The 57,671-nt window shown below is 40.7% G+C and carries 51 protein-coding genes and 1 tRNA gene (2 of these 52 only partly in view); 37 read left to right on the forward strand and 15 right to left on the reverse strand.

Going from position 1 to position 57,671, the window contains the following annotated elements; genetic code table 11:
- Window positions 1–936, forward strand: partial view of a gliding motility lipoprotein GldB gene (gene gldB / locus IE056_RS02770; protein WP_189603088.1) — the 3' portion only. The gene continues 24 nt to the left of window position 1, outside the view; the window shows 936 of its 960 coding nt (coding positions 25–960); its start codon lies off the left edge, out of view; its stop codon occupies window positions 934–936.
- The gene (gene gldC, locus IE056_RS02775) at window positions 936–1,274 is read left to right on the forward strand and encodes a gliding motility protein GldC (protein ID WP_189603089.1); all 339 of its coding nucleotides are present in this window, start codon (window positions 936–938) and stop codon (window positions 1,272–1,274) included. Before gldB ends, gldC begins: the two co-directional genes overlap by 1 nt.
- Before the next feature lie 3 nt (window positions 1,275–1,277).
- On the opposite strand, the gene IE056_RS02780 is transcribed toward gldC, so the two are convergent.
- The 3 genes from IE056_RS02780 to IE056_RS02790 all read right to left on the reverse strand — a co-directional run bounded on the left by IE056_RS02780 (window position 1,278) and on the right by IE056_RS02790 (window position 3,461).
- A complete protein-coding gene (locus IE056_RS02780; protein WP_189603090.1) occupies window positions 1,278–1,967 on the reverse strand; it encodes a hypothetical protein in 690 nt (229 codons plus the stop codon).
- A 113-nt stretch (window positions 1,968–2,080) separates the two neighbouring features.
- A complete protein-coding gene (gene yihA, locus IE056_RS02785; RefSeq protein WP_189603091.1) occupies window positions 2,081–2,686 on the reverse strand; it encodes a ribosome biogenesis GTP-binding protein YihA/YsxC in 606 nt (201 codons plus the stop codon).
- A gap of 10 nt (window positions 2,687–2,696) precedes the next feature.
- Window positions 2,697–3,461 (reverse strand): alpha/beta fold hydrolase, encoded by a 765-nt coding sequence (locus IE056_RS02790; RefSeq protein ID WP_189603092.1) that lies wholly within the window; start codon window positions 3,459–3,461, stop codon window positions 2,697–2,699.
- A 289-nt stretch (window positions 3,462–3,750) separates the two neighbouring features.
- On the opposite strand from IE056_RS02790, the gene mraZ reads away from it, so the two are divergent.
- From mraZ to IE056_RS02900, 22 genes are all read left to right on the forward strand, one after another.
- Window positions 3,751–4,221 carry a division/cell wall cluster transcriptional repressor MraZ gene (gene mraZ / locus IE056_RS02795; RefSeq protein ID WP_189603408.1) on the forward strand — a complete coding sequence of 157 codons (471 nt, stop codon included), beginning with the start codon at window positions 3,751–3,753 and terminating at the stop codon, window positions 4,219–4,221.
- The gene (gene rsmH, locus IE056_RS02800; protein ID WP_189603093.1) at window positions 4,208–5,104 is read left to right on the forward strand and encodes a 16S rRNA (cytosine(1402)-N(4))-methyltransferase RsmH; all 897 of its coding nucleotides are present in this window, start codon (window positions 4,208–4,210) and stop codon (window positions 5,102–5,104) included. Before mraZ ends, rsmH begins: the two co-directional genes overlap by 14 nt.
- A gap of 24 nt (window positions 5,105–5,128) precedes the next feature.
- A complete protein-coding gene (locus IE056_RS02805) occupies window positions 5,129–5,446 on the forward strand; it encodes an FtsL-like putative cell division protein (protein ID WP_189603094.1) in 318 nt (105 codons plus the stop codon).
- Window positions 5,447–5,453: 7 nt separating this feature from the next.
- Window positions 5,454–7,460: a PASTA domain-containing penicillin-binding protein gene (locus IE056_RS02810; RefSeq protein WP_189603095.1), complete on the forward strand. Its 2,007-nt coding sequence runs from the start codon at window positions 5,454–5,456 to the stop codon at window positions 7,458–7,460.
- A complete protein-coding gene (locus IE056_RS02815; protein WP_189603096.1) occupies window positions 7,457–8,920 on the forward strand; it encodes a UDP-N-acetylmuramoyl-L-alanyl-D-glutamate--2,6-diaminopimelate ligase in 1,464 nt (487 codons plus the stop codon). The genes IE056_RS02810 and IE056_RS02815 overlap by 4 nt, the downstream gene beginning before the upstream one ends.
- A gap of 31 nt (window positions 8,921–8,951) precedes the next feature.
- Complete coding sequence (gene mraY / locus IE056_RS02820; protein WP_189603098.1) at window positions 8,952–10,190, forward strand: phospho-N-acetylmuramoyl-pentapeptide-transferase; 1,239 nt, start codon at window positions 8,952–8,954, stop codon at window positions 10,188–10,190.
- A 43-nt stretch (window positions 10,191–10,233) separates the two neighbouring features.
- A complete protein-coding gene (gene murD, locus IE056_RS02825; RefSeq protein WP_189603100.1) occupies window positions 10,234–11,604 on the forward strand; it encodes a UDP-N-acetylmuramoyl-L-alanine--D-glutamate ligase in 1,371 nt (456 codons plus the stop codon).
- A 113-nt stretch (window positions 11,605–11,717) separates the two neighbouring features.
- Entirely contained in the window at window positions 11,718–12,920 is a 1,203-nt protein-coding gene (locus IE056_RS02830; RefSeq protein ID WP_189603102.1) for an FtsW/RodA/SpoVE family cell cycle protein, read from the forward strand.
- Complete coding sequence (gene murG, locus IE056_RS02835; RefSeq protein ID WP_189603104.1) at window positions 12,917–14,020, forward strand: undecaprenyldiphospho-muramoylpentapeptide beta-N-acetylglucosaminyltransferase; 1,104 nt, start codon at window positions 12,917–12,919, stop codon at window positions 14,018–14,020. The genes IE056_RS02830 and murG overlap by 4 nt, the downstream gene beginning before the upstream one ends.
- The gene (gene murC, locus IE056_RS02840) at window positions 14,020–15,369 is read left to right on the forward strand and encodes a UDP-N-acetylmuramate--L-alanine ligase (protein ID WP_189603106.1); all 1,350 of its coding nucleotides are present in this window, start codon (window positions 14,020–14,022) and stop codon (window positions 15,367–15,369) included. Before murG ends, murC begins: the two co-directional genes overlap by 1 nt.
- Window positions 15,366–16,082, forward strand: coding sequence for a cell division protein FtsQ/DivIB (locus IE056_RS02845; RefSeq protein WP_189603107.1), 717 nt, complete (start codon window positions 15,366–15,368; stop codon window positions 16,080–16,082). The genes murC and IE056_RS02845 overlap by 4 nt, the downstream gene beginning before the upstream one ends.
- Window positions 16,083–16,085: 3 nt before the next feature.
- Complete coding sequence (gene ftsA, locus IE056_RS02850) at window positions 16,086–17,429, forward strand: cell division protein FtsA (protein WP_189603109.1); 1,344 nt, start codon at window positions 16,086–16,088, stop codon at window positions 17,427–17,429.
- A 75-nt stretch (window positions 17,430–17,504) separates the two neighbouring features.
- Entirely contained in the window at window positions 17,505–19,514 is a 2,010-nt protein-coding gene (gene ftsZ, locus IE056_RS02855) for a cell division protein FtsZ (RefSeq protein ID WP_189603111.1), read from the forward strand.
- Between the two features lie 491 nt (window positions 19,515–20,005).
- The gene (locus IE056_RS02860) at window positions 20,006–21,337 is read left to right on the forward strand and encodes a glucuronyl esterase domain-containing protein (RefSeq protein ID WP_189603113.1); all 1,332 of its coding nucleotides are present in this window, start codon (window positions 20,006–20,008) and stop codon (window positions 21,335–21,337) included.
- Window positions 21,338–21,685: 348 nt separating this feature from the next.
- A complete protein-coding gene (locus IE056_RS02865; RefSeq protein ID WP_189603115.1) occupies window positions 21,686–22,138 on the forward strand; it encodes a GatB/YqeY domain-containing protein in 453 nt (150 codons plus the stop codon).
- 254 nt (window positions 22,139–22,392) lie between these two features.
- The gene (locus tag IE056_RS02870; RefSeq protein WP_229793631.1) at window positions 22,393–22,812 is read left to right on the forward strand and encodes a hypothetical protein; all 420 of its coding nucleotides are present in this window, start codon (window positions 22,393–22,395) and stop codon (window positions 22,810–22,812) included.
- A gap of 162 nt (window positions 22,813–22,974) precedes the next feature.
- Window positions 22,975–23,048 (forward strand) — tRNA-Arg (locus IE056_RS02875).
- 286 nt (window positions 23,049–23,334) lie between these two features.
- Window positions 23,335–24,360 carry a cytochrome-c peroxidase gene (locus tag IE056_RS02880; RefSeq protein WP_229793648.1) on the forward strand — a complete coding sequence of 342 codons (1,026 nt, stop codon included), beginning with the start codon at window positions 23,335–23,337 and terminating at the stop codon, window positions 24,358–24,360.
- A gap of 763 nt (window positions 24,361–25,123) precedes the next feature.
- Window positions 25,124–26,293 carry a helix-turn-helix domain-containing protein gene (locus tag IE056_RS02885; RefSeq protein ID WP_189603119.1) on the forward strand — a complete coding sequence of 390 codons (1,170 nt, stop codon included), beginning with the start codon at window positions 25,124–25,126 and terminating at the stop codon, window positions 26,291–26,293.
- Window positions 26,294–26,555: 262 nt separating this feature from the next.
- Window positions 26,556–27,635: an efflux RND transporter periplasmic adaptor subunit gene (locus IE056_RS02890; RefSeq protein WP_189603121.1), complete on the forward strand. Its 1,080-nt coding sequence runs from the start codon at window positions 26,556–26,558 to the stop codon at window positions 27,633–27,635.
- Window positions 27,635–30,757, forward strand: coding sequence for an efflux RND transporter permease subunit (locus IE056_RS02895; RefSeq protein ID WP_189603123.1), 3,123 nt, complete (start codon window positions 27,635–27,637; stop codon window positions 30,755–30,757). Before IE056_RS02890 ends, IE056_RS02895 begins: the two co-directional genes overlap by 1 nt.
- Window positions 30,750–32,051, forward strand: a complete 1,302-nt coding sequence (locus tag IE056_RS02900; RefSeq protein ID WP_189603125.1) for a TolC family protein — start codon at window positions 30,750–30,752, stop codon at window positions 32,049–32,051. The genes IE056_RS02895 and IE056_RS02900 overlap by 8 nt, the downstream gene beginning before the upstream one ends.
- A 142-nt stretch (window positions 32,052–32,193) precedes the next feature.
- Here IE056_RS02900 and IE056_RS02905 read toward each other — a convergent pair whose 3' ends face one another.
- The 3 genes from IE056_RS02905 to IE056_RS02915 form a co-directional block, all read right to left on the reverse strand.
- Entirely contained in the window at window positions 32,194–33,885 is a 1,692-nt protein-coding gene (locus IE056_RS02905) for a ribonucleoside-diphosphate reductase subunit alpha (RefSeq protein WP_189603128.1), read from the reverse strand.
- A 52-nt stretch (window positions 33,886–33,937) separates the two neighbouring features.
- Complete coding sequence (locus IE056_RS02910) at window positions 33,938–34,912, reverse strand: ribonucleotide-diphosphate reductase subunit beta (protein WP_189603129.1); 975 nt, start codon at window positions 34,910–34,912, stop codon at window positions 33,938–33,940.
- 437 nt (window positions 34,913–35,349) lie between these two features.
- The gene (locus IE056_RS02915; protein ID WP_189603138.1) at window positions 35,350–36,684 is read right to left on the reverse strand and encodes a ferredoxin reductase family protein; all 1,335 of its coding nucleotides are present in this window, start codon (window positions 36,682–36,684) and stop codon (window positions 35,350–35,352) included.
- A gap of 440 nt (window positions 36,685–37,124) precedes the next feature.
- On the opposite strand from IE056_RS02915, the gene IE056_RS02920 reads away from it, so the two are divergent.
- The 3 genes from IE056_RS02920 (at window position 37,125) to IE056_RS02930 (ending at window position 39,614) form a co-directional block, all read left to right on the forward strand.
- Complete coding sequence (locus IE056_RS02920; protein ID WP_189603140.1) at window positions 37,125–37,679, forward strand: hypothetical protein; 555 nt, start codon at window positions 37,125–37,127, stop codon at window positions 37,677–37,679.
- A gap of 289 nt (window positions 37,680–37,968) precedes the next feature.
- Entirely contained in the window at window positions 37,969–38,733 is a 765-nt protein-coding gene (locus tag IE056_RS02925) for a LytR/AlgR family response regulator transcription factor (protein ID WP_189603142.1), read from the forward strand.
- A 386-nt stretch (window positions 38,734–39,119) separates the two neighbouring features.
- Window positions 39,120–39,614, forward strand: coding sequence for a YqiA/YcfP family alpha/beta fold hydrolase (locus tag IE056_RS02930; protein ID WP_189603143.1), 495 nt, complete (start codon window positions 39,120–39,122; stop codon window positions 39,612–39,614).
- Between the two features lie 59 nt (window positions 39,615–39,673).
- On the opposite strand, the gene IE056_RS02935 is transcribed toward IE056_RS02930, so the two are convergent.
- Window positions 39,674–40,660 carry a GlxA family transcriptional regulator gene (locus IE056_RS02935; protein ID WP_189603145.1) on the reverse strand — a complete coding sequence of 329 codons (987 nt, stop codon included), beginning with the start codon at window positions 40,658–40,660 and terminating at the stop codon, window positions 39,674–39,676.
- A 156-nt stretch (window positions 40,661–40,816) separates the two neighbouring features.
- Here IE056_RS02935 and IE056_RS02940 point away from each other — a divergent pair, with 156 nt between their 5' ends.
- From IE056_RS02940 to IE056_RS02970, 7 genes are all read left to right on the forward strand, one after another.
- Window positions 40,817–41,191: a nuclear transport factor 2 family protein gene (locus IE056_RS02940; protein WP_189603147.1), complete on the forward strand. Its 375-nt coding sequence runs from the start codon at window positions 40,817–40,819 to the stop codon at window positions 41,189–41,191.
- A 3-nt stretch (window positions 41,192–41,194) separates the two neighbouring features.
- Window positions 41,195–42,118 carry a VOC family protein gene (locus tag IE056_RS02945; RefSeq protein WP_189603149.1) on the forward strand — a complete coding sequence of 308 codons (924 nt, stop codon included), beginning with the start codon at window positions 41,195–41,197 and terminating at the stop codon, window positions 42,116–42,118.
- Between the two features lie 25 nt (window positions 42,119–42,143).
- A complete protein-coding gene (locus IE056_RS02950) occupies window positions 42,144–42,542 on the forward strand; it encodes a DoxX family protein (protein ID WP_189603151.1) in 399 nt (132 codons plus the stop codon).
- Entirely contained in the window at window positions 42,523–43,272 is a 750-nt protein-coding gene (locus IE056_RS18390; RefSeq protein WP_229793632.1) for an SRPBCC domain-containing protein, read from the forward strand. The genes IE056_RS02950 and IE056_RS18390 overlap by 20 nt, the downstream gene beginning before the upstream one ends.
- Window positions 43,273–43,444: 172 nt before the next feature.
- Window positions 43,445–44,047, forward strand: coding sequence for a DinB family protein (locus tag IE056_RS02960; RefSeq protein ID WP_189603153.1), 603 nt, complete (start codon window positions 43,445–43,447; stop codon window positions 44,045–44,047).
- A gap of 134 nt (window positions 44,048–44,181) precedes the next feature.
- Entirely contained in the window at window positions 44,182–44,697 is a 516-nt protein-coding gene (locus tag IE056_RS02965; protein WP_189603155.1) for a gamma carbonic anhydrase family protein, read from the forward strand.
- Window positions 44,698–44,749: 52 nt separating this feature from the next.
- Window positions 44,750–45,586, forward strand: coding sequence for an endonuclease/exonuclease/phosphatase family protein (locus IE056_RS02970; RefSeq protein ID WP_189603157.1), 837 nt, complete (start codon window positions 44,750–44,752; stop codon window positions 45,584–45,586).
- 153 nt (window positions 45,587–45,739) lie between these two features.
- Here IE056_RS02970 and IE056_RS02975 read toward each other — a convergent pair whose 3' ends face one another.
- The 4 genes from IE056_RS02975 to IE056_RS02990 form a co-directional block, all read right to left on the reverse strand.
- Window positions 45,740–46,198: a hypothetical protein gene (locus IE056_RS02975; RefSeq protein WP_189603159.1), complete on the reverse strand. Its 459-nt coding sequence runs from the start codon at window positions 46,196–46,198 to the stop codon at window positions 45,740–45,742.
- Window positions 46,199–46,461: 263 nt separating this feature from the next.
- Window positions 46,462–46,602, reverse strand: a complete 141-nt coding sequence (locus IE056_RS02980; RefSeq protein WP_189603161.1) for a hypothetical protein — start codon at window positions 46,600–46,602, stop codon at window positions 46,462–46,464.
- Between the two features lie 6 nt (window positions 46,603–46,608).
- Window positions 46,609–49,875: a S41 family peptidase gene (locus tag IE056_RS02985; RefSeq protein WP_189603163.1), complete on the reverse strand. Its 3,267-nt coding sequence runs from the start codon at window positions 49,873–49,875 to the stop codon at window positions 46,609–46,611.
- Window positions 49,876–50,291: 416 nt separating this feature from the next.
- Window positions 50,292–51,848, reverse strand: a complete 1,557-nt coding sequence (locus IE056_RS02990) for a protein adenylyltransferase SelO (protein WP_189603165.1) — start codon at window positions 51,846–51,848, stop codon at window positions 50,292–50,294.
- A gap of 337 nt (window positions 51,849–52,185) precedes the next feature.
- On the opposite strand from IE056_RS02990, the gene IE056_RS02995 reads away from it, so the two are divergent.
- Complete coding sequence (locus IE056_RS02995) at window positions 52,186–52,548, forward strand: hypothetical protein (protein ID WP_189603167.1); 363 nt, start codon at window positions 52,186–52,188, stop codon at window positions 52,546–52,548.
- 145 nt (window positions 52,549–52,693) lie between these two features.
- Window positions 52,694–54,820 carry a Tex family protein gene (locus IE056_RS03000; protein WP_189603169.1) on the forward strand — a complete coding sequence of 709 codons (2,127 nt, stop codon included), beginning with the start codon at window positions 52,694–52,696 and terminating at the stop codon, window positions 54,818–54,820.
- A gap of 32 nt (window positions 54,821–54,852) precedes the next feature.
- On the opposite strand, the gene IE056_RS03005 is transcribed toward IE056_RS03000, so the two are convergent.
- Window positions 54,853–55,836 carry a YpdA family putative bacillithiol disulfide reductase gene (locus IE056_RS03005; RefSeq protein ID WP_189603171.1) on the reverse strand — a complete coding sequence of 328 codons (984 nt, stop codon included), beginning with the start codon at window positions 55,834–55,836 and terminating at the stop codon, window positions 54,853–54,855.
- The gene (rpe, locus tag IE056_RS03010) at window positions 55,823–56,485 is read right to left on the reverse strand and encodes a ribulose-phosphate 3-epimerase (protein WP_189603173.1); all 663 of its coding nucleotides are present in this window, start codon (window positions 56,483–56,485) and stop codon (window positions 55,823–55,825) included. Before rpe ends, IE056_RS03005 begins: the two co-directional genes overlap by 14 nt.
- Window positions 56,486–56,673: 188 nt before the next feature.
- Here rpe and IE056_RS18575 point away from each other — a divergent pair, with 188 nt between their 5' ends.
- Window positions 56,674–56,805, forward strand: coding sequence for a hypothetical protein (locus IE056_RS18575; protein ID WP_262891435.1), 132 nt, complete (start codon window positions 56,674–56,676; stop codon window positions 56,803–56,805).
- Between the two features lie 21 nt (window positions 56,806–56,826).
- Here IE056_RS18575 and IE056_RS03015 read toward each other — a convergent pair whose 3' ends face one another.
- Both IE056_RS03015 and IE056_RS03020 read right to left on the reverse strand, forming a co-directional pair.
- On the reverse strand, window positions 56,827–57,237 hold the full coding sequence (locus tag IE056_RS03015) for a BLUF domain-containing protein (protein ID WP_189603174.1): 411 nt from the start codon (window positions 57,235–57,237) through the stop codon (window positions 56,827–56,829).
- 192 nt (window positions 57,238–57,429) lie between these two features.
- A protein-coding gene (locus IE056_RS03020; protein ID WP_029035204.1) for a sigma-70 family RNA polymerase sigma factor crosses the window boundary here: on the reverse strand, window positions 57,430–57,671 show its end. The gene runs 622 nt beyond the window's last position; 242 of the gene's 864 nt are visible here — the last part of the coding sequence; its start codon lies beyond the right edge, outside the window; it ends in the stop codon at window positions 57,430–57,432.

Consider the following 57,671-nt stretch of genomic DNA (forward strand, 5'->3'; position numbering starts at 1 on the left):
TTATTATTGTTTCTTACACTTTCATGTGCCGAAGAAGATCAACGGGAGCAGGAAATTGCCGGGATTCCTGTGGAGGTAGAAATCACCAGGTTTGACCGTGAATTTGCAGAAGCTTCGGCTTCAGATCTTCCGGAGTTAAAGGAGGAGTATCCCTATTTATTTCCGGCGCAGTTTCCAGATGAAGTGTGGATAGATAAGATGAATGATACCATCCAGTTGGAGATCAACCGTGAAGTGGCAAAAGCATATCCCAATTTTTCTGAAACAAAGGATGATCTGCATTCCTTTTTTCAGCATGTGAAATATTATTTTCCCGATACCAAGGTTCCTGAGGTCATTACGCTTACTTCAGATGTAGATTATCGCAACAAAGTTATTTGGGAGCAAGACCTATTACTAATTTCCCTTGATACGTATCTTGGGCAGGATCACCATTTTTACAATGGAATTCAGGAGTACATAAAAAAGAATTTTAAGCAGGAACAAATAGTTTCTGATGTAGCAGATGTTTTCGCTGAAAATGTGGTAGAGCGTCCCTCTTCAAGAACTTTTCTGGCGCATATGATCTACTACGGAAAGATCCTTTACCTCAATGACCTTTTGATCCCTTTTAAAACTGATGCTCAAAAAATAGGATACTCTCCGGAAGAGCTGGAATGGGCTGGAGCCAACGAGGAACAAATGTGGAGGTATTTTGTTGATAAGGAATTACTCTATAACACCAGTTCAGATTTGCAGAGCAGGTTTTTATTTCCGGCGCCGTTTTCCAAGTTTTATCTGGAACTGGATGCCGAATCACCTGCGAAAGTAGGGCAATTTATAGGTTGGCAGATTGTGAGACAGTATATGGACAGAAATGAGGTTTCTGTGCAGGAATTTCTGGGAAAAGATGCAGAAACAATTTTTAATAAATCGAATTATAAACCAAATAAATAATGGCTGAATTTAGAAAATCAAATATCAATATTAACGTAACTCTTGATGAAAACCGTGTGCCGGAAGAACTTCACTGGAGTGCAGAAGATGGAGGGGTGGAAAATGAAGAGGCGAAAGCCATGTTGTTGTCCATGTGGGATCCAAAACAAAAGGAAACTCTGCGAATAGATCTTTGGACAAAAGATATGCCCCTGGACGACATGAAAGTCTTCTTTCATCAAACTCTTGTGGCTATGAGTGATACTTTTTACCGTGCTACCCAGGATGATAAAATGCGGGATACCATGAAAGATTTCACCGATTATTTTGCAGACAAACTAGATTTAAAGAAGAAATAGTGATCAAGGGGCTTCTTCGGAAAAGAAGAGGCTCCAGTTTTCGCTGCTTAGAAGTTGCGTCATCATTTCAGGGCTATGCTCTCCATTTCTGATAAGAGCCTGTCCGTTTGGTTTAACAAGAGCATAAGATCCACACATTGCCGGATTTCTAAAAAGGTTTTTCCTTAAAAACTGGTCGGAATCTGAATAAAAATATTCTTTTTGAGATTCAGGATTATTGGCAAGACTAATTCCCTCTTCATAGAAACTAAGGACCACCACATTATCAAAGTTTGCTTCAATTGACTTTTTTTGAAGATTTAAAAATCTTTTACGTTGTTTGATGGTGTATTTATTCCAGATGTTAGGAGTTAGGGAAGAGCAAAGATCATCTAGGTAATTGTATTCTATTAGAAATATCGTGTTCTTATTGAAATGATTTCCAGTAATATTCTCTAGTTTTCTTAGAATCGAATCATGAGGTAATACATAGCGCTCATACAATGGAGCCGATAACCGGGAATATCTTATTTTATTTTCAATATAATCCCAGCGTGCTAATCCATCATCTTCGTTGATCCATTTGTGATCAAATTCTTTTCCTGTAACTACTGTTCCTTTTTCATCTAAAAAGATTCTTTCGTGGGAAACATTCTTACTTGTAGAGCAGGAAACTATTAAAAAGAAGATCAATAAGGTTCGAAAAACTTTCATGATGATTTGGTAAAGATAGAATAAATGATTTTCAGGGGGTTATGAAATTTATCGGGGCGATTACTCCGGAGCTTCAGTAATGAAAAAATCAATAAAATATCAATCGACAGTTCCTACTGCGGCAAAAACTGTTCGTTGAGGCTGTCAATGTAATCCAGCACGCTTTCACGACCCATACCGGTAGTGGAGCTGGTCACAAAATACGGGGGCATTTCTGTCCATGTCTGCAGCATTTCGGCTTTGTAGGATTCAATGTTTCTTTCAAGAGCCTTTGGCTTCAGCTTATCGGTTTTTGTAAAGATGATACAAAAAGGTACTCCGTGTTCTCCCAGCCATTGCATGAATTCCATATCGATGGTTTGAGGTTTATGCCGGCTGTCAATAAGTACAAACGCGCACAGCATTTGTTCCCTTTTTTCAAAATAAGCGGTAATGAATCTCTGAAAAGTCTTTTTAGCCGATTTGGATACTTTTGCATAGCCGTAACCCGGAAGATCTACCAGGTGCCAGCTTTCGTTGATGAGAAAGTGATTGATCAACTGCGTTTTTCCAGGTCTTCCCGAAGTTTTTGCCAGGCTCTTTCGCTCGGTAAGCATATTGATAAGAGAAGATTTACCAACATTACTTCGGCCAATAAAAGCGTATTCCGGCAGTTTGCTGTCAGGACATTTTGAAACTTCACTGTTACTGATAACAAATTCAGCCGATTTGATCTTCATGATCTAGGAATTAAAATTTGCGGTCTGTGAACCACTTGTAAAGGATCTTGTTGAAAGATTCCGGGTGTTCCATCATGGCAGCATGTCCACATTTTTCGATCCAGAAAAGATCTGAATCTGGTAAGAGGCGGTAAAAATCTTCAGCAACTTCAGGTGGGGTGACGTTATCATTGCGGCCCCAGATAATGCAGGTAGGCGTATGCATTTTTGGAAGATCCTTGGACATGTTGTGCCTTATGGCACTTTTTGCGATTGCAAGGGTTTTGATAAGTTTGTTCCTGTCATTCACGGTAGCAAAAACATCATCTACAATTTCATCTGTAGCCACTGCAGGATCGTAAAACACGTTTTGTGCTTTCTTTTTTATGTATTCGTAATCACCTCGCTTGGGATAACTTTCACCCATGGCGCTTTCGTATAATCCACTACTTCCTGTGATCACTAAAGCTTTAACTATCTCGGGGTATAATTTTGTGCAGAGCAAAGCGATGTGTCCGCCTAATGAGTTACCAAGTAATATGACTTCTTTGTAGCCTTTCATGTCCACAAATTCCTTTAGGAATTTGGCGAAATTTGCGACACTTGTTTTGATGAGTGAGAGATCGTATAACGGGAGGTCAAGAATGACCACTTTATATCCGTTTTTAGGAAAAAAATCCATTACGCCCTCAAAGTTACTTAATCCCCCCATTAATCCATGCAGGATAATGATTGGAGTTCCTTCTCCTTCCTCTACAAAACTAAATTTTCCTTCTTCCCTTAAATTATTTTTCATTGACTGCCTTTGCTGTTAGCAATCGCAAATATAGCGATTTCATTACAAGTATAAGGATTTTAGCACAAATCCTCATGATATGATTCGAGTTTTGCTGCAATTCTTTTGAACAAATTCCTCTCCCGCCAATTCTTATTTTTTAACAATCTGCAATACAACTGAAACTCTGTCAGATAGTTGATTTCTTCTAAGAGGATTGATTTCTATGGGTAGAATTTATCAACAATGTGGTAAAAAGTGGTAAAATGTGGTAATTTTTTCAATATATTTGAACTGTAAACTATTTGGTGTGGTAAATCTCGTTGGAACATATGAATGCAAGGTAGATGCGAAGGGACGGTTAATGGTCCCGGCGCCTCTTAAGAAGCAGCTTGTGCCTATGTTGCAGGATGGTTTTGTTCTCAAAAGATCGGTGTATGAACCCTGTCTTGAGCTTTATCCTTTGAAAGAATGGGATGCTGTAATGAGGGACATGGATAGCAGACTTAACACTTTTTTGAAAAGTCACAGGGCTCTGTTGAGAAAGTTTACGGCAGGTGCAAAGACTATTGAGGTAGATACGAACGGAAGGTTGTTAATTCCAAAAGATTTGGTGGAGTTTGCGGGTATAGACAAAGAAATAGTGCTTGCATCTTCAATGAATTTCATTGAGATATGGGATAAGGATAAGTATGAAACTACCCTAGAAGATTCAGTAGACGATTTTGCGGCACTGGCTGAAGAGATCATGGGAAATAAAAAGGAGAATGGATTATCATAACCCGGTCTTATTAAAAGAAACAGTAGATGGTCTTAACATAAAGGAAGACGGTGTTTACGTGGATGTGACTTTTGGTGGGGGCGGACATTCCAGGGAGATCCTGGCAAGGCTGGGACCAAACGGAAAGCTGTATGCTTTTGATCAGGATCTTGATGCGCTGGAAAATAAAATTGATGATGAACGATTTACGCTTATCAATGAAAATTTCAGGTATATAAAACGTTTCCTGAGATTTTATGGGGTGCGTAAGGTGGATGGGATTCTTGGGGATTTTGGTGTTTCTTCCCATCAGTTTGATGTGGCGGAACGCGGTTTCTCTACCCGGTTTGAGTCTAAGCTTGATATGCGCATGGATCAAAAAAGTGCATTAAGTGCTTATCAGGTGGTGAATGAATATGAGGAGAAACAGCTAAGAGATGTGCTTTTCAATTATGGAGAATTGAGGAATTCACCAAAAATAGCCAGAACAATTGTTTCTGAAAGGAAAGAAGGGCCCATTGAAACCAGCGAGCATTTAAAAGAGGTGTTGAAGCCTTTTTTACCTGCTGCAAAAGAGCATAAAATTTTAGCCCAGATCTATCAGGCGATTCGTATAGAAGTGAATCAGGAGATAGAGGCTTTAAAAGAATTTTTGCTTCAGACAGAGGATTTGCTGAATGAGGAAGGAAGAATCAGTCTGATCTCTTATCATTCCCTGGAAGACCGGCTGGTGAAGCGGTTTATTAGAAGCGGGATGTTTGAAGGAGAGCCTGAAAAGGATTTCTACGGAAATATTTCTGTTCCATTTAAGAAGGTGGGGAAATTAAGAGTTCCGTCTTCAGAAGAAATTAAAAAGAACAACCGTGCCCGAAGTGCAAAACTTCGGATAGCAGAAAAATTATAGAAATGCTTTCCTGAAGCAAGATTTATGATGAATGGATTTTATGACATATTAAAAGGTAAGTTTTTAATAAGCAATGATGCTTTTAAAAACTGGCGGTTTATACTTTTTTGTACGCTGCTGGCCATTGTCATGATCGCAAGTTCGCATAGTGCAGAGCGAAAGGTGCATGAGATAGCAAAACTTAATAATGATGTGCGGGAACTTCGAAGTGAATTCGTTGACCGCCGTTCTAGCCTTATGCGCCTTAAGATGGAATCAACCATCACTACTAAAATGGCAGATAAGGGAATTAAACCTTCCGAGACGCCACCTACCAGGATCGTAATCAAACAAAACCCTTAACCCTTCAATGGCGACAACCGAGAAGAGCATATTAAACAGATTGTATATCGTTGCAGGATGTATGTTCATCTTCACCATTTTGGTGGGGTTGAAGCTGCTTGATATCCAGTTTGTGCAAGGGGAGGAATACAAAAAAATGGCAGAGGAGAGAACTTACAGGAATTTTACTATTCCGGCGAACCGGGGAAATCTCTATGATGTCAACGGAAATCTTCTGGCAACTTCTATCCCGAGGTATGATATCAGGTTTGATGCTGTAACAGTTTCAGATAAGAATTTTGAAGAAAATATTACGGCACTTTCCGAAGAGCTTTCCAGGATGTTCGGAAAATCTGCTGCACATTATTCGCAGACCCTGCGTACGGCAAGAGCTAATCAACACCGATATTTTCTTATTGCGCGCAATCTTGGATATTCAGATTATATAAAAGTAAAGAGCTTCCCAATGTTTAACCTTGGTTCCAACCGGGGAGGGATTATTGTGGAGCAGCGCACCGTAAGGGAGCACCCATTGGGGAAAATGGGAGAAAGAACCGTGGGTTATGAGCGGCAGGATGAAAACGGATATTTCACCCGTGTAGGATTGGAAGGTGCTTTTGGTCCTTATATGAGAGGAAAAGAAGGTCGGCGGTTAAAACAAAAAATAGCCAAGGGCCAGTGGAAGCCTATTAGTGATAATAATGAGCTGGAGCCAAAAGATGGATATGATCTCATTTCAACTATAGATGTTAAGATCCAGGATATTGCCCATCATGCGTTGTTAAAACAACTTGAGAAATATGAAGCCGATCACGGCTCTGTAGTAGTGATGGAAACCTCGACTGGAGAAATAAAAGCAATTTCAAATCTTGGCCGTACTTCAAAGGGGACATATTATGAGAAACTGAACTACGCCGTGGGGGAATCGCATGAGCCGGGCTCTACTTTTAAATTAATGGCCATGATCGTGGCGCTGGAGGATAAGGTGATTGACACCAGTACGGTGGTAGATACCGAAAAAGGAATCATGACCATCCATCGTCGCAAGGTGAGGGATTCAAAATATGGTGGCTACGGAAAAATTTCGGCCGCAGAAGCTTTTCAGGTGTCTTCCAATGTGGGGATCGTGAAAATGATATATGAAAATTATAAAGCGCAACCACAGAAATTTGTAGACGGATTAAAGAAAATGCACCTGGGGGAGCAGCTGGGGCTGGCCATTAAAGGGGAAGGGGAATCTTATATTCCGGAACCCGGAGACAGTAAATGGTCGGGGCTTTCATTGCCCTGGATGGCCTACGGCTACGGGAGTATTCAAATGACACCGCTGCAAACGCTTACTTTTTATAATGCTGTTGCCAATGGTGGTGAAATGGTTAAGCCCAGGTTTATTAAAGAGGTAAAAGAATGGGACAAGACCATAGAAAAATTCGAAAAAGAAGTTATTGATCCTGCTATTTGTTCTCCTGAAACCATCGCTAAAGTACAGGAAATGCTGAAGGATGTAGTAGAAAAAGGTACTGGAAAAAGCCTTTATGATCCTAATTTCTCGATGGCTGGAAAAACAGGGACTGCCCAAACAGAATACTGGATGGAAGACTGGGGTAGAAATCCAAGATACATTTCATCTTTTGCAGGATATTTTCCGGCAGAAAATCCGAAGTACTCCTGTATCGTGGTCATTCATAAACCGAATACCCGCACAGGATATTATGGTGCAGATGTAAGCGGGCCGGTGTTTAAAAGGATTGCACAAAAAATCTTTACAGATACCCCTGTGACCGATCAAATTGACAGCCTGAACATAACAGCTCCTGATATAGAAAAGGATTTCGAAAAATATTTTGCCACTTCCAGGAAAGCAAATCAGGTGATGCCCAATTTAAAGGGAATGCCCGCGATGGATGCTATTTCGATCCTGGAAAACCTTGGCCTTCAGGTTAAGATCATTGGCAATGGAAATGTTGCCGGACAATCCATTAAAGCCGGAGAAAAAATTAAACCAAACCAGACTATAAACCTCCATTTGAGTTGACAATTTTAAAAGACATATTATATAAAGTTGCTTTAGAAGCAGTTGTTGGAGATACCGGTACTGCAGTAAACGAGATTCATTTCGATTCCCGAAAAGTGGGATCGAAAGATGTATTCGTTGCTATAAAAGGCACCAAATCCAATGGGCACGATTTCATAGATAAAGCCATTGCACAGGGTGCTTTAGTGGTAGTTTGTGAAGATATGCCGGCAGAGCAGGAAAAAGGAGTGACTTATGTGCAGGTGCTCGATACGCACAAGGCTCTGGCGGTGATGGCTGCCAATTTCTACGAAAATCCTTCGGCAAATTTAAAACTGGTAGGGGTAACCGGAACCAATGGGAAAACCACCATTGCTTCCTTGTTATACCAGCTGTTTTCAAAAGCCGGATTTAAAGTCGGTTTACTTTCTACAGTTGAGATCAAGGTGGGGAATGAAACATTCGACACCACTCATACCACGCCAGATTCCCTTGTGATCAATTCTTTTTTAAGGAAGATGAATGACGCGGGAGTGGAATATTGTTTTATGGAAGTGAGTTCTCACGGAATCGCACAGGAGCGGACCACCGCACTGTATTTTACAGGCGGAATCTTTACCAATTTATCCCACGAGCACCTCGATTATCACAGCTCGTTTGCTGAATACAGAGATGTGAAAAAGCGGTTTTTTGATGAACTTCCTGCCTCGGCATTTGCATTGGTAAATATAGATGACAAGAATGGGCCGGTCATGATCCAGAATACCAAAGCAAAAAAATATACCTACGGACTAAAATCCTACGCCGATTATAAAGCGCAAATCCTGGAAAATGAATTCAGTGGATTGCTTCTGAAAATAAACGGTCAGGAGGTCTGGACAAAACTAATAGGGAATTTCAATGCCTACAACGTGCTGGCAATTTACGCAGCTTCAGAATTACTGGGTTTAACAACCATAGAAAGCCTTAAGCACATTAGTGCTTTGCAGGCGGTAAGCGGAAGGTTCCAGTACTTTATTTCCGAAGGAAAAGTTACGGCTATTGTCGATTATGCACACACGCCCGATGCTTTGCAGAATGTACTGGAAACCATTAACAGCATTCGCACCAGGAATGAAGAGCTTATTACAGTTGTTGGCTGTGGGGGCGACCGTGACAAAACCAAAAGACCGGTGATGGGGAATATTGCTTCCTCATTGAGTACAAAAGTGGTCTTTACCAGTGACAATCCACGCACGGAAGATCCCGACAAGATTGTGGAGGAAGTGGAAGCCGGGGTGGAGCCGCAAAATTTTAAAAAGGTAATGTCGGTTACCAACCGTAAGCAGGCTATCAAAACTGCTTGCCAGCTGGCGCAAAAGAATGACATCATTCTAATAGCAGGAAAAGGTCACGAAAATTATCAGGAAATAAATGGGGAGCGATTTGATTTTGATGATCTCAAGATCGTGACCGAATACCTAAAGCAATTAAAAAAATAATCTTCCGGAAAGGGAGATAGCAGAGAAGTTTATGTTATATCACTTATTTGAATATTTAGATAGCTTATACCAGTTTCCGGGGGAGAACCTTTATCAGTTCATTTCCTTCCGGTCTGCTATGGCTATTTTGCTTTCGCTGGGTATTTCAACCATTTTTGGTAAGAAGATCATCCTTTATTTGCAGTTAAAGCAGGTTGGGGAAAGTGTAAGGGATCTTGGTCTAGAAGGTCAAAGTGAAAAAGCAGGAACACCAACCATGGGAGGGATCATTATCATTCTTGCCACGTTAGTACCAGTACTGCTGCTTGCCAACCTTACCAATATTTATGTGCTCCTGCTTATTGTTACGACTATCTGGATGGGGGCAATTGGATTTATAGATGATTACATAAAAACATTTAAAAAGGACAAAGAAGGGCTAAAAGGTATTTTTAAAGTAATAGGCCAGATCGGGCTTGGGTTAATTGTAGGTGCTACCATCTATTTTCACCCCGATATTACAATCAAGGAAAATCCGGTGATCCCAAATCAAAAATCGGCGGTGGAGCTGGTTTCTTCTGCGGATAATCCAGAGATTTCTGTGGAGGAAAAATCAACCAAAACCACCATTCCTTTTGTGAAGAACAACGAGTTTAATTATGCAGATCTTATCTCATGGATCAATCCTGAATGGGCGAAATATGCGTGGTTAATCTTTATTCCCATTGTAATTTTTATAGTAACAGCAGTTTCTAACGGGGCTAATTTAACCGACGGGATCGATGGGCTAGCCGCCGGTACATCCGCCATAATTGTCCTGGCACTCGGCTTGTTTGCGTGGGTATCGGGAAATATCATTTTTTCCGATTATTTGAATGTGATGTACATCCCGCGCTCGGGCGAAATGACGATTTATATTTCAGCTTTTGTTGGAGCTTTGGTAGGATTCCTTTGGTACAACACTTTTCCGGCGCAGGTATTTATGGGCGATACTGGAAGTTTGACAATTGGCGGAATAATAGCTGTTTTGGCTTTAGCCACCAGAAAAGAATTACTCATTCCGCTGTTATGCGGCGTGTTTTTAATAGAAAACCTGTCGGTGGTAATGCAGGTGGGCTGGTTTAAGTACACCAGGAAAAAATATGGAGAAGGAAGACGGATTTTCAAAATGTCGCCGCTGCACCACCATTTTCAGAAAGCAGGCTTTCATGAAAGCAAGATCGTAGTGCGGTTCTGGATTATCGGGATTTTTCTGGCCATCCTTACTGTAGTAACATTAAAACTTAGATAAGAAAAAACTCTTCAGGAGAAGAACTGAAACAAAATAAATGACAATGTCCAGCGCAAATAAAACGTTCAAAAAAGACACCTGCACTTTCCTCGTGATCCTGGGGGGAGGCGAAAGCGGTGTGGGCACAGCCATTCTTGCAAAACAGAAAGGCTACAAAGTCTTTGTTTCAGATTTAGGGAAAATGGCTGACAAGAATAAAGAGGTTCTTGAGGAGAATAATATTGACTGGGAAGAGCAGCAACATTCTGAAGAAAAGATCTTTCAGGCAGACCTGGTAATGAAAAGCCCGGGAATTCCTGAAGATGCTCCTTTGGTGAACAAGCTTCGCGGGAAGGGTATCAAAGTAATTTCTGAGATCGAATTTGCTTCAGAATTTACCAATGCTCAAATCATCGGGATCACCGGAAGCAACGGAAAAACCACCACCACTTCCCTCACCAATTTCATCCTGAAGAACGCCGGATTGAAAGTGGGAATGGCCGGTAACATAGGCCAGAGCTTTGCAAAACAGGTAGCCGATAATGTCGCTGATACATTTGTACTGGAACTAAGCAGTTTCCAGTTAGACGGAATTGAAAATTTCCGTCCGCACATTGCTGTAATGACCAACATCACACCAGACCACCTGGACAGATACAATCACAGGCTTGAGGAATACATTGCCTCAAAATTTAGGATCACCAAAAATCAGACAGAAGAAGACTTTTTTATATACGATGCCGATAACGAAATAATTGAAAAATGGCTTAACGAATTCCCGATCAAATCAAGAAAATTGCCTTTTTCACTTCAGAAGGAAGTAGAGAACGGAGCCTGTATAAAAGACGACGAAATACAAATCACTATAGATAACAATAAATTCAACATGCCAACAAACACACTGTCCCTTGAAGGGAAACACAATGCTAAAAATGCCATGGCTGCCGCTACAGTTGCGCAGTTATTGAGAATTAGGAAAGAAACCATACGGGAAAGCCTGGAGAATTTTCAGGGGGTGGAACACCGTCTTGAAAAAGTGCTTAAGATCAATAATGTTCAGTACATCAATGATTCCAAAGCAACCAATGTGAACGCTACCTATTATGCGCTGGAAAGCATGGAAGCCGAAACCGTTTGGATCGTGGGTGGAGTGGATAAAGGCAATGAATATTCAGAATTATTGTCACTGGTCAACGAAAAAGTGAAAGCCATAGTTTGTCTTGGAATAGATAATTCCCGCATCCAGAATGCGTTTAGTAATTGTGTGGATATTATCGTGGAGACCCAAAGCATGGAGGAAGCGGTAAAAGAGGCGTATAAATTAGCGGAAAGAGGAGATGCTGTGTTGTTGTCTCCTGCTTGTGCAAGTTTTGACCTTTTTAAAAATTATGAGGACAGGGGAAGACAGTTCAAAGAAGCTGTAAGAAACCTGTAACAGAGGATGAATGAAGAGAACATCCTGAATCAACCAGAAGCATTCCTTCATTACAAGAATATAGAAGCTGACTCCGAAAGAAGGGGCAGCTTAAGGAAGATTAAAAGAATAAAATGAGTACTGTTTTTTCAAAAATAAAGGGAGATAAAGCTATCTGGGCTACCACCGGATTGTTGGCTGTGTTTTCGTTTTTACCGGTGTACAGCGCCAGTAGTAATCTCGCTTATTTATATGGTGACGGCAGTACCTTCCATTATCTGGTAAATCATTTTTTATACTTGTTCCTTGGGTTTGCGATCATGTTCTTTATACATAAGGTGCCCTATCATTATTTTAAGGGGCTTTCCATTTTGATCATGCCGGTCCTGGTGGTTTTACTTATTTATACAATTTCCCAGGGAGTGATGATTGATGGAGCAAATGCGAGCAGGTGGATCAATATTCCTTTCATTAACAAGACGTTCCAGACTTCTACGCTGGCATCGGTAGTTTTGCTTACTTATGTGGCCCGTTACATGGCGAAGCTGAAGGACAGGGAGTTTACATTTACGCAGACTATTTTACCGCTTTGGGTGCCTGTAGGAGTAATATTAATGTTAATTTTGCCGGCCAATTTTTCCACTACGGCAATCCTTTTTTCAATGGTGCTTTTGCTTGTTTTCATTGGGGGATATCCTATTAAATATTTAATGGGAATTGTGGGAGCGGGTTTGGTGGTGCTGCTAATATTCGGTTTGACGGCAAAAGCATTTCCCGGCGTCTTCCCTAACAGGGTTGATACGTGGATAAGCAGAGTAGAGAATTTTACAAACGATGAAGATACCGAAGCCGATTACCAGATTGAAAAAGCCAAAATAGCCATAGCGAGCGGCGGGGTGACAGGAAATGGAATTGGAAAAAGCGTGCAGAGAAACTTTTTGCCGCAATCATCTTCCGATTTTATTTATGCCATCATTGTGGAAGAAATGGGATTGATTGGAGGTTTGCTGGTGATGCTGGCGTATTTGATGTTATTGTTCCGCATCATTATTGTGGCTACAAAAGCACATTGTGCTTTCGGGAAGTTGCTCGTGATAGGACTGGGGCTGCCAATTATTTTTCAGGCGCTGGTAAACATGGCGGTGGCAGTGGAATTATTTCCGGTAACGGGGCAAACCTTGCCGCTAATAAGTAGTGGAGGTTCTTCCATTTGGATGACCTGCCTTGCATTGGGAATTATCCTGAGTGTAAGTGCCAAGAGAGAGGAAGAGATCAGGAAGATTGAACTGGATGAGGAAGAAGAGAATCCATTGGAAATTTTAAGTGAAGCGATATGAAAAAGGGACTACGTGTAATACTATCCGGAGGAGGAACGGGAGGACATATCTACCCGGCAATTTCTATTGCCAATGAGATAAAATTACGCCATCCCGATACTGAGATCCTTTTTGTGGGAGCCGAAGATCGTATGGAAATGCAAAAAGTTCCTGAGGCAGGCTATAAGATCGAAGGATTATGGATCAGCGGATTTCAGAGAAAGCTGAGTTTCAAAAATCTGCTTTTCCCTTTCAAGGTGATGAAGAGCATGTGGAAGTCTAAGAAAATATTGAACAGATTTAAACCTGATGTCGTGATTGGAACCGGCGGATTTGCCAGTGGACCTTTACTGCAAATGGCAAATCAGAATAATATTCCCACTCTTATCCAGGAACAGAATTCCCTGGCAGGGGTGACCAATAAAATTTTGGCAAAGAAAGCCAGTGTGATTTGTACTGCATATCCCGACATGTCGAGATTTTTTCCTTCTGAAAAAATTGTTTTAACCGGAAATCCGGTGCGACAGGATCTTTTGGATGTGAGTCAGAAAAAAGAAGAAGCATTGTCTTTTTTCAAACTGGATCCGAATAAAAAAGTGCTTTTGGTGCTCGGCGGAAGCCTTGGTGCCCGAAACATTAATCAGCTGGTAATGGAGAACCTGGTGGAATTTGAAAGACACGGCTTACAGGTGATCTGGCAAACCGGAACGCTATATTTTGATGATTACAGAAAGTACAACGAAGCCGGAAACGTTAAGACCTATGCTTTTATGAACCGGATGGATTTGGCCTATGCCGCTGCGGATATCATAATCTCCCGGGCGGGTGCAGGAACAGTTTCTGAATTGTGCATCGTAGGGAAGCCGGTGCTTTTTGTGCCGTCACCGAATGTGGCAGAAGATCACCAGACAAAAAATGCCCTGGCACTTGCACAAATGGATGCAGCTGTGGTTATCGCAGAGAAAGATCTGAAAACGAAATTTAAAAATATATTTTTCCCGCTGGTAGGTTCAAAAGAAAAAATGGAGCTCCTGGGGAAAAACATTAAAGGGATGGCGAAACCATTTGCCACTTCCAATATAGTAGATGAAGTAGAAAAAATTATATTCAAAAAGGCTTAATGAGCAACTTTGATCACATAAAAAATATGTTTTTCCTTGGGATTGGAGGCATTGGCATGAGTGCTCTTGCCCGCTATTTCAATGCACAGGGGATCAATGTTGCCGGGTACGATAAAACCAGGTCTTCGCTCACCGGGAAGCTGGAATCTGAAGGGATCAGCGTGATCTACAAAGATGATGTGGAAGATTTGCCTTTGGAATTTACAGAAGATAAAAATGCGCTGATAGTGTACACTCCGGCGATCCCGAAAAATCATCAACAATTCAACTTTTTTAAAGCTGAAGGTTTTACTCTTGAAAAAAGGGCAGTGGTTTTAGGGAAAATTACCAAAAACATTTACACTTTGGCAGTGGCTGGTACCCACGGAAAAACCACTACCACAGCAATGCTTGCGCATTTGCTGAAGGAAACAGGAGAAGAAGTAACAGCTTTCCTTGGTGGTGTGGCCGAAAATTACGGAAGCAATCTAGTGATGAGTGGTAACAAAGTGACCGTGGTGGAAGCAGATGAATTTGACCGTTCGTTCCTGCAGTTGTCACCAAACATTGCTGCGATCACTTCCATGGATGCCGATCACCTGGATATTTATGGAGCGAACGAACAGCTTCAACAGTCCTTCTTGGATTTTGTGGCGCTGGTTCCGCAGGACGGCACGCTCTTTTATAAGAAAGGATTGCCGCTTCAGGGAACCTCTGTTGGGGTGGAAGACGGTGCCGATGTAACTGCAGAAAATGTGCGGGTGGAAAATGGCAGTTACTATTTCGATTTAAATTTTAGAGGAAAAATATATAAGAATTTCAGTTTATCCTTACCGGGTAAACACAATTTGTTTAATGCAGTCACAGCTCTCGCGATGGCCATAGAATTCGGCTGCCTCCCCAGTGGCCTCGCCCGGGCTTTGACTGTCTTTAAAGGAGTTCACAGAAGGTTCTCTTACAGAATAAAGTCAGATGACCTTGTTCTCATCGATGATTATGCACATCATCCGGCCGAAATTGCCGCAGTGCACCAGGCGGTACGGGAAATGCATCCGGGGAAAGAAGTTTTAGTGGTGTTTCAGCCACACCTTTTTAGCCGGACAAGGGATTTTGCCGATGATTTCGCAGCAAGCCTGAGTCTGTTTGATCAGGTTTTACTGCTGGATATTTATCCGGCGCGGGAAGAACCTATGGAAGGGATCACTTCAGAATGGCTGCTGAATAAAATTGATAATATAAACAAGCAACTGGTTCAAAAAGAGGAGCTTTCAGAAGTAATTAAAAAATTAAATCCCGAAGTGGTGATGCTTTTGGGGGCAGGAGATATTGGAGAAGAAGTGGAAACGGTAAAAAATAATTTGCTGTCATGAAAATTAACTGGAATTACATAAAGGGATTCTTGCTGATTGGCGCAGTGTTTTTTTTATTTGCATTCGCAGAAAAACGCAGTAATTCCCGAAAAATTTCCGAAGTAAGTCTTCAGTTTACCAACAGTGAAAATCTCTATGTGACTGAGGAAGCGGTTAATAAATTGTTAATACAAAATCATGTAGAGGTTGCAACCGTAGTCAAAGATACTTTAGATTTGAATAGGGTGGAGTCCATTTTAGACGCTCACGATATGATCGAAAAGGCAGAAGTCTTTATGAGCGTTGACGGGAAAATGGGCGCGAGTATTACGCAGAGAAAACCAATAGGAAGAGTATTGGCAGCACGCCCCTATTACATTGACAGAAAGGGAGAAAAAATGCCTCTTTCCACTTTTTATTCGGCCCGGGTGCCTGTGGTTTCGGGGATAAGGGAAGAACATTTAAGCGAAGTTTTTCCGTTGCTTGATCATATAAGAAATGATCCTTTTATGGCGGTTCATGTCACCGGTATTAACCGGCTTGCGAATGGCATGTATGAGCTGGAGGTGAGAAAGCAGGATTTTGCCGTACACTTTGGGAAGATCGAAGACATTGAAAGAAAGACTACTAATTTTAAAGCCTTTTATCAAAAAGCAATGAAAGATAAAAAGCTGAATGCCTATAAAAAAGTGAATTTACAATTTAAAGATCAGGTTGTAAGCACGAAAAAGTAAGATATGGAACAAAACGACATTGCAGTAGGATTAGATATAGGTACCACTAAAATTGTTGCCATGATAGGCCGTATGAATGAATACGGAAAAATGGAAATAATTGGAATTGGAAAAGCAAAGAGCCTTGGCGTTCACCGCGGGGTGGTAAATAATATTACGCAGACCATCCAATCGATCCAGCAGGCCATCCAGGAAGCTGAATCTGATTCGGGATTGAAGATTGAAGAAGTGGTAGTGGGAATTGCCGGGCAGCATATAAGAAGTCTGCAGCACAGTGATTATATCACCAGACCAAATGCGGACGAGGTGATAGACTCTACCGATATTGATAAATTGTGCAACCAGGTACACAAGCTGGTAATGCTTCCTGGCGAAGAGATCATCCATGTTCTTCCGCAGGAATTTAAAGTGGATGGGCAGGCAGAGATCAAAGAGCCTATTGGGATGTATGGCGGCAGGCTTGAAGCAAATTTCCACGTGGTGGTAGGGCAGGTTTCCTCCATCAGGAATATTGGACGTTGTGTAAAGAGTTCAGGACTGGAGCTTTCTGCAGTAACCCTGGAGCCATTGGCATCAGCCAATGCAGTGCTGAGTCAGGAAGAGAAAGAAGCCGGAGTGGCTTTAGTGGACATCGGAGGTGGTACTACAGATCTTGCTATTTTTAAAGACGGAATTATCAGGCATACCTCTGTAATCCCATTTGGTGGCGGAGTGATCACCGAGGATATCAAAGAAGGTTGTTCGATCATTGAAAAGCAGGCAGAACTTCTGAAAATAAAATTCGGATCTGCGTGGCCGGGTGAAAATAAGGATAATGAGATCGTTTCCATTCCGGGATTACGCGGCAGGGAACCGAAGGAAATTACACTGAAGAACTTATCGAAGATCATTCACGCCAGAGTGGTAGAGATCATTGAGCAGGTGTATTTGGAGATCAAGAACTACGGGCACGAAGAGCAGAAGAAAAAGTTAATTGCAGGGATTGTGTTGACAGGCGGTGGCGCCCAGTTAAAACACATCAAGCAACTGGTGGAATATATTACCGGAATGGATACCAGGATTGGATATCCAAACGAGCACCTGGCAGGAGACAGTGATGCGGAGACCACGAGTCCGTTATATGCAACGGCCGTAGGTTTGGTGTTGAATAGCCTTGAAATAGGCAAAAGAAATCATAAGGCCGAGCAGGCAGAAGAGGAGATTGGCGAGCAGCCGGCCAATTCTGTGGAAGCAGCCCAGGAGGAATTCGAGGAAGAAGATCTTTCGGCTACCGTACGTCAGCAAAAGAGAACATTTTTTGAAAAATGGGCCGAGAAGTTCAAGGATTTTTTGGACAAGGCAGAATAAGAAAGAAAAAAATTGAAAAAAGAATTCTATGAAGAATAGAAAGAAAAGAAGTAGAAAACCAGTAAAACAGAATTTATGAGCAGCACAGAATTCGAAAACATTTCATTCGATCTACCAAAGAACCAATCGAACGTAATTAAAGTTATTGGTGTAGGTGGAGGAGGTAGCAATGCGATTAACCACATGTTCCTCCAGGGAATCAAGGGGGTTGATTTCGTTATTTGCAACACAGATGCACAAGCACTTGAAAACAGTACTGTGCCCAATAAGATCCAGTTGGGGGTAAGCCTTACAGAAGGACTGGGAGCGGGAGCAAATCCGCAGGTTGGGGAGCAGGCAGCTGTAGAGAGTTTTGATGATATAAAGGGAATGTTGGATACCAATACCAAGATGGTATTTATTACTGCCGGAATGGGTGGTGGTACAGGTACAGGAGCAGCGCCAATTATTGCCAAACAGGCTAAGGATATGGACATACTTACCGTTGGTATTGTGACCATTCCTTTTCAGTTTGAAGGTAAAATGCGTTGTGAACAGGCCCAGATTGGAGTCGAAAACCTTAGGAAACAGGTAGATTCACTTATCGTGATCAATAATAATAAACTCCGGGAAGTCTATGGGAACCTTGGATTCAAAGCAGGGTTTTCTAAAGCCGATGAGGTTTTAGCGACGGCTTCAAGAGGAATTGCAGAAGTAATTACCCATCACTACACGCAAAACATTGACTTGCGGGATGCAAAGACGGTTCTAAGCAACAGCGGGACAGCAATAATGGGATCTGCACAGGCATCTGGAGCCACTCGTGCAAATGATGCTATAGTAAAAGCCCTTGATTCCCCTCTTCTAAACGACAATAAGATTACCGGTGCCAAAAACGTGTTGCTGCTTATCGTTTCTGGTTCAGAGGAAATTACTATTGATGAGATAGGAGAGATTAACGATCATATCCAGGCAGAGGCCGGTCACAGTGCCAACATCATTATGGGTGTTGGGGAAGATGAGAGTCTTGATGAAGCAATTTCTGTTACGATCATTGCCACTGGTTTTGATGTGGAACAGCAAAATGAGATCGTTAATACTGAAACAAAAAAGATAATCCATACGCTTGAAGATGAGCAAAAGGCAGAGCATAATTTAAGTCCGAAGAAAACCGGATCTTCTTATGATGCTGCACCACCAAAGGAAGATAAAATTGTTCACACCCTTTCCCTTGAAGAGGAGGAGGTTGATGAACCCGATGATAAAAATCCTTCTGCGGAAGTGAGGAATATGAATGTTTTGTTTGAAGAAGTTAAGTCAACTCCGGCACCGGCTCCGGAACCAGCTCAAACTCCATCAAAAAATGAATTTCAAACTCCGACTCCGCCACAGAATCAATATCAGGCCCCAACTGAAGATTTTATAATCACTGATGCTGTAAGAGATATTGAGGTAAACGAACCTGAAGAGGTAAAGCAGGAATCACAGGAGCAGTTCATGTTCAGCTTTGACATGCCAAAAAGGACAGAACAACCTTCTGTTAGGGAAACTGAAGAACCACGATATGAGGCTCCTCGTGAAGAACAAAAACCTGCGGAAGAGAAGAAGATCGTTCACAGGCTTTCTGATGAAGAGAATGAACCAAGAAATCAGACAAGAGAGATAAAGCCGGAAATCAATCAGAACGGCGAAAAGAGATACAGTCTGGAAGATTATCTTGAAGTGGAGCAAATGATGAAAAACTCCAAGCCTACTTCAAAGCCAATTCAGGAAAAACAGCCTGAGATCGAGAAGAAGGTAGCGAAAGAAGAAGCTCCTGCAAAATCTTCTCCTGAAGAAGAGATTGATCCTTTCAACAATCCTATTTCTGAAGACCTTATCAAAAGGGCAGCAGAAAGAAGGGCTAAAATGAAGGATTTTAATTATAAATTCAGAAGTAAGATCGAAGACATTGAGAAGCAACCGGCTTATAAGCGTGCAGGAATAGACCTTGACAGCTCCAATCCCGGAGAAGAAAGAATTTCCCGCACTTCGATAAACTCGGGAGATGATGATGAGATCAGATTTAGAAGTAATAATTCATTTTTACATGATAATGTAGATTAAGGAAGTAAGAACTACTTGTAAAAACCCGAAGCTGAAGTCTCAGTTTCGGTTTTTTTTTTGGGTTAGCTTCAGGTTGTAAACCTAGCCCTTACTATTTCTTGATTTATATGTAGTTCTATGGCTAGCGTTCGGTTCTGCTGCTGGAATCAATGGGGGGTGAATAGATACGGCTGGATTTCTATTTCAGAAAAATTTATTCAGTTAAAACCGGTTATAATTTTAATCTTCCGGGACCAGTATCACCCTTCATGTAATCGCCTTTGCTGTAATATTTTAAAATTATTTAAATGATTTTATTTTTCTTTTAGTAAATTGATTGTCTGTTTTAAATAAACATAGAGTTCTCTCTTTTTTATCGATCGAAATTAAGCTTGAGATACATCTTATTATAAAAGTTTTCCGGCTAAAATAAGGCAGAAAGAATGCAGAAGAAACCTGGAATTCCAGGAGGTTATTCATCTTCAAAAAATGCACTAATCCATTATTCAGGAATGAGAACAATAATATTTTGCCTGCTTTTTCTTTTTATATCTACTCAATCGATTGCTCAATTCTCCCAACACAAGAGAGATAGCATTGATAAATTAAACCGGAAAGATCATGAGCTAATGATGAAAAAACTGGGGATTTCTGAACTTAGACCTGGACCCTCCGGTAATCCCGAAGCACCAAATGCGGCCAATAGTGACGAAGCTAAAGCCAAAACTTACCACAGTCTTCCCGAACTGCTGGTGTTCGACGAAGGAAGTCCCGTGAAGAATGCCGAAGAATGGCCGGAACGTCGAAAAGAGATTCAGTTGCATTTCGACTCACAAATCTATGGAAAAGTACCTGAAAATTTGCCGGATGTAACCTGGGAAATAGTTGAAGAAAAAGACACCTTAATGGGGAGGTACCCTGTAATATATACGCATCTCTTAGGTCATGTAGACAATTCCAGATTTCCGGATATTGAAGTGGGAATTGAGATGACGCTCGTAACACCTTCAAACAAAAACCAAGCAGTTCCTGTGATGCTGGAATTTGGCTGGAACTGGCCACCGGGTATGGAATTTCCCAAGTCGGAAGGCCCTGCCTGGCAGGAGCAACTTCTTGCAAAAGGATGGGGATATGCCACATTGATTCCTACAAGCTTCCAGGCAGATAACGGAGCCGGATTACGAGAGGGAATCATTGGACTGGTAAATAAGGGTGAACCCAGAGATATTGATGATTGGGGCACCTTACGCGCCTGGGCCTGGGGAGCAGGCCGTGCGATGGATTACTTCGAAGCAAACCCCAATGTGGATGAAACAAAAGTTGGAATAGAAGGTCTATCGAGATACGGAAAAGCTGCAATGGTCACTATGGCTTATGACTCACGATTTGCTATTGGGTTTATAGGCTCCTCGGGAGCGGGCGGAACAAAAATTTTGCGACGCAATTTTGGAGAGCAGGTAGAAAATCTAGTATCATCTTCTCAGTATCACTGGTTTGCGCCAAATTTCATAAAGTATGCTGGACCAATGACAGTGAATGATCTTCCCGTAGATGCGCATCATTTAGTAGCCATGGCTGCTCCCAGGCCAATTTTTATAAGTGCCGGTGCAGGAGATGTTGAAGGATCTTGGGTGGATGCCAAAGGTATGTTTTCGGGTGGTGCCTTTGCAAATCCGGTTTATGAACTTTTGGGATACAAAGGTTTACCTACACAAACTTTTCCTCCCCAGGGAACAAATCTTGCGGAAGGGGAAATTGCCTTCAGGCAACACGAAGGAGGGCATACAGTCATTCCCAATTGGCCCTATTTTATAGAATTTGCTGAAAGATATTTTTCAAATTAATTACCTCAAAGTATCAAATATTACCGTCTTAATAAGCGTTGGGTCATCTAATATTTACCTGGTAAATGCAGTTCAGGATTTATTGAAGGAGTAATGGGATTGAAAATGTGGGATACATGTTTAGAAAAGAAATGTTTTTCAGAAAAGGGGACTTCTGGAAGTGATCAGAAATAATTTATGTTGCACTTTTGTAATTTCCGTAAATGTTAAAAAATAAACTTCAGAAGGAAATTTTTTTCTACTGAAATTAGTCGCGGGGAACCAAAAGCGCTTATTAAAACCCTAAAACTGAGTTCTCAGATATCGGGTTTTATTTTTATCTTCGCAGCTCACTAAATTATACGTTTTATGAGTTTACAGGAAAAAGTAATGACCGAGATGAAAGCCGCTATGAGGGCTAAGGATTCTAACAAGTTGGAAGCTTTAAGAGCTGTAAAGAGCGCGATCCTTTTAGCGAATACAGAAACCGCCGGAAAAGAAAGCATGAGTGAGGATGAAGAAATGAAATTACTCCAGAAGCTTGTAAAACAACGTAAAGAAAGTGCTGCTATTTATAAAGAGCAGGGGAGAGAAGACCTTGCCCAGCCAGAGCTGGATCAGGCTGCTGTAATTGAGCAATTCCTTCCAGAACAAATGAGCGAAGAGGAAATAGAAGCACGTGTGGACGATATCATCCAAAGAACCGGAGCCAGCGGAATGCAGGATATGGGAAAAGTTATGGGTGCAGCTTCACAGGAGCTGGCAGGAAAGGCAGATGGAAAGACCATTTCCAGCATCGTGAAACGTAAACTGGCACAGTAGATTTAACCTCTTTAAAAGCAAGAGCATCAAAAGCCATTTGCCTTTTAATGCTTTTTCATCAGAAAAATATAATAGATAGGTGTTAGGGGATAGTTATTTAAAGAAAGCATAATATGCGATTTTTTCTTATAAACTTTGAATAAAGGATTTACTGCCTCTCTGGGTTTACTTTACTTTTGTAATTTCAGGTATTTTCCCTGAGGTTCTTAGGGGAATCTGAAGAATTAAATATGTAAAATTTAAAAAGTATGAGAATGAGAAAATCAATTCTAATATTCGCAGCTGGTTTTAGTCTTTTTAGTTTGACTATTGGCTGTAAAAATTCTGAAAAGAATAATCAGGATGCTGAAAATGTCGTGGAAAACGTGAATGAAACAGGAGCAGATGCGGTGAAAACTATAGAAAGTGACGTTAAGGAGCTGGAGGATACAGATGTAGTGGAATCTGGTACCTATACAGGTACTGCAGAGGTCGTTGACGCCGAGCAGAAAGAAATATATGTTAGGTTGGATAACAACAAGACTATAGAATTATATTTTTCAAATGATACCGAATTAATTCAAAATGGAGAGAGTGTATCTTTTGATGCGATGGAAAGGGGACAACGAGTGGAAGTTGAGGTTGAAAAGGTGAATGACCAATTAAACCCACAAAGGGTTACCATTCTGGAATAATATTTACAATTTAAAGGGATAACAGCTGATCTATTTATTAAATGGTTGGCAGTTTAAAAAGCAGGAAATTAGACGGAATAAGCTCATTTAGAATTATTAGTTTTTATTCCTGCTTTTTCTTTGGTTTAAAATAAAGTTTTTATCTAAATTTGCGGCAGATTAGGCTCCGTGGCGCAACTGAATAGCGCATCAGATTTCGGCTCTGAGGGTTGCAGGTTTGAATCCTGCCGGGGTCACTATTGAGAATCACAATTCTTATCAAAACCATGCAAATCTCAGGATTCGCATGGTTTTTTAGGTTTTGGCGAATCATTTAAAATGATTTGGTTTAAAAGGGAACTAGAAGGATGTAGTTTAAATATAATGCTGGTCTGAATTGTAAAGAATCTAATAATCAAGTTTCTCAAGGGGATGCGCACATTTTGCTTTTCAATATTCAGGATATGAAAATCTGATTTTTATCATTCTTTACTGTTTAGTATTTTATTAGTTTTAGGTATAATACAACTGCAAAACCTTTATATCATGAAACGTCTTTTAGTTCTTTGTTTTCTTGTGTCATTAATTTCATGTGTGGATAAAAATAAAACCTCCAACAATAATGTAGATGAGGAGGGGTATCAACTTTTAACTGATGCCAAAGTTTATTTTGAACCATTGTCTGCTGTGGACATAGAAGAACCTGATTCCAATGAGGTGGAATTAGGAAAGCATTTGTATTACGACAAACGTTTGTCAGGAGAGGGAAATATCAGTTGTAACTCCTGTCATAACCTTAAAACCTATGGGGTGGATAATGAACGATTTTCTCCCGGAGATGTGGAGGGAACGTTCGGTAACCGAAATTCTCCTACTGTACTCTATGCTGCTTTGCACAAAATGCAGTTTTGGGATGGTCGCGCCGAAACTGTAGAAGAGCAGGCAGCCGGACCTATTTTAAACCCTATAGAACATAATATTACAGATGAAGAACAGCTTGTAAACCGTCTGGAGGAAGTTGAATTGTATCAGGATTTGTTTTCCAAAGCTTATGGAGAGGAAGGTATAACTTTTAAAAATATTCTTAATGCAATTGGTGCTTTTGAACGAACTCTAATGCCGGAAAGTCGTTTTGATAAATACCTGGAAGGGGATGAAGCAGCATTGGATGAAAAGGAAAAAAGAGGACTCCGCGGGTTTATTGATGCCGGTTGCATTACCTGTCATAGTGGGGTCGCAATGGGTGGTCAAATGTTTCAAAAATTTGGTTTGTATGAAGATTATTGGAACCATACCCAATCGGAAACCATTGATTTGGGATTGTATGAAATTAGTGAGGATGAAATGGATAAATATTTCTTTAAAGTTCCGGGATTACGCAATATAGAGCATACCTATCCTTATTTCCATGATGGCTCAGTACAGGATTTAAACAAAGCGGTGGAAATAATGGCAGAGCTCCAAACAGCCAATGATTTATCTGAAAAAGAAATAGACGAACTGGTAGCTTTTATGAAAAGCCTTTCTGCCGATGTGCCAGAGGAGGTGAAACAATCCCCATTTGAATAGCAAAGTATTGGAAATCAGAGAAAAGATGGTGTTTAGAAGTTGGAGACTGATTTTAGCTTAGAAAAGATCATAGATAAAATGTTCTTCTATCCTGTGTTCAATAACTTATTAGGCTGCAATCCTTCATTATACGGAAACCAAATTCTGAAATCTCCTTTTTTCGGCATACCTGCTATTCCTACCTTATTTCTCTTAGGGCAACATCCATTTAAGTTTAAATTTTGAGCATTTTTCGAAAATCAATAAACATCTCAATTGTATTTAAGGTTAAATACGGCGCTCAAAGCTGTAAGGGATAGCAGTTACTGTTCTCTACTCAAACTTAGATCCTATTCTTTCAAATCCTATTTTTTACTTAAATAACCTTTTTCTGAATTAAAAATAGGTTGAAAGCAAATTTCAGAAGAGTCTTGAGCCTTTGTATATTGCCTAGCAGAGCGACTGTCCATACAGTGCAGCCGGGCACATTAGAATAAATAAAACACACAGTATTGGGAGATATAATCTCAGTATAGAGAGATGAAAATCAATATTTTAAATTCATCAGAAAAAATATAGGCATAAATTTGTAAGAATTGCAATCAATCTTTTTCTTTGTTGGCCGATTTCCCTGAAAAGGGGAATTATGATGAGATGGTTTGAGATAGAGAAGCTTAAAAAGCATTCTTAGTTCAGCTTTTATAAAGCATTTTGTCGGTATCGGGTCCAAATGAATTTTGGTCATCCTTTTTTTAGCAACTAAAAAGTCTGTAATTATTCTGGTTTGATCAACATTTTATTAATAGCATCCATTTTTGGTTTTGTTCTATCTACCTTATTGTTTATAAAAAGATCAACCAATACAAAAGCAACTTTCTTTTTAGGAAGTTTTTATTTTATACTTTCCATATACGCCCTGCAGACCTATATAGTGGATGGTGGGAACCTTGATAAAGCTAAATGGTTTTTTATATGGCCTCTAATTCCTTACAACGCGCTATGCATTCCTATATATTATTACTTTCAGGTTATTTTTAAGGATAAACTCCAGTGGAAAAAGAGGCATTTAATATTATTTGTCCCTTTGCTCCTGGCAATAATTGATGCAGCTTATGTTTATCTCCAGCCAGATGCAGTGTATACCGCTATTCTGAATGATGCCATAGTACACCCGGAAAATAGACTCAAAGTAAACTATTTGTTGCTACACCTGGATCACCACGTTTTGATAAGACATTTATGGCAATTGGGGGTACTTTTAATAATATTGCCTCAGTTGTTGAATTTTGTTAAACTTGGAAAAGAAGACAAATTGAAGGAAATCCTTAACAAATGGCTGATGTTGTTTTGGGCTATCCTTTTGTTAATGTCAATTTTGGCAGTTTTGTATGTGCTTGAAAAGATGGCGGTGATAAATATCTTTAATCCGTTATTCAATGATGCTCAACAAGGAGGGGGATTGGTGAGCTTAACTTTGTACTTAGTCTTTCTGCTTATAGGTGTTGTTCCGATATACTTTCCAAGTATCTTACATGGATATCCCCAAATAATGAAAGTTAAACCCCTTTCAAAAAAGGAGGTCGAGCAAGAAGCTCCGGAGTTAAAATTTGGCCTGGCAGAACAGGAAATAACTACTAAACTTGAGTTGCTTAACCAAAAAAAGTTGTATTTAGATCAAGATTTTAATCTCACTAGATGTGCTCAGGAAATGGAGATGCCGGCACATCATGTTTCTTATTTTCTCAAAAGTCATTATGGGCTGACATTTTCAGCCTACAAGAATAATTTGCGGATGGAATATGCTAAAAAATTGATTAAAGAAGGCTATCTGCAAAATAACACTATTGAAGCTTTGGCTGGAGAGTGCGGATTCGCCAGCAGAACATCTTTTAGTAAAGTTTTTAAAAATGCAGTAGATGTAAGTCCTAGTCAGTATGCGCTGCAAATAGAATAAGTACTACTTCTCTTCATTCCTATAATTTAAGCTGTGGGTATCCAATTGGATTTTTTATGCCTTTGTACTGATTAATGTAATCTAATATTATCGTAAAAAGGTCAACATCCAATACTGGAACGACTCATTTTTGAATCCTTTTTCTGAAAAATAAATTTTTTTCTTCAATCCATTAAACCTTTCCTATATAACGGAGTCTTATATTCAACAATATTTACCAGATTTGCAATCTACAGAAAAACAGATCACTAGCTTCTTATAGATGAAAACCAAACATATTTTTTATGCGCTTTTAGTGCTGGGACTTGGCGCTTTGATTTCCTACAGGATTATTGAAAATACCTCGGCTAGGGCAAATAACAAACCTCAGGAGGCACAAACAAGTGCGACGGTGAAAGGTGAAGTACTTGAACCTCAAAAATTCTCTGAAAGTCTGTCACTTTCGGGATCACTGGAAGCAAACGAGCAGGTGGAACTTAGAAGTGAAGTTTCGGGTGTTGTTGAAAATATCAGTTTTCAGGAAGGAAGCAAAGTTTCTCAAGGTCAGGTGCTGGTAAGGGTTAATGACCTGGAGCTTCGGGCCCAACTGGCGAAAATAAAGACTGCAGAAAAACTGGCTTCAGAAAATGAACGCAGAGCACAACTTCTATTAGAAAAAGAGGCTATTAGTCAGGAAGAATATGATATGGCCCGCGCCGATCTGCAATCGGCAGAAGCAGAATCTCAGTTAATTGCTGCACAACTGGCAAAAGCTGCCATAAAAGCACCATTTTCAGGTACTATAGGACTGAGGGAGATTTCAGAAGGAACTTATGTGACTCCGTCCAGCCTGATTGCAAAACTGGTGAATACAGATAAACTGAAACTTACATTTGCCATTCCTGAGAAATATTCCAATCAGGTAGGAGTAGGTTCACAATTAAGCTTCACGACTGCCGGATCTCCGGAAGAACATACTGCCACAATTTATGCAATCGAACCGGGAGTGGATGTGGCGACACGTACTTTAAAAATGCGTGCCATCGCCGAGAACAAGGAGGGGAAACTTATTCCGGGAACTTTTGCCAATGTGCTGCTGCCGCTTGCTACCGTCGATGATGCGATCATGGTGCCTACAGAGGCGCTTATTCCTATCCAGAACGGAAAGAAAATATATGTGGTGCAAAATGGGATAGCCAGGGAGGTAATTGTGCAAACAGGTTCTCGAACAGAAGATTCTGTAAGGGTGCTTTCAGGTTTAAAACCAGGTGATACAATCCTTACTTCGGGAGTCATGATTTTAAAAGACGGCGTACCCGTGAATGTGAGTGTACAAGAACCTGTAGCTAATAATAAAGCCTGATGAGTTTATCTACTTTAAGTATAAAACGGCCGGTACTTACGATTGTGATGAACGTTGCGATCGTGCTTTTCGGGGTCATTGGTTTTACCTATCTGGGAGTAAGGGAATTTCCTTCTATTGATCCCGCCATTATTTCGGTACGTACCAATTACACCGGAGCCAATCCTGATATTATTGAAAGCCAGATAACCGAACCTCTTGAAAAAGAGATTAACTCCATTGACGGGATCAGGACTATAAGTTCTACCAGTAGTCAGGGGTCGAGTAATATCAACATAGAATTCAACCTGGACAAGGATCTGGAAGCTGCAGCCAATGATGTTCGGGATAAGGTTTCCCAGGCAGTGCGAAGGCTTCCGCAGGATATTGATGCTCCGCCTGTTGTTTCAAAGGCCGATGCCGATTCCCAGCCCATCATCGCAATGACGGTGCAAAGTGACGAGAAAAATGTACTGGAACTCAGTGATTATGCCGAAAATGTGATCGCCCCGCGTTTGCAGACGATCCCAGGAGTCAGTAGCGTACAAATATGGGGTCAGCGGCGTTACGCCATGCGGCTTTGGATAGATCCTGTAAAACTAGCTTCCTACGGTGCTACTGTAAGCGATGTGCGTGCAGCTTTGAGTGCGCAAAATGTGGAATTGCCTACCGGAAAACTTACCGGCTCGAATACAGAACTTGCGGTTAAAACCCTTGGAAACCTTTCTACGGAAGAGGAATTCAACAATATTGTCATTCGGGCGGAAGGGGATAATTTGATCAGGCTTAAAGACGTTGGATCTGCAGCCCTGGAAGCTGAAAATCTCGAGACAAAACTAAGTGATTCGGGACAGGAAATGGTATCTATGGTGATCATTCCGCAGCCCGGGACGAATTATCTGGAAATTGCCGATGCTTTTTATGAGCAATATGAGATGCTGCAGAACGATCTGCCGCAGGATTTCAACCTGAATATTGCTTTTGACAATACCCTGTTCGTTAAAAAATCTGTGACCGAGGTTGCAGAAACGCTGGCGATCGCAATAATTCTGGTGATCCTGGTAATCTACCTGTTCTTCAGGAACTGGTCCATTGCGTTGCGACCACTTATTGATATTCCGGTGTCACTTATCGCCACTTTTTTTATCATGTGGATGTTCGGATTTTCAATCAATGTATTGACATTACTTGCGATTGTACTTGCCACGGGGCTGGTGGTAGATGACGGAATTGTGGTGACCGAAAATATTTATAAAAAAGTAGAGGAGGGAATGAGCCCTATCCAGGCAGCGATAAAAGGATCAAATGAGATCTTTTTTGCGGTGATTTCTATTTCCGTCACCCTGGCGGCTGTGTTCCTGCCGGTGATCTTCCTCGAAGGATTTGTGGGCCGGCTGTTCAGGGAGTTTGGAGTGGTATTGGCTTCAGCAGTACTTATTTCTGCTTTTGTGGCCCTGACTTTAACTCCTATGCTGAATGCTTACCTGATGAAGCCCGGAAAACAGAATAATTCAAAGTTCTACAATTTCACCGAGAAGTATTTCGTGAAAATGAACAACAGTTATTCCGAGTCGCTTCGGTCGTTTATGAATAAAAAATGGCTAAGTTTCCCCATCTTGATCCTGTGTCTGGTTGCTACCGGAGTTTTTTACAGTCTGCTTCAGAAGGAGACCGCACCATACGAGGACAGAAGTTTTATTAGTATCAGTGCCACCGCGCCCGAAGGTGCTTCCTATGATTATATGGACAGGTTTATGACGGAAGTTACCGAGCTTGTCAACGACTCCATTCCGGAGAAAAAGGTGAGCCTTATCATTACCTCTCCGGGCTGGGGATCGGGATCTGTGAACAGTGGCTTCGGAAGGATTGCACTAGTGGACCCTTCAGAAAGGGAACGATCCCAGGATGAAATTGCCCAGGATCTTACCCGCTGGACAAAACAATTTCCCGGCGCCCGAATGAACGTTAGTCAAAGCCCAACCATTGCGGTGAACCGGCGTGGAGGAATGCCTATCCAATATATCATCCAGGCGCAGAATTTTGAACAGCTGGAGGCTAATATTCCGCTTTTTATGCAGGAAGTGGAAAATAATCCTACTTTTTCAAATTCAGACCTAAACCTGAAATTTAATAAACCTGAAATTTATGTGACCATTGATAGGGAAAAAGCTCAGACCATGGGAGTTTCTGTGCTGGATGTTGCACAAACATTACAGCTCGCTTTGAGCGGCCAGCGCTTCGGGTATTTTATGATGAATGGGAAACAGTACCAGGTAATGGGACAGTTTGACAAAAAAGACAGGGACGCTCCAATGGATCTAACTTCTATGTTCGTGAGAAATCGGGACGGGCAGCTTATACAGCTGGACAACCTGGTGACCACCGAAGAACAAAGCAGTCCGCCGGCACTTTACCACAACAATCGTTACATGAGTGCTACGGTTTCAGCAAGTCTGGCGCCGGGAATGAGTATGGGAGACGGGATAGAGGCCATGGAACGCATTAGAGGAAAAGTCCTGGATGAAACCTTCACGACCGACCTTGGTGGAGAGTCACGTGATTTTGTTGAAAGTAGCTCCAATACAATGTTTGCATTTTTACTGGCTTTACTGCTAATCTTTTTATTGCTGGCGGCACAGTTTGAAAGTTTTATAGATCCTATGATCATAATTCTTACGGTTCCTATGGCAGTGGCGGGAGCAGTTTTCAGCCTGTGGTTGTTTGGTGAAACCTGGAATATTTTCAGTCAGATTGGAACAGTCATGCTCATTGGGCTGGTGACCAAAAACGGAATTTTAATTGTTGAATTTGCCAATCAGTTGCGGGAGCAGGGCGTTCCTAAGCGGGAAGCCATACTGCAGGCTTCAGAATCCAGACTGCGCCCTATTCTAATGACCAGTTTAACAGTGGCTTTGGGAGCACTGCCTATTGCTGTGGCTTTTGGTGCCGCTTCCACGAGCCGTACCGGGATGGGAGTCGTTATCATTGGAGGGACCATGTTCTCTCTTGTGCTCACCCTCTTTGTTATCCCGGCGATCTATATGATGTGGTCTAAAGAAAGAAAACAACGTCCGGAATTCGATGAGCTAGAAAAGCCGGCACCCCAATTAAATCCTAACCCGGAACCTGTTTTACATGAATAATATTTTAAAGTTCTTCATTTTACTGTTTTGCAGTCTGCCACTTTCTGCACAGGAGCTTTTAACTGCTGAAGAAGCAGTGCGTATTGCTCTTGAAAATAATTATTCAATTGAGATGGCGAGAAATGAACTGGAAATTGATCAGGCCTCAGTGAGCTTAGGGAATGCGGGTATTCTGCCTTCTTTGGGATTAACCGCCGCCAGCAACAACAGTATTCAGTCGACCCGCCAAACCAGAGCAGACGGGAATCTCATTGAAGTAGATAATGCCCGCAACAATAACCTGAATTATGGGGTTGTGCTCGACTGGACGCTGTTTGACGGTTTCAGGATGTTTGCCCGTTACGATCAACTTAAAGAGCTGGAAAAGCTGGGAGAGGCAGAATTGAAACAAACCGTCCTTACCCATGTGAGTGATGTATTGATTACCTACTATGACCTGGTGCAACAGCAACAGCAGCTTCAGGCGCTTGATAGTACCATGGTGATTTCTGAACAAAGGGTAGAGCTCGCACAGAACCGGTTTACCATCGGGAGATCTTCAAAACTGGAAGTGCTTAATGCGCAGGTCGATTTAAATACAGATCGTACCACGATGCTACGACAGCAGGAATTATATACCAATACAAAAATTCAGCTGAATGAGATCCTGGCGAGGGAGCCAAATGTAGATTTCACAGTTCAGGAAGATATGGAGGTGCAGGAAGATCTGTTACTGCACGAGTTGGAAAGGCTGGCTATGGAACAGAATCCGGTATTACAAGCGCAGCTTATCAGCCGGAATATTGCACAGCTGGAGTTGCGGCAGGTAAAAGCAGGAAGATATCCCACTGTTGAAGCCAATTCCGGATATATATTCTCTCAAAATGAATCTCCGGTAGGATTCACCACTTTTGGAAGAACAGAAGGCTTTAATTATGGTTTTACAGCCAGGATGAACATCTTTGATGGCTTTAATCAAAATCGAAACGAAAAGATTGCCCGCCTGCAGGTGGAAAACAGTGAAGTAGCAATCGAACAGCAGTCGCAAACACTGCAGTCACAATTGAATATGGCCTATCAAACATACCTTACCAATATTAGCTTAATTGAGCTGGAAAGCGAAAATGAAGCCATTGCCAAGGAAAACCTGGAAATTACCATGGAGAAATACAGGATAGGTACTATTCCAACCATTGAATTCAGGACCGCACAGCTTAATTATATCAATGCCATTGTACGCCACAGCAACGCAAAATTTCAGGCAAAACTTTCAGAGATTAACCTGAAGGAATTTGCAGGAAATTTGACGCTGTGAAAAAGTGCGTAATTGGGTACTATAATAATTCCGCAATAGCTTTCAACAGAATCTAAAAAAAAGTCTGCTCTAAAACTTTTCATTAAATGAAGTGTTTTAGCGCAGACGTAAATGACTTTAAAGCTGAACTTTTAGTGAATTATTATGCCTCACAACTCGCACAGGTCACCATCTCCGCGATAAACTCCTTCGATACACTCTGACTTCTTTGGTAGTACAAAGTTTTTACGCCCAATTTCCAGGCTTCGATCATCAACCTGTTCACTTCTTTCACCGGAAGGTTCGAAGGGATGTTCAGGTTTAAACTTTGCGCCTGATCGATAAACCTCTGCCTGATAGAAGCCTGCTGAATAATCTCCAGCTGACTTATCTCCTTAAAGGTTTTAAAAACTGCTTTTTCTTCCGCAGAAAGTTCAGAAAGATGTTGAACACTTCCGTGGTTGAGCATAATGCTTCGCCAGGTTTCTTCGGTATCTATATCTTTTTCGGCAAGGAGTTGTTTCAGGTATTTGTTCTTCCGCATAAAATTACCTTTTGCAAGACCCGCTTTATAATAATTACTGCTGAAGGGTTCGATTCCGGGAGAAGTCTGACCAAGAATAGCCGAAGAAGAGGTGGTTGGGGCAATGGCCATGAGCGTAGTGTTACGCTGTCCATAGCCTTTTAAAATTTCCGGTTCCCCGTAAATGTTTGCCAGTTCTTTCGAAGCTTTTAATGCTTTTTCGCTGATCTCCTTAAAAATACTATTGGTTAGACCTTTCGCTTGAAGGCCTTCAAAGGGGATCCTGTTTTTCTGAAGATAGGAATGCCAGCCCATCACCCCGAGACCCAATGCACGGTGCCGTTTTGCAAATTTATTTGCAGAGGACAAATAATAATTATCTTCTGTCTTGGCGATGAATTCCTGAAGTACTGCATCCAGAAAATAAATAGCCAGTTTCACCGCTTCGGTATCTTTCCACTCGTCATACAATTCGAGATTCATCGAGGAGAGGCAGCAAATAAATGACTCTTCTTTAGTGGAAGGAAGTGCGATCTCAGAACATAAATTACTTGAGTGAATGGTTAGGTTTTGATCTTTATAAACCTGCGGCTTGTGGCGGTTAATATTATCTGTAAAGAAGATATACGGTAAGCCTTTTTGCTGTCGGCTCTCCAGAACTTTAGCCCAGATTTCCCTTTTTTCCTGATCTCCGTCGATCATTTCCTGCATCCAGTAATCTGGTACACAAACTCCGTTGAATAAGTTCTGAATGGGACTACCAATATTTTTGATCTCCAGAAACTCCCTGATATCCGGATGGTCAATGTCCAGGTAAGCGGCAAAAGCACCACGGCGAACTCCACCCTGAGAAATGGTATCCATAGCCGTATCAAAAAGCTTCATAAAGCTGGTGGCACCGCTACTTTTTCCGTTGTCGGTAACAGCGCTTCCACGGCCGCGGAGTTCTCCGAAATATCCCGAGGTTCCGCCGCCAATTTTAGTCTGCATGATCACTTCTCCGAGTTTATGCGTGATTCCTTCGATATTATCGGGAACATATACATTAAAACAGGAAATAGGCAAACCTCTTTCGGTACCCATATTGGCCCAGATAGGAGAACTCAAGCTCATCCAGCCGCGTTCGATCATTTCGATAAAAGCTTCGGCCATTTCCGGTTTGTATAATCTTTTCGCTGCCGCATTGGCTATTCGTTCGATAGCAGATTTGGTCGTTTCGCCTTTAAGCAGGTAACCCCGGTTCAGGATTTGCTGGCTCTCGTCATTAAGCCACCATAATCTTTCGTTGGTTGTTCCTGAATTTAATTTTTCATTCTGAAGCTGTACAGACATAATTTGAGTATTTTGATTTTCAGCTCAATTTTCAGCTGAAGGAATGGGATTTTTAGAAAAGGTCGTTGGCGGTAATACTTTTATCGTGCTTAGTGTAATCCACCGGTCTTTTGGCAAAGAAATCATCCAGGCTGTTGGCGAAGATCTCTTCTTCAAACCATAGCAATGGCTGGGCTCCCGAAGTAGCAGCAGGATAAAGTTTTTCCATTCCTATTTTATCTAAACTGTCATCAACTCTGAATTTCATAAAGTTGAGCAGATCTTTTTTGCTGAGGTTCTCTATTTCCCCATCCTGAAAGATCCAGTCCAGGATTTCTGCCTCCACTTCCATGGAATTTTCTACGATCTGCCTGATCTCTTCTTTGGTTCTCTCGTCGAAGAAATCCGGGAATTCTTCTTTGATCTTGTTTACAATATAAATTCCTGCATTGGCATGTACCTGCTCGTCTACCGAAGTCCATGCAATAATATTGCTCACATTTTTCATCACTCCGTTGAACCTTGAAAAGGAAAGGATAATTGCAAACTGACTAAAAAGAGATACATTTTCAATAAGGATCGAAAAGAGGATGAGGGAAGTTACGTACTTCTTTTTATCCTGTGACTTTGTATGTGCCAGGGCTTCGGAAAGATATTCGATCCTTTTTTTAATAACCGGAGTTTCAATCAAGGTCTGGAATTCGTTGTTGTACCCCAGCACTTCCAATAACCTGGAATAAGCTTCGGAATGCCGGAATTCACATTCGGCAAACGTACTTCCGAGTCCGTTGAATTCAGGTTTTGGAAGGTGGGTATAAAGATCACCCCAGAAAGATTTTACAGCCACTTCAATTTGGGCAATTGCAAGGAGGCTCCGTTTTACTACCTGCTTTTCGTTTTTGGAAAGATGTGAATGGAAATCCTGCACATCGGCAGTGAAATCTACTTCAGAATGCACCCAGAAGGATTTATTAATTGCTTCGGTGAAATTTAAAATTTCAGGATATTCGAAGGGTTTGTAGTTCACTCTTTTGTCGAAAATACTCATAATACTTTTGTTTTTTAGGTTATTTCAAAAGCATAAAAGAAGGATGTTCCAACAGGATCGTGTGATAAGGAAATCACAAAATTCGGTGGACATTTACTTTTTATGCGAAAGTAAAGTCTAACAGAAAAGAAAGGTGTTCTGGCTTGTAAATAAATTACTTACAGTTGCGCAACAGCTCATGATTTGCACATGATTCCCCTAGTTACCACGGTAGCGTTGTCTTTTCGGTTACAGGTTTACAGGAGTAAAATTAGGCAAAGAAAGAATGCAGGGAGGACTGCCTTGAAATAGTTTTCCACATGGTTTTCCACAGAAGGGAAATAACCAATAAATGGGTAGAAGATCATTTTATGGTGGCGGACTGCGTCTCCTGATTGCTTCCACTGCCGCCAGATTCTATCTGAAAATTCTTCTACGGATTAAATGATTTAAACGGTTCAGTTAAAATCAAAATCCTCAAAGTGAATTTGTTTTTTCGGAATATTCATACGTTCAAGATCTTTTACAAAGGATTTTCTCATTTTTCCTGGGCCGCAAATAAATATATCTTTATTCTTAATTCCGCAGAGCCCACTAATTTCAAAAAGTCCTTCACATGTTTCACAAATTACCTGAACATGGAAATCGAGCATTTGCTCTTCAAGAGCTTGAAAAATGTGTAGGTGAGTGGCTTCAGGAAGCCTCCTGACACAGTAAAAAAGATTCACTTTCAGGAATTGATCCGGATGAGCGAGAAGGTGATTAGCCCAGCTAAGAAAAGGTGCAATCCCCACTCCGCCCGCAATCCAAACCTGGTCATTTCCTGCCATATTATAAGTAAACCTTCCATAGGGGCCATCCAGTAAGACAGGAACATTGGTGTCCAGTAAGCGGTGCAGGAGACTTGTATAATCTCCCAGAGACTTAACAATGATCTTTATTTTGCTGTCCTTCTCCTGTGCACAAACCGTAAAAGGATGACTTTCCGACGGAATATAATCGGCTAAAAAGGAAAAAAAGAAGAATTGCCCAGGGAGAAATCGTTCAGCTTCTTTTTGAGGGCTCAGCTCAATTTCCATTATTTTGCTGTTAAGCCTTTCAACGCTTGTTACCAGGTAGGAAGTTTTTTCTTTCAGCAGATCGTAGAAAATTGATTTGTAAAGCCAGGCTAAGACGCCGGCTGCAGTGAGTAAACTAAGATAAATGCGCAGAGCAGGATTTCCTGAAAAAGTGTTCTGAAGAAAGACATGAAAAATACCTGGAATAAAGAAAAAGCCAAGCATTTTATGGCTAATCTTCCACTTATCGTATGGAATTTTAATAATGAAAGTAAAGATAAGCAGCACCAGTATTCCCATTAAAGACCAGCTACCCAAGTTGATCTCCATACGCCGGTGCAATGGAAGCAGATACCAGGTCGCTTTGGAAAGATCTTCAGAAATCCACCTTAAAGCCAGAAAAACCGGATGCAAGAGCAAAAACAACCCTGCCATTTTGCCGGTAAATTTATGGAAATGGTATACCCTGTCCAGTCCTCCAAACATATCTTCCAGAAACTTACTGCGTGTTGACAGTACAAAAGTTAAAGCGAAGAAAGCGAATCCCAGAAGGGAGAAAATCTGGCTGGCATAAACAAAAGTGGGTTTAAGGTTGTGTTTTACTGTTGTTTCAGGGAAAGAGAACATCCAGAGGGGAAGTACCAGTAGTACTAAACCCCAAAAGAGCCATGGACCGGGCAGCCATTGTTTTAATACCCCATCCTTTTGTGTGGTGGTGATTTCATAGGATAACATATTGCTGAGTTGTTGATTTCTGCTTTAATATCTTTCATTTTATTTCCAATAATCCATCCTCGAAAATGCGGAAAATAATTATTTCAAAATTGCTCTTTGCGAGATTCGTATTTCTCGTATTAATGCTGTATTAAAAGTACAACAAATTCACTGTAATTGTTGTGAAAAATATGTGGGATTTTACACAATCTTTGTGGTTGCTGTAATAGCAAAAACAATGCCTTAGTCCTTCGTTTCTAAGTGTTCAGCGGGTAAAAAGCACCTATTTATATCAGGTAAAAAGTCTTTTAAATCAGCAGGTGAGTAGTTGATTACTTAATTCTGGTTGTCCACATCATTGTCCTTTGCGGGAGCTCTTAAAATATCTAATTTCATATCAGAAAAAGAAAAAATTAAAATGAAAATAAAGACTTGAAGAGCAACTTTTAATACTGATAATTATGAAAAAACTAATGATCTTTTTTGGAATACTAATTTGGGCCGGTACCGCTTACGGTCAGGAAATTACTCAACTTGAAGAAGCGAAAATTGGTTTTGATCCAGATACTCCCAGCATGGTCGTCCAGGGAGATAGTTTCATCTTTAAAGCTATAGAAGATTTTGTAGGTGAATTTGAGCAGGATCCTCATGCTTACTTAGATAAGTACTGCAATATGGAAATTTTTGTACTCTCGCTGAAGGACAATAATTATCATGGATATCTGGTAGATATTAACAGTACCAAAGGGAAACTGGATGCTACTTTTGACAAAGAGGGAAAACTGGAAAAAACATCCTTCAAACTCAAAAATGTTCTTCTTCCGGATGAATTGAGGGAACAGGTTTACAGAGACTATAAGGGCTGGACAATGGTTGAAAACATGCATGTGGCAAAAGGCAAAAATGGATTAGTAAAAGAGGAGTTCTACCGCTTAAAAATGGTTAAAGGAGACCAAAAACAGCAAATTAAGATCACTATGACCGATTTCCGCGGAATTGAAGTAGCCGGGAATTAAACAACTGGAACTCTTACCTGAGACTGCCAAAGTCAGCAAAATGATCATCTCGTGAGGAGTTATCCATCCGGGAGCCAACGAACTGTAAACTTGCAGTTGTGGAAGTCGCAGACGACCTGATCTAAACCTTGCTTTTTTGACAGTCTCAGCCTTTAATTTTCAGCAGTAATTACTAATCTTTTAATGACAAAAATCATCTTTTTAAAGCTCAATCCATGGCTGTTTTACTGAGGAAATTATACAGGATTCCGTAAATTTGATAAGGTAATAAGGACTAAAGATTGATCCATTGAGGGCGCTAATTATAGATGATGAAGAAACTGCAAGAAAACGGGTTTCTAACCTTTTAAACAAGGTTCCCGAAATAGATGTTGTGGGTGAATGTTCTACCGGAAAACTTGCTATTGAACACATTAATGTCCAAAAGCCAGATCTCATACTTTTGGATACCGATATGAAAGATATAAGCGGGTTTGAAGTCCTCTCAAGAATTAATCATTCTCCCAGGCCCATCGTAGTTCTTATGACTTCCCGTACCAATGAAGCCTGTAAAGCCTTTGATGTAAATGCCTGTGATTTTCTTCTAAAACCTTTTACAGATGAACGGTTTTTCATGGCTGTCAATAAAGTGTTGCTTACACCACCCCTGGATACATTTCAGCTGTTTGAAAACAAGATGCAGGAGCTATTTCGGATGTATACAGAAAAAACAAAAGCAAATACTCCTTCCCTGAAGATCCCTGTGAAGCAGGGAAATAAAACGGTACTGCTGGATCCTCCTGATATCTATTATATCATCTCCTCGGGTTATTATGCCGAAATTTATACCAAAAAAAATAAGTATGTCCTGCGTGTTTCACTCAACACACTGGATGAAATGCTGGATCGGGAACATTTTTTCAGGATGCATAGATCTACTATTGTGAATATCGATCACGTAAAAGAAATTGTACATTCTGAATACGGAGAGATAGATGCAAAAATGACAGATGGTAAGTTGTTGCACACGAGTAAATCCCACAAAAAAGATTTCCTCGAAAAACTGGGGATCTAAGGTTTCTTCGGATCAAAGTTTTCTAAAGCACAATATCACAAACAAAAAATTTTATTCAGGCGACGGTTTTTGGCGTGAGGAATCTTTTTCTTTGAATCTCTGAAAAGAGAGAGAGAGTTAGAACGTGCAGAATATCAAATTTCATTAATTTTATGAGTAGATCCAGAAGAAAAACAGGAATTTACGGCTGGACAGCATTAACTTCAGAGAAGTTTGATAGGCAAAAATCCAACAGGAAATTAAGACGTTTGGTAAAAGAGAGCATGAAAAAGAGAGATGACGTTCTTCCTGTATTAAGGGAGGTTTCAAATAGCTGCAATTTTTATAAGGACTGAAAAGTGTATGATCCCGATGCTCCTGAAAAAATAATAAGAAAATAACTACCTATGAATATACTTTACCTGCATGGATTAGACAGTAAACTGAGTCCGGAAAAAAGGGAGGTCCTTAAAAAATTCGGGAAAGTCTATGCTCCCGATCTTGATTATTATAAAGATGCGAATGCCATTAATACCATCCTTAATTTCTATCCAGATGTCGAAATCAATACCGTTATTGGCAGCAGTATGGGCGGCTTTGCTGGATATCATGTGGCAAATTCCCTTTTTCGCCCGGCCTTATTGTTCAATCCGGCCTTGAAGAAGAGATCTGTTCCTCAGGAAATTCCGACAGTATCTGATTCCTGGAATAACCTGAAACAAATTGTCATTGGCCAAAAGGATGAGGTAGTCTCTCCTCAGGAGACTCTTTCTTTTCTTTCAGAAGGATTTAATCCGGTGACAGAATTGTACGTTCGGCTGGTACCGCAGCTTGGCCATAGAATTCCGGTGGAACTTTTTGAAGCGGAAGTAGAATCCTTCTTTGAAAAACTGTGTTATTAATAAGTTCAGGCAATTTTTTATGGATTCCGTAACTGAGAAGGATTGACCAAAAAAATATTTCAGCTGCGAATTTCATTTGATTTGTATTTGTTGCGGTATTGCGCAGGTGAGATTCCGGTAATTTTTTTAAATGTTTGCCGGAAAGATTTTTCATCAGAATATCCAATGCCGTACATCACCTCATTCACATTTTCCCTCGACGCCTCCAGGCTTCTTTTGGCAGCTTCTACTTTTACTCGTTGAATGTAAGTGGTAATGGTATTGTGGGTGGCTTTTTTAAAACGCCGCTCCAGGCTTCTACGGCTTAATGCAAATTTACTGGCCAGTTCATTCACCGGAATTTTTTCATTAAAATTTTTCTCAATGTATTCCTGGGCTTTTCGAACCACATGATCTTCATGTTCTTTCTGTCCTCTGAACATTATGAATGGAGACTGGCTGGCTTTATCTATGTCTATCATAAATGTTTTAGCTGTAAGAATCGCAATATCTCTTCCCGCAAACTTTTCCACCAGGTATAACAACAGGTTGAGATACGAATAAGCACCGCCACTGGTGTAGATTCCCTGGTCTTCGGTCATGATCTTATCATCTACCAGGTGTACTTCAGGAAACATTTTTCTAAAATTATCTGCATGGATCCAATGGGTGGAACATTGCTTTCCATTCAATAAACCGGTAGAAGCCAGAAAAAAGGCGGCTACGCACAAACTGGCAATTTCTGCACCGTTAGAATATTGCTGTTTTAGCCAGGGCACAAACCTGCGGTTGTTTTTAAAGGCAATTTCAGGGTCATCATGAATGGCAGGAATAATAATGAGATCTGTACGAGAGATGTCTTCAATATATTTTTCAGGATTTACGGAGAAAAGTCCGTTGCTTTGAGCGGTTGGAATGGAAATCCCTACCAGTTCGATCTTAAAAAGTGCAGGTTTTCCGCGCTCCCTGAGAAATGAATTCACCTGATTAAAAATTTGGTGTGTCCCAACAATATTTACGAGGCTGGTATGACCCTTTGGAATTAAAATAGAAATATGTTTCTCCATAACCTGAAGATTTTTAATGCTTTATAAAAGTAGTTAAATTTTTCTATAATTTCTTTTTTGCTGCAAAGTGACGCAAATTCCCCGCTAAGTTGACGGATATCCCCCCGAATTTCCCCACTAATTAGCTGTAGATTTATCTTTTAAAATTTAAAAGCCATGAGAGAAAAAGAAGAATTTATTAGAGATTTTAATGAGGCCTTTGCCACGAATGAGGTTGATTTTATCCTTAATAGTATGACAGAAGATATAGAGTGGCATCTTGTGGGAGATCAAATCATCAATGGAAAACAGGCTGTAGAGGAAATTATGGAGCAAATGAAGGGAATTGAAACTCTCGAATCTAATTTATTCCAAATTATTAGCCACGGGAATCTGGCTGCTGCTAATGGACGTATGAAAATTAAGGATCCTTCGGGAGCTGTAAAAACCTTCGGATTCTCAGATTTTTATGAGCTTGAAGGCTTAAAATCTCCAAAGATCAAAAAAATGACCTCTTACGTCGTGAAGGTGAAAGAAGAAAAAAACAAATAAATCATGCTGAACAGAAAACAAAAGATTGTTCCCAATCTGTGGTTCGACAGGGAAGCGGAGGCAGCGGTGAATTTTTACACTTCTGTTTTTGATAATTCCAGCGTGAATTCTCAGTTGAAATATTCGAAAGTGGGGCAGGAAATACACGGGCAGGAAGCAGGTACTGTCATGTCCATAGGTTTCCAGTTAGAGGGGTGTCAAATGCTAGCTCTTAACGGAGGACCTCAATTTAAATTTAATCCCTCAATTTCTTTTTTTGTGCTCTGTAAGGATGAGGAAGAAATCAACAGGTTATGGAAGGAACTGGTCGAGGAAGGGGAAGTTTATATGGAGCTGGATTCTTATGACTGGAGTTCGAGGTATGGATGGCTGCAGGATCGTTTTGGGCTTCACTGGCAACTGATGGTAGCCACCGAAAATTCAGAACAAAACATTGTTCCCATGCTCATGTTCACCGGAGACAGCCACGGCAAAGCAGAATCAGCTATCCGATACTACACTTCTGTTTTTGAAGATTCAAACCTCGAAGGCATTCTTAAATATGGAGAAGAAGACCAGAACGGATATGCCATGGGAGCTGTAAAACATGCACAGTTTCAGCTGGAAGGGAAAACTTTTATGGCAATGGACAGCGGTGTGACACATGAATTTCCGTTTAATGAATCCATTTCTTTTATTGTAAATTGTAAAGATCAGAAGGAAATTGATTCCTATTGGGGAAAGCTCACCCGGGAAGGAGATCCAAATGCACAACAGTGTGGATGGCTTAAAGATAAATTCGGAATTTCCTGGCAGATAATTCCGGAGGATATAGAAAAGATTCTGAACGATCCCGATAAAGCAAAGGCCCACCAGGCAATGGAAGCGCTGCTTGCAATGAAAAAGATCGATCTGGCAGGTTTAAAAAATTCAGGGGTTTCACAGTAATTGTATTCATTTAAATTTTGTCATCATGAAAAGACTTAAGGTTATCTTTTGGATTTCCACAGGCCTTATTTTTCTTTTTCAGGGAGTAATGCCTGCACTTACAGGTCATACAGAAATGGCCAGGGAAGGTATCCGTCATCTGGGCTATCCCGAATATTTCGGAATTATGCTTACGATTTGTAAAGTTCTGGGAGCGATAGTATTAATTATGCCGAAACTTCCAAAGCGATTAAAGGAGTGGACTTATGCAGGTTTTACTTTCGACTTCATTTTTGCTGCAGGAATTATTTATGCTGTGGAAGGTTTACATGCTGCCACCCTTTTTCCGCTAATCGTCCTGTTCGTACTTATGATCTCCTACTGCAGTTTCCATAAACTGGAAGAAATGCCTAAAACTATGCACTATGAAACGCAAAAAATGTAAAACCATAATTGATGCATCTGGAGAAAGAGTTTTGAAGATTCTTTGGGGTGAAGAAACCTATCACGAATGGACGACCGCTTTTGCCCAAGGATCTAAAGTAAAGACCGATTGGCAGGAAGGAAGTGAAATACTTTTTCTCAATGCCGAAGATGAAGGAATGGTTTCCAGCATTCAGGAGAAAAAAGAACCTGAAAAAATGATTTTTAAACATCTGGGAATGATCGATAAGGAAGGAAAAGTTGATAGGTGCAGTGAGCATGTGAAAGGCTGGCAGGGAGCCGAAGAAATCTATATTCTCAAAGATTTTAACGGAAAAACTGAATTGACTGTAGAGATGGATCTTGACGAAAAACAGGAGGCTTTTTTTGAAGAAGCATGGCCGAAAGCATTTAAAAATTTGCATAACCTATCTCAATCTCCGGAAAAAACAAAACAACAAATTTCTGTAAAAAGTAATATCGATGCACCTGTTGAAAAAGTGTTGAACTGCTGGGCAAATCCCGAAAATATTAAGCAATGGAATCATGCCAGTGCCGACTGGCATACACCTTCGGCTGAAAATGATCTTCGGGAAAACGGAAAGTTCTCATATCGTATGGAAGCGAAGGATGGCAGTGCCGGTTTCGATTTCGAAGGTATATATGATGAGGTCGATCGACACCGACGCATTAAATACACCTTGGGGAATGGTAGAAAAGTAACTGTTAGTTTTGTTCAGAATGAAAATTAAATCATAGTAGAAGAAATTTTTGAAGCCGAAGATCTTCATTCCAATGAAATGCAAAAGGAGGGTTGGCAGGCAATTCTGGACAATTCTAAGGCTTATGTAGTGCGCCAAAAAACCTGAAAGAGAAAATATATTTCAGAGAAAATCATCATTAAGAACCAATAAACAGTGAAATATGAAACAGTTAATTTTATTTTTTGTCGTCCCAATCCTGCTTTCTATTCCGGGAGCTGAGGTAGAATGTTCTGCAGTTAAGACTGAAGTTATTCAAACGGACGAGAAAAAAATTCTGCTGAATTATTATGAGGAGACCATCAATGATTTGAAGGCCGGAGTAGACGGCTTAAGTGAAGCGCAGTTGCAGTATAAACCATCGGGGGAACAATGGTCTGTAAGTCAGATACTGGAGCACATCATCCTGACTGAGAAAATGCTTTTTGGAATGATGAAGGAAGAGATGGCTAAACAACCGAACCCCGAAAGAAGAGCCGAAATAAGATTTTCTGATGAGGATATCATAAAGGGAATGACAGATCGTAGCCAGAAAGCAAAAGCTTCGGAAGAGTTGGAGGGAAATGGCGCCTATATTTCTTTCGAAGAGGCAATGGAAGATGTTTTGGAGCAACGTCAATTAGTTCTGGATTACCTGAAAGATATATCTGTACAGGATTTACGGGACCGCGTGAGCGATTCTCCCTATGGTCCCATGGATGCATACCAGTCATTCCTGTTTCTTGCAGGGCATATGGCCAGACATACGCTGCAGATCGAGAAGTAAAAGCTTCTCCGGGTTTTCCATCAGAATAGATTTGGGTGAATATGCAGAAATAATTTTGCTGAAGGTTGAGGTGTAAATTTTTTCTTTTCGTGTGTAAAAGATGTAGTTTTATGCCTCTTCTAATTCATTATAATATGCCTTTAATTTTACCTGTCAAGGGAGTGAATCCTGAAATTGACAAAAGCTGTTTTATAGCCGAAAATGCCACAATCGCAGGAGATGTGGTGATGGGGAAAAATTGTTCGGTCTGGTTTACAGCCGTAATTCGTGGAGATGTAAACGCCATCAGGATTGGTAACGGTACCAATATTCAGGATGGTGCCATTATTCATTGCACATATCAGAAAGCGGCAACAACTATCGGGAATAATGTGTCTATTGGGCATAGAGCAATGGTTCACGGCTGTACCGTAAAGGATAATGCACTTATTGGCATGGGAGCTATTGTGATGGATCACGCTGTAGTTGAGAAAAATTGTATCATTGCTGCCGGCGCGGTGGTGCTGGAAAATACCATTTGTGAAGCAGGCTTCATTTATGCAGGTATCCCGGCAAAGAAGGTAAAACAACTGACCACGGAACAAATAGATAATCTCAAGAAAACAGCTGCCAATTACGTGATGTACAGCGGATGGTTTTCAGAGGAATAGAATTTCCAGTTTCCTCCGGAAAAGTAACACACGTTTTAAACGGAATAGAATAATGCACAAGAATATTTTCAGGATTTCGTTTTTTATTGTTGTTCTTATCTTTTGGAGCGGTACCCTGCAAGCCCAGGTAAAAATATGTTCCTGGAATCTTCAAAATTTCGGAAAAAGCAAATCTGCTGCAGAGATACAATTTGTAGCAAATACGTTAAAGGAATTTGATGTGGTGGCCCTTCAGGAAATAGTGGCGGGTTATGGCGGCGCACAGGCGGTGGCAAAATTAGCAGATGAACTTAACAGGACGGGGACAAATTGGGATTATATCGTTAGTGATCCTACGGTAAGCACCCCTTATGGCACCGAACGTTATGCGTACCTGTGGAAAACCTCCAGCATAAAGAGAGTGAAACGGGCATGGCTGGAAGATAATTATGTGCAGGAGATTGACCGGGAGCCATATTTATTGGATTTTAATTATAATGGAGAACTGTTTACACTGGTGAGTTTTCACGCCATTCCCAAAAAGAGACAGCCGGAAACCGAAATCAAATACTTTAAATTTTTTCCGGAATTCTATGCAGAAAAAAACCTGATCTTTTTGGGAGATTTTAATATTCCGCAGAGCCATACTGTTTTTAATCCGCTGAAGAAAATGGGGTATGAGTCTGTTTTTAAAGATCAAAAGACCACTATGAAAATGAAGTGTGTGGCAGGGGAATGCCTTGCTTCGGAATATGATAATATTTTTTATGACACGAAAAATTCAGGGCTTCAAGCTTCGGGAGTCGTCCATTTTTATCGGAATTTTCCCGATATGAAAGCTGCCAGGCGAATATCAGATCATATTCCTGTATGGGCAGAATTTTATTTTGGGGAAGAAAAAGACAACTGACTGCAGTAGATCCAGAAAGATAGGGTTTTATAAATTTCAACTGAAAATCTGCATTTCAGTTTTAATCTGATATGCGAAAAGTATGACTGCTGAAGGAATAATTATCTTCTAAACTCAAAGTATATCTAATGCTTACGATTTTCTGGTGGGAGTTTACATTTTGTATACTTTGGCGAGGCTCACCTCCTGATCATATTGTGCAGTGATCGTACAAACTTCGTTCACGAGCTCCATGGTATAAATAATGCCTTTGCCATAATCTTTCCATTCCATATCCCCCGTCTGCACAAGATTTCGGGTAAATGAGAGCATATTATGCTTAGTTTCTGAAGATGGCTCGAGGATCTGCCATTTATAGCAGGTTTCATTTCCGTCTTTGAACTTTTTGAAGAAAAGAACTTTTCGCTGTTCATATTCCCCGCTGGCTTTTGTTTTTACCGGGGTTTTATAAAAAAGGTAATTTTCACCAGATTCTGAAACTCCTTCTGAAAAGGGTGTGCCATAAGCAGAAAGAACTTCACTGCGGGTCTGTAAAATCTGTGCTTCTGCAGATTGACCAAAGATCAGTAACAGAAAGCAAATTCCAAATATATAACTGAGACTTGTTTTCATAACACTGCATTTATAGATTGTAAGAAGCTGAATGACACTTAAATATACAAAATTAAAACGAAGTTCCAACGAGGAAGTGGCGAGGGAATCTAAATTTTTAATTTACTGACACATCACCAACCTCATGTTGGTTCATTCAATAATATTGCATAATTGGAATAGATCACAAGGGGCAGTCTCTGCTATACTTACAGCTACTTATACTCCTGAAGCGGGATTAGAAGAACTGCTGGAATAAAAAATTGAGTTTTTCCAGGTGAACTTTAAGGCTGCATAATAGATTCTGTCCTGTCGGTCTTATCTGCTCTTCCGTCCTGGTACCCTGTGATCAAACCTACAGCCAGTATAGTAACTATGATCCATAGGTACAGGTTCCTCCTGTTCTTATTAGTTTGTCTGCTCATAATTAATTAATTCTGCCCAACCTTGGGATAGGCTGGGGTTTTCACTTCTTTTGGCGGATTCTCCTTCAGCTTTTGTAGGGCTATTTCTATGGCTTTTTCCAGCTGCGGATCTTTTCCTTCGATCACCTCGTGTGGCCATTGTTCCACTTCAATATCCGGAGCGACTCCTTCATTCTCCACAGCGAATCCGTCTTCAGTATAAAATGCTACGTTTGGCGCGGTAACAGATCCGCCATCGATGAATTCCGGATATCCCAGCACTCCTACAAGGCCACCCCAGGTTCTCTTCCCTACAATGGTACCAAGATCAAATTTTCTGAACATCCAGGGTAGGTAATCTCCTCCCGAGCCAGCTGTCTCATCTATGATCATCACTTTTGGTCCCTGTATGGAAGCGCTTGGAGATTTTAAATCCTTCCCATACCTGAAATCCCAGTACGCCTGCACCGGCTTCTTAAGGAGGTCTATATAATAATCGGCTAACTGTCCGCCGCCGTTAAATCGTTCATCAATAATGATTGCATCTCTGTTGGCCTGCGGAAAGAAATAGCGCTTGAAATATTCATGTCCTGCTTCGGCAGTATTGGGCACATATACATAGGCCACCTTGCCGTTTGTGGCTTCGTCCACTTTCCTGATGTTTCCTTCGATCCAGTCACGGTTTCTGAGATCCCGCTCATTGTTTACCGGTGTTACCTTTTCTTTTCGGCTGTTGTTGAGGTTTGCGGTTGGACTCACCGTAAGCGTTACAATCTTACCAGCAGTGTTCTCAAAAAACTCATAAAAATTCTCATCTGCAGTTACTTCCTGCCCGTTAATTTCAAGAATATAATCTCCTTTATTAATGTTTACCCCGGGTTCTGTAAGCGGAGACTTTAGATTTGGGTTCCAGTTAAGTCCGCCGTAGATTTTGGCAATACGATAACGGTTGTTGGCAACTTCAAAATCTGCGCCGAGCAATCCGCCTTCTACAGTTTCCGGATCATTCAGGCGATCGCCCCTGCCCGAAAACCCGTGGTGTCCCACGCCCAGCTCACTGAACATCCATTCCATCACGCGGTAAAGGTCACTTCTGGTAGAAACATCTGCGAGGAAAGGTTCATATTTTTCTTTTATGGCATCCCAGTCTACACCATGCATTCCGGGATCATAGAAATAATCACGGTTTACCCGCCAGGCTTCATTGAAGATGTTTGCCCATTCTGCTTTGGGATCAATTTTTACCTGGATATCTCCTGTGTTTAAAGCCCTTTTGTTATGGATCTTCTCCACTTCAGCAATACCCCACTTTCCTTCATTTGAGTAAAGGATTTTTTCTCCGTTTGCTGAAATTTCATAGGTGTTTGCCGGCATCACTTCTTCTGCTTTCCTTTCAGAAAGATCATATTTTTGCAGGCTAGCATTATTATACTCATGCGGCGGATAAGATAAATAGTAGAGGATCCCTTCTTTAGGGGAATTCAGGTTCTTATAAGTACCTGGGGGAACAGGAATATGAACGATCCTGTTTTCGATTCCTTCAAAATCTATTCTTATTGCCGGAACTTTAGGTTCTTTGTTATCCTTTTCCTCCCGTTCTTTCTTTTCTTCCTCTTCTTCTGTCTGCTGAATTTTTTCAACATCATTTTCCCTGGCAAAAGGGGATTCAACTTCCTTCTGAAGGGTCACGAGGTACATGGAGCTGCTCATTTCCATATCCTGATTGGACTGGTCAAACCAGTTCAATACCGGCCCTGCATCTGTAGATGCCAGCATGTATAGATATTTTCCGCTGGGATCGAATTTGGGACTGGATACATTTGCGAGTCCGTCGGTGATGGCGTATGACTTATTTTCTGAAAGTGAATAAATAAAAGCCTTTTCAAAACTGGTGTCGGTAATGACGGTAAAAGTGATCCAGTTGGAATCCCGAGACCAGTCGCCGAAAAGTTCTCGGAATATTCCGGGTATATACCGCTCATCTGAAGCTATTTTGTTGATCCTTCCGTTTTCGATATTCAGAATGTAAAGGTTCCGGCCATTGTCCACGAAACTGATCTTTTTACTATCTGGTGACCAGTGAGGATACGCATAAAATCCGGTACCGTTCAAAGAATATTTCTTGATTTCTTCCTGTTCACTTTGGTCCTGTACAAAGAGTTCATATTCCCCACTTTCATCAGAAAAATAGGCAATCTGCTTTCCGTCGGGAGACCAGACAGGATATTTCTCGTGTGCGCCGGGCGAAGAAGTGATATTCACCACATCCCCATTTTCACCGGGAACGGTAATGATCTCGCCACGAAAATCCATGACCACACGGGCTCCTGTTGGGGAAATTGAAGCGTGCCTTATATATTTTTCGCCCTTTACATACCTGGAGCGTAATTCAAGTAAATCTGTTGCGATACCAATTTGCAGCCTGTCTGTTTCCCCGGAAGTAGGATTGTATGTATGAAGATGGCCTTCCTGTTCAAAGATCAATTCGTTTCCGGCAGCAGAGAGATCCATGACAGGGAAATCCTGAAATTCGGTTAGCTGGGCTACTTCCTGTGTGTCTACATCATAACTAAAAAGGTTGAATTCTCCGTTTCTGTCACTTCGGAAGTAGATTTTGTCTCCGATCCACTGTGGCCGGGAATCATTGCTACCGACTTCAGGTCTTGGGATTTCAGTAACCGAATGATCCTGAGTGTTGTAGATCCATATCCTAGCAGTAGTTCCTCCGCGGTAGTGTTTCCATTGATCAAATCTGTCGGGCAATGGGGTATAGGCAATGTGATTACCATTAGGGGAATAGGTAGCCCAGTAAGCATTCGGAATTTTGAGTTCTGCCACCCGGCCGCCAGATACGGGAACTTCAAAAAGCTTTAAAAATCGATTGGTAAAGGTGTTTCGTTGTGAAGCGAACATCACTTTTGATCCATCAGGAGTGAATCCGCGTACCAGGTCGGGGTAGGGATGCCAGGTAAGTCGCTGCGGAATTCCGCCTGTAGCCGGTACTACAAAAACATCTGTATTTCCGTCATATTCTGCATTAAAAGCAATGGTTTTTCCATCGGGTGAAAAGACGGGATTGGTTTCTATTCCTTCATCTATGGTTAACCTCTTTGGCTCCGAACCATCCTTATTTGCCACCCAAAGGTCTTCAGCATAAATAAAAGCAATTTGGGAATCACTTATGGCAGGCTTTGAAAGTAATTTGGTGTCATCGTGGTTGATGTCCTGGGCCTGTAAAAAAGAAAAGCTTAGGAGAAACAGGGAGGGAATAGCAGCGTTTAAATTTATTTTCATGGAGTGCCGGAAATTATGTTGCAGGAGAAAAGTTCTGCTCTAAGATAAAATAAATTCTCAATTTTCCTTCAACTTCGGTTTCAAAGCTTTACATAACATTCATTTTTTTGAATTTAATTTTTAAGAATTGACTTAATTCTGCATATAATAGAATTTCTATTGTTTTTGCTGAACAAATTCGTTATAAATCTAGCAGGAAGTTGTTCGCTCTTGGGAAGTGGATTTTTTCAAAATTAGTTTAACCTTGTCATTTTCTTCTTAAACCAATTCCTAAGGGATGGAATATTTAATGGTTTGAAATTCCGATGTTTGGACTATTCGACCCCTTGAGGTCATATTTTCCTGTAATTTCGATCTTATAGATCCAGGACCCCTTCAGGGTCTATGAAACTAAAGGAGCACCTCCAATTTTCAGTCTATGAACTACAGGACAACATGGAGCAACCGGCTTTATTCGTTGCCCAGTTGGGCCTCTTCTTAACGAATTCATCGTGTGCATTGAAATACGGATCTGTTATGGCCTTCTGAAGCTTTTCAAATAAGGTATTTTCTCCTTTTTCCAGTTCCTCTATTGCCTGGTGAAGCAGGTAATTCCTAAGGATGAACCGCGGATTGGCTTTTTGCATAAATTTTCGTGAATCTTCTCTGGAAATAGTATTTTTTTTAATCCTTTGAGCGTACTGTCTTATAAGATCCAGAAATGCTGTCTTCAAATTTCCATCCGGAGTTTCATAGAAGCTTTCTGAAAAATGAGATATTACCTGATCTTCTTCCATTCTTTCTATAGGCAGCTCTATAAGCAACTGATAAAAAATAGTCATATCGGGTGTTACACCCGAAAGTACTTTTTCGAAATCTCCGAACATTTTTTTATCCTCTTCGGTTACTTCATCAAGCCCCAGCTTTCTGCCCATCATTGCGTAATATTTATCCCAGAAGATGGATTCATAGCTTCGCAATGCTTCTTCCAGTTCATCGGTTTCGTCATTAAAGAGTGGTAAGAGCGCGCTTGCCAGTTTTCCTAAGTTCCAGTATCCTATCGACGGCTGATTTCCAAAAGCGTATCTCCTGCCGGGAAGATCGGTGGTATTGGGCGTGAAATTCGGGTCGTAATCATCCAGGAAAGAAAACGGTCCGTAATCTATGGTGCGTCCAAGGATTGACATATTATCTGTATTCATAACGCCATGGACAAAACCTACCCGTTGCCACTCCACTATCATAAAGGCAGTTTTTTCGACTACTTCTTTATACCATTCTATGATCTTATTTTCTCCTGAAAGGTGTGGATAAAAATTCTCTATAGTCCAGTCGGTGAGCTGTCTTAGATGATCGTATTCTTTAGCTGCAGCAAGCATTTCGTAGCTTCCGAAGCGCAGGAAACTCGGCGAGGTGCGTAAAACAATAGCTCCCGGTTCGTACTCGGGATTTCCATTGTAAAACATATCCCTTAAGATTTGGTCTCCGGTGGTGACAAGGCTTAATGCACGGGTGGTGGGCACCCCTAAATAGTGCATTGCTTCACTCATAAGATATTCCCTTACAGAAGATCTTAAAACAGCTCTCCCGTCGGCTCTTCTCGAATAGGCAGTCGGTCCGGCTCCTTTCAGTTGGAATTCCCAGGTTTCAGATTCAGTTTCCCATTCACCAAGGGTGATTGCCCGTCCATCTCCCAATTGCCCGGCCCAGTTTCCAAATTGATGACCGGCATACCGGGCAGCATAAGGAGCCATCGAAGGGGTGACTTTATTTCCGGCTAATATTTTCAAATCTTCTTCGGTTGGTTTCTCTATTCCGAGTTGTTTTGCGAGATCATTGGACCATGCGAGTAATTTAGGTTCAGAAACTGGGGAAGGATGGGCTTTACTATATAACACATTTGGGGTTTGCCTGGAGGAAAGGTCTCCGCTTTCATCACCTTTGAAACTGGAAACAAACTTATTTAAATATTCTTTTTCACTTACTTTTTTCATTTGCCTGCTTTTACTTATTAATATACCAATTAGTTTTAAGTATGAAAACAATTCGAAAAATAAAACATGCGTTCGTTGCGAGGAGATATTACATGAATATTCTCTGCTGAAAACTTCTTGAATGTAGAAATTTTCTTTCGTTAACTTATTGATAATTACAACATTTAGGGTGTTTGTCTCATTTACTTGTATTTAGTGGAAGCAGCCGTAAGAAAATATTTGGCTTTTTTAACAGCGGTTTAATTGATTGACACTTTTATAGTTAAACCTAAATTAAAAAGTTTCTGTCTTTGAAGAAGAAGATTAATTTTAACCAAAACTAAAAAATAAAACTGTTATGACTTCATATCAAAGCCGAAATCAAATCCTGTCAAAACTGGAACAACTGATCCCGGAACAGGTAGAAGAGTGCAAAGAGTGTGATGAATTACCACAGGCACTTGAAGAATTGATCCTACATAATTTTCAGGCAAAATTTGTCTGTTATAATAAGGAAAAGAATACTGTTGAAGTAGGAGTAGAAGAAAATGATTCTGTCTCCAGCTATCCACGAATCAAAACTCGTTCTTTCCCATTGGAGGAAACGATCTCTTGGGTTACCAAAACCTGTAAGACCGAAGAACAGGACTTAAAATTTTATGGAAGACTTATTGCTGCAAACGGCCATACCAATAGAATTGACGAAGTAGTGCTGGTATAGCATATATTTGCAGGAATTAAGGCTTTTTAAATACAGAACCTTCTGAAAATTTTTCAGAAGGTTTTTTTCTTTTATTTTTTCAGAAGGAATAGGACAACTTTTGAGATGCTTTATCTTTGTCCTCTAATTTGCAAATTCTGAAGAAGTGAATAAGATCCAATATATCATCAATGCTACTAAACTGGAAAAAAACAGTGTTACACATACTGTAAAGCTTCTGGAGGAAGATGCTACCATTCCTTTTATCTCTCGTTACCGGAAGGAAATGACCGGAAATCTGGATGAGGTGCAGATTGGTGAAATAGTCAAATATAAAACCGGATTTGAAGAACTGGATAAGCGGAAAAAAGCTATTCTTAAATCTATTTCTGAACAGGAATCTTTGACTCCAGAACTAGAAGATAAAATTTCTTCCACGTACGACCTCACTCAGCTGGAGGATATTTACCTGCCCTTTAAGAAAAAACGTAAAACCAAAGCCGATACTGCCCGGGAAAATGGATTAGAACCTTTGGCGAAAACCCTAATGGCACAAAACTCCCCCAATTTTAAAGCAGCGGCTTCAAAATTTGTAGGGAAAAAGGTGACTTCTGTTGATGATGCAATTTCAGGAGCAAAAGATATTGTTGCAGAATGGACCAATGAAAATGAGTATGTGCGAAAAAGACTTCGGAATTTGTACCGTCATTCCGCTGAAATTTCGTCCAAAGTGGTGAAGAAAAAAGAAGAGGAGGAGGGAGCTCAGAAATTCAAACAGTATTTTAAATGGCAGGAGCGGTTGAAAAATATTCCTTCCCACCGGCTACTGGCGATGTTAAGAGCAGAAAGTGAAGGATTTGTAAAGGTGAATGTGGGGGTGGAAAAAGAAGAAGCCCTGGAAATCATTAAAGGGATCGTCATCAAAATACAGCATAATTCCTGTACTCCCTTTGTGGAGGAGGCGCTGGAAGATTCCTATAAAAGATTGTTAAACCCTGCGTTGGCCAATGAGGTGCTATCCACTGCCAAAGAACGTGCAGATGAAGATGCCATTAATGTATTTGCAGATAATTTGAAGCAGTTGTTACTTGCACCGCCACTAGGCGAAAAAAAAATTTTGGCGATAGACCCCGGATTTAAATCAGGTTGTAAAGTGGTGTGCCTGGATGAAAAAGGGGATTTGCTGCACAACGAGAATATCTATCCGCATCCGCCGCAGAAGGAAACAACGATGGCGATGAAAAAAGTAAAATCCCTTGTAAATGCATATGGAATTGAAGCCATTTCCATAGGAAACGGAACAGCTTCCCGGGAAACAGAGTTATTTGTCAAGAAAATTCAGTTTGATCGTGATGTGCAGGTTTTTGTAGTGAATGAAGCCGGTGCATCGGTATATTCGGCTTCAAAAATAGCACGGGCCGAATTTCCGTCTTATGATGTGACGGTTCGGGGAGCGGTGTCTATCGGTCGGCGTCTGGCCGATCCTTTGGCAGAGCTGGTAAAAATTGATCCAAAGGCGATTGGAGTAGGGCAGTATCAGCATGATGTGGACCAGACAAAACTTAAAGAGGAGTTGGACAGGGTAGTGGAGAGTTGTGTTAACGGAATAGGAGTGAATGTGAATACTGCCAGTGCGCCTCTTTTGGCTTATGTCTCCGGAATTGGCCCTTCTTTGGCTGAAAATCTGGTGGCTTACAGAAGTGAAAACGGAAGTCTGCATTCTCGAAAAGAACTGCTGAAGGTGCCAAGACTTGGAGCTAAGGCTTTTGAACAGGCAGCGGCTTTCCTTCGCATTTCAGATCCTGAACATCCGCTGGACAATTCTTCTGTGCACCCTGAAAGTTACGGAGTAGTGGAGAAAATGGCTGCCGATCTAAAAGTGGAATTGAAGGAATTGATTGGAAATAAAGAATTGCTCAAAAAAATCAAGCCTGAAAAATATATTTTTGGAAATATAGGTTTGCCGACGTTAAAAGATATTCTTTATGAGCTTGAAAAACCCGGAGTAGATCCTCGAAAATCGGCTAAAGTATTTGAATTTGATCCGAACGTACGGACGATAAAGGACCTAAAGCCCGGAATTAAACTTCCCGGAATTGTCAATAACATCACAAATTTTGGATGTTTTGTCGATATAGGGATTAAGGAAAGCGGACTAGTACATATTTCAAAACTGGCCAATGAATTCGTAAGTGATGTGAATTCAGTGGTGAAATTACACCAGCACGTACAGGTAACAGTTGTGGAAGTAGATGAGAGCCGAAAAAGAATTCAGCTTTCTATGGTAGATTAATTAATTAATTTAATTCTACAGGCTACAGTCTATCAGGTATTCACTATGTCTTCCATGATCATGCTCGCGTGTACCCGTGAATTTTCGATAAACCATTTATGAGTTTCCATGCCTCCGCAAACAACTCCGGCCAGGTAAATTCCCGGTACGTTTGTTTCCATGGTTTCAGGATTGTACTGCGGAATTTTTCTGCCGTCATCAGATAATTCAATGCCGATATTCTTCAGGAAATCGAAATTGGGACGGTATCCGGTAAGGAGCAGAACGAAATCATTTTCCAGAGTTTCTTCTCCTTTTTTAGAAGTAATGATTACTTCATTTTCTTTGATCTCTTTGATATGCGCATTGAAAACAGCCTTTATGCTGCCTTCATCAATCCTGTTATCAATATCGGGTTTTACCCAATATTTTACTCGTTCCCCAATGGCAGGTTTCCGAACGATCATGGTGACATCCCCACCTTTACGATAGATTTCAAGCGCCGCATCTACAGCAGAATTGCTTGCGCCCACCACAATGGTTTTTTGAGTAGCGTAATAATGGGGATCTCCATAATAATGTGAAACCTTCGGAAGGTCTTCCCCAGGAATATTTAGATAATTCGGAATATCATAGAAGCCTGTAGCTAAAATCACATTTTTAGCTGAATAAGTTCTTTTTGTAGTTTTGATCTCATGCAGATTCTTTTCAGAATAAGTCACTTTCTCTACTTTTTCAAACAGCCTGATGTTGAGGTAATTGGAAGTGGTGATCCGTCGGTAATATTCCAGTGCTTCTGCTTTTCTTGGCTTCGGATTATTGCTGATAAACGGAATATTGTCCAATTCCAGCTTTTCTGAAGTAGAGAAAAAAGTCATATTCACCGGATAATTGTAGAGCGAATTGACAAGGCAGCCTTTTTCAAGAATGATATAGGATAAGCCTTTCTTTTCTGCTTCGAGTCCGCAGGCGATCCCAATGGGACCTCCGCCAACAATTACCACATCATATTTTTCTTCAGGATTATGAGTTTGCAAGGAATTTCAAGTTTTTAATGGTTTCAACAGGATCTTCTGCCTTAAATACAAAGCTGCCCGCTACTAACACATCTGCACCGGCTTCATTCAATTCAGCTGCATTTTTGCTCGTCACTCCACCGTCAATTTCAATAATGGCAGAGGAATTATTCCTGTTTATAAGCTCTTTTAACTGTTTAACTTTTTTGTACGTATTTTCAATAAAACTCTGTCCGCCAAAACCGGGATTCACACTCATCACAAGAACAATGTCAATATCGGCAATCACATCTTCCAGCACATTTACCGGTGTATGAGGATTCAGTGCAACTCCGGCTTTCATTCCTTCGGCTTTGATTGCCTGCAGGGTTCTATGCAAATGTGTACAAGCTTCATAATGCACCGTAAGATTATCTGCTCCCAGAGCAGCAAATTCTTTTATATACCTGTCGGGATCAACGATCATAAGGTGAACATCGATCGTTTTGTTTGCGTGCCGGTTAATGGCTTCAAGTACAGGCATTCCATAGGAAATATTTGGAACAAAAACGCCATCCATAATGTCAATATGGAACCAGTCTGCTTCGCTGTTGTTTACCATTTCAATATCTCGTTGAAGATTTGCGAAGTCTGCTGCCAGGATAGAAGGGGCAATGAGTTTTGTTGTCATAAATGTTGTGTCGTGAATATGAAGTAAAAATAACAAGAATAAATGAATCCCTTTCCATTGGTTTCATGAAGTGTTGAAATTTCCGGTGGAACCATAAGTTTCTGTAAAAGGGGTTGATTTAACTTTTGGAAAATGTTATCTTGATAACACTTGCAAAATAATGTAGAATCGTTTAACTTATATTAAATATGGAAGTAGAAAACGAACCTAAAAAAGAAAAAAGTTACGGAAGGGCAGGATGCTTAATTGCTGTTGCAATACTCGTTATAATTATTATTCTTATCGTTACCGGCTTAATAAATATTCCAGAAATGACCTGATAGGACGAATTTGTGTTGACGCTATTTTATTCCTTCCGTAAATTTATTGAGAATATATTTTACAGAACTTTGAATGGAGGGGTTTAGGAGGCGTATTTGGCTGAAGTACGAATCAATATCATTAGTATGGTAACGATCGTCTAGAGAAATAAAATCAGCTTCGTAATTATCAAATTTTACCTCTGAAACTTCCTTCTGAAAAATGGTAATAATATTATGATGTCTCTTGTCAGCTTTAATTCTTTCGAAGAGCTCTTTCAGAAGATTTTCTTCACCTTCTAAAACCTGAAAGAAATTGCCCTGGGAAAATAACAGAATTCCGGTAATAACGTGGTTGTTATTCCAGTTTTTGCTGTAGTCTAAAGTTGTCTGTATTTGATTTTTAGTAAGTTCAGGATTGGCAGTACTTACATAGCTTATAGCGTATCGCATATAATTTATAAAATTTGCTACAAAAATATATTATTTCAAAAACACCAAAAGTGCTTTAACAGGAATTTAGCTACAACTTAATTAAGTAAAAAAAATGAACCCCGGTGATCAGCCGGGGTTCTTTCATCAATCAAAAAACGAACAGTTATGTACGTCCCGGTCATCACTCCGGAGCTAAAACTGTTGTCATCTTTATCCCAGATAAGTTTTTAAGATCTTACTTCTGGAGGTATGTTTTAATCTTCTAATTGCTTTTTCTTTGATTTGACGTACTCGTTCTCTGGTTAGATCAAAAGTCTCGCCAATTTCTTCTAACGTCATAGGATGTTGATCTCCCAATCCAAAGTACAAACGAATCACATCTGCTTCACGCGGAGTTAAAGTTTCCAATGCTCTTTCAATCTCTGTACGTAAAGATTCGTGTAGCAACTCCC

It is taken from the genome of Salinimicrobium marinum (assembly GCF_014651535.1).
Taxonomy (GTDB): Bacteria; Bacteroidota; Bacteroidia; order Flavobacteriales; family Flavobacteriaceae; genus Salinimicrobium; species Salinimicrobium marinum.

What these genes read in the sequence shown, in the direction of transcription:
- gldC (WP_189603089.1), top strand. Translation starts at nt 936, where the DNA reads ATGGCTGAATTTAGAAAATCAAATATCAATATTAACGTAACTCTTGAT.
- IE056_RS02780 (WP_189603090.1), bottom strand. Translation starts at nt 1,967, where the DNA reads ATGAAAGTTTTTCGAACCTTATTGATCTTCTTTTTAATAGTTTCCTGC.
- yihA (WP_189603091.1), bottom strand. Translation starts at nt 2,686, where the DNA reads ATGAAGATCAAATCGGCTGAATTTGTTATCAGTAACAGTGAAGTTTCA.
- IE056_RS02790 (WP_189603092.1), bottom strand. Translation starts at nt 3,461, where the DNA reads ATGAAAAATAATTTAAGGGAAGAAGGAAAATTTAGTTTTGTAGAGGAA.
- rsmH (WP_189603093.1), top strand. Translation starts at nt 4,208, where the DNA reads ATGGATTATCATAACCCGGTCTTATTAAAAGAAACAGTAGATGGTCTT.
- IE056_RS02805 (WP_189603094.1), top strand. Translation starts at nt 5,129, where the DNA reads ATGATGAATGGATTTTATGACATATTAAAAGGTAAGTTTTTAATAAGC.
- IE056_RS02810 (WP_189603095.1), top strand. Translation starts at nt 5,454, where the DNA reads ATGGCGACAACCGAGAAGAGCATATTAAACAGATTGTATATCGTTGCA.
- mraY (WP_189603098.1), top strand. Translation starts at nt 8,952, where the DNA reads ATGTTATATCACTTATTTGAATATTTAGATAGCTTATACCAGTTTCCG.
- murD (WP_189603100.1), top strand. Translation starts at nt 10,234, where the DNA reads ATGTCCAGCGCAAATAAAACGTTCAAAAAAGACACCTGCACTTTCCTC.
- IE056_RS02830 (WP_189603102.1), top strand. Translation starts at nt 11,718, where the DNA reads ATGAGTACTGTTTTTTCAAAAATAAAGGGAGATAAAGCTATCTGGGCT.
- murG (WP_189603104.1), top strand. Translation starts at nt 12,917, where the DNA reads ATGAAAAAGGGACTACGTGTAATACTATCCGGAGGAGGAACGGGAGGA.
- murC (WP_189603106.1), top strand. Translation starts at nt 14,020, where the DNA reads ATGAGCAACTTTGATCACATAAAAAATATGTTTTTCCTTGGGATTGGA.
- IE056_RS02845 (WP_189603107.1), top strand. Translation starts at nt 15,366, where the DNA reads ATGAAAATTAACTGGAATTACATAAAGGGATTCTTGCTGATTGGCGCA.
- ftsA (WP_189603109.1), top strand. Translation starts at nt 16,086, where the DNA reads ATGGAACAAAACGACATTGCAGTAGGATTAGATATAGGTACCACTAAA.
- ftsZ (WP_189603111.1), top strand. Translation starts at nt 17,505, where the DNA reads ATGAGCAGCACAGAATTCGAAAACATTTCATTCGATCTACCAAAGAAC.
- IE056_RS02860 (WP_189603113.1), top strand. Translation starts at nt 20,006, where the DNA reads ATGAGAACAATAATATTTTGCCTGCTTTTTCTTTTTATATCTACTCAA.
- IE056_RS02865 (WP_189603115.1), top strand. Translation starts at nt 21,686, where the DNA reads ATGAGTTTACAGGAAAAAGTAATGACCGAGATGAAAGCCGCTATGAGG.
- IE056_RS02870 (WP_229793631.1), top strand. Translation starts at nt 22,393, where the DNA reads ATGAGAAAATCAATTCTAATATTCGCAGCTGGTTTTAGTCTTTTTAGT.
- IE056_RS02890 (WP_189603121.1), top strand. Translation starts at nt 26,556, where the DNA reads ATGAAAACCAAACATATTTTTTATGCGCTTTTAGTGCTGGGACTTGGC.
- IE056_RS02895 (WP_189603123.1), top strand. Translation starts at nt 27,635, where the DNA reads ATGAGTTTATCTACTTTAAGTATAAAACGGCCGGTACTTACGATTGTG.
- IE056_RS02900 (WP_189603125.1), top strand. Translation starts at nt 30,750, where the DNA reads ATGAATAATATTTTAAAGTTCTTCATTTTACTGTTTTGCAGTCTGCCA.
- IE056_RS02905 (WP_189603128.1), bottom strand. Translation starts at nt 33,885, where the DNA reads ATGTCTGTACAGCTTCAGAATGAAAAATTAAATTCAGGAACAACCAAC.
- IE056_RS02910 (WP_189603129.1), bottom strand. Translation starts at nt 34,912, where the DNA reads ATGAGTATTTTCGACAAAAGAGTGAACTACAAACCCTTCGAATATCCT.
- IE056_RS02915 (WP_189603138.1), bottom strand. Translation starts at nt 36,684, where the DNA reads ATGTTATCCTATGAAATCACCACCACACAAAAGGATGGGGTATTAAAA.
- IE056_RS02920 (WP_189603140.1), top strand. Translation starts at nt 37,125, where the DNA reads ATGAAAAAACTAATGATCTTTTTTGGAATACTAATTTGGGCCGGTACC.
- IE056_RS02930 (WP_189603143.1), top strand. Translation starts at nt 39,120, where the DNA reads ATGAATATACTTTACCTGCATGGATTAGACAGTAAACTGAGTCCGGAA.
- IE056_RS02935 (WP_189603145.1), bottom strand. Translation starts at nt 40,660, where the DNA reads ATGGAGAAACATATTTCTATTTTAATTCCAAAGGGTCATACCAGCCTC.
- IE056_RS02940 (WP_189603147.1), top strand. Translation starts at nt 40,817, where the DNA reads ATGAGAGAAAAAGAAGAATTTATTAGAGATTTTAATGAGGCCTTTGCC.
- IE056_RS02945 (WP_189603149.1), top strand. Translation starts at nt 41,195, where the DNA reads ATGCTGAACAGAAAACAAAAGATTGTTCCCAATCTGTGGTTCGACAGG.
- IE056_RS02950 (WP_189603151.1), top strand. Translation starts at nt 42,144, where the DNA reads ATGAAAAGACTTAAGGTTATCTTTTGGATTTCCACAGGCCTTATTTTT.
- IE056_RS18390 (WP_229793632.1), top strand. Translation starts at nt 42,523, where the DNA reads ATGAAACGCAAAAAATGTAAAACCATAATTGATGCATCTGGAGAAAGA.
- IE056_RS02960 (WP_189603153.1), top strand. Translation starts at nt 43,445, where the DNA reads ATGAAACAGTTAATTTTATTTTTTGTCGTCCCAATCCTGCTTTCTATT.
- IE056_RS02965 (WP_189603155.1), top strand. Translation starts at nt 44,182, where the DNA reads ATGCCTTTAATTTTACCTGTCAAGGGAGTGAATCCTGAAATTGACAAA.
- IE056_RS02970 (WP_189603157.1), top strand. Translation starts at nt 44,750, where the DNA reads ATGCACAAGAATATTTTCAGGATTTCGTTTTTTATTGTTGTTCTTATC.
- IE056_RS02975 (WP_189603159.1), bottom strand. Translation starts at nt 46,198, where the DNA reads ATGAAAACAAGTCTCAGTTATATATTTGGAATTTGCTTTCTGTTACTG.
- IE056_RS02980 (WP_189603161.1), bottom strand. Translation starts at nt 46,602, where the DNA reads ATGAGCAGACAAACTAATAAGAACAGGAGGAACCTGTACCTATGGATC.
- IE056_RS02985 (WP_189603163.1), bottom strand. Translation starts at nt 49,875, where the DNA reads ATGAAAATAAATTTAAACGCTGCTATTCCCTCCCTGTTTCTCCTAAGC.
- IE056_RS02990 (WP_189603165.1), bottom strand. Translation starts at nt 51,848, where the DNA reads ATGAAAAAAGTAAGTGAAAAAGAATATTTAAATAAGTTTGTTTCCAGT.
- IE056_RS02995 (WP_189603167.1), top strand. Translation starts at nt 52,186, where the DNA reads ATGACTTCATATCAAAGCCGAAATCAAATCCTGTCAAAACTGGAACAA.
- rpe (WP_189603173.1), bottom strand. Translation starts at nt 56,485, where the DNA reads ATGACAACAAAACTCATTGCCCCTTCTATCCTGGCAGCAGACTTCGCA.
- IE056_RS18575 (WP_262891435.1), top strand. Translation starts at nt 56,674, where the DNA reads ATGGAAGTAGAAAACGAACCTAAAAAAGAAAAAAGTTACGGAAGGGCA.
- IE056_RS03015 (WP_189603174.1), bottom strand. Translation starts at nt 57,237, where the DNA reads ATGCGATACGCTATAAGCTATGTAAGTACTGCCAATCCTGAACTTACT.